Origin of the sequence: Pseudomonas sp. 6D_7.1_Bac1, assembly GCF_025465945.1 — a bacterium.
In the GTDB taxonomy this organism is placed as follows: domain Bacteria; phylum Pseudomonadota; class Gammaproteobacteria; order Pseudomonadales; family Pseudomonadaceae; genus Aquipseudomonas.
In genome coordinates this window covers 1-57,671 of record NZ_JANLNW010000053.1, presented here as the reverse complement: position 1 = coordinate 57,671, position 57,671 = coordinate 1, and the positions used below count along the sequence as shown (strand labels likewise).

The following is a 57,671-nucleotide window of genomic DNA, read 5'->3' as shown; positions in this document are numbered from 1 at the left end:
CATCGTTGGCGGTTGCGTCGATGAGCACGATTTGGTGAGCAAGGGCGCGCAGTTGATGCACGATCTTGATCTCGGCGCCTTGCTGGTGACGCGTGGCGAGCACGGCATGACCTTGCTGCGCCCTGATCATCCAGCGTTGCACTTGCCCGCACGGGCCCGTGAAGTGTTTGACGTGACCGGTGCCGGTGACACGGTGATTTCTACCCTGGCGGCGGCGATCGCTGCCGGCGAAGAACTGCCGCATGCGGTGGCCCTGGCCAACCTGGCCGCCGGCATCGTGGTCGGCAAGCTGGGTACGGCGGCTATCAGCGCGCCGGAACTGCGGCGCGCGATTCAGCGTGAAGAGGGTTCCGAGCGTGGTGTCCTGGGACTTGAACAATTGTTGCTGGCAGTCGACGACGCTCGAGCGCACAAAGAGAAAATCGTTTTCACCAACGGCTGCTTCGACATCCTCCACGCGGGCCACGTGACCTACCTGGAGCAGGCGCGAGCCCAGGGCGATCGTTTGATCGTCGCAGTCAACGACGATGCGTCGGTGAGCCGCTTGAAAGGTCCTGGGCGGCCGATCAACAGCGTTGACCGACGCATGGCGGTGCTGGCGGGTCTGGGTGCGGTGGACTGGGTGATCAGCTTCCCTGAAGGCACTCCGGAAAACCTTCTGAGTCAGGTCAAGCCGGACGTGTTGGTCAAGGGCGGCGATTACGGGATCGACCAGGTGGTCGGCGCCGACATCGTGAGCGCTTACGGCGGAACAGTGAAAGTGCTGGGGCTGGTGGAAAACAGCTCGACCACCGCCATCGTCGAGAAAATCCGCAAGACCTGAAACTGTGGTGCCGGAGCTTGTTGTGGCGAGGGAGCAAGCTCCCTCGCCACAGGTATTATGTGGTGGCCGACTTATCTTGCCACCTTGCGCGGCACGATTTTCTTCAGCAGCAGTTTGGCCTTGCCGGTCAATCGGCTGAAACCTGATGCCTTGCCCGGTTGGCTCAAGCCCTGCTGCTTGAGCCAGTCCTTCCAGCGAATCCGCTCGTCACGCACCAGCCAGCCTTCCTGCCGGGCAAAACTTTCTGCCAGATACAGTCCGCGTGTGCTCGCGGGGTAAAGCTGATCTTTTTTCAGGGTGTAGAGCTCAGGCAACGGCTGGCCATCCTCAAGCGGCATCAGGTACAGGTCGGGGCGCTTGCGATCCAGGCGTGCGACCAGTTGATCACCTTCAAGACGTTCATCGACATGGAACAGGCTCAGGGACTTGGCTTCCTTGGGCACGTCCAGGCGCAAATCGTAAATCAACTGCAACGACGCCGTGGGCAAATGCACATAGGCCTGTGGGCGCTCGATCAGCTGCATATTGGCGCAACGCACCGGACGTGCAGCGCCAGACAACGGTGTCAGGCGAAACGGCAGCGCTTCACGGTAATGCAGCGCGGTGGCGTAGGGCGCGGGCAACCAGGTGTCATTGAAGCGCCCGCCGAGCCAGCCTTCCGGGGTTTCCAGCAGGCATTCTTCGGCGATCTCCTGAATGGCCGTATGCAGCGGCAGGTTCAGTTCGTGGGCCGGGACATAACCGGAGATCAGTTTGAGCACCACGTCGCCACGGTCCTGACGACGTTGGCGGACCAGCACCCAGTAATCGCGATTTTGCCAGTGCAGGGTCAGGCGTACCGAGACGCCGAGGTTGGCCAGTTCCAGCGAAAAATGCTCGGGATTGGCCACGGTGACCGGGCGCCGACGTTGCAGGGTCTGGGAGAAGTTCAGCGGCCTCCCGACACTCTGATAACTCAGGCCTTCGGGAGTCGCTTCGACGTATAACGGCAGGGTCTTGAAGTTGCTGGGGTTCTTTCTTATGAGCGTTCGCGGCATGTCGGCTCCTTCTTGCGTCGCGGTCGTCACCAAACGTCAACAGACCCTAGAACTTGAGCAACAGTCGCCACATTGTGGGCGAGGTGCAGCGGATTAATGGTCCCGACAATAGCACTGGCGACACCGGGTTGCGCGAACAACAGTTCGAAGCTGGCGCGTACCGGGTCCACACCTGGGCTGAGGCAGACGTGACCACTGGCCAGGGCCTTCTTCACCAGGATGGCTTTGCCGTGGGCAGCAGCGTAGTCGATGACTGGCCGCTCGGCCTGCTCGTTGAGATTGTAGGTGACCATGGCGCAATCGCCTTGTTCCAGAGCCTTCAGGCCGCCATCGACGGTCTTGCCGGAAAACCCGAAGCCGCGAATCTTGCCTTCGCGCTTGAGTTCGGCGAGCGTCTGGTAGACCTCGCACTCGTTGAGGATCGCCAGATCGTTGCCGTCCGAATGCACCAGCACCAGATCAATAAAGTCGGTTTCCAGGCGTTGCAGGCTGCGTTCGACGGAAAACCGTGTGTGCGCAGCGCTGAAGTCGTGGTGCGATAGGCCATCGACGAACTCTTCACCGACCTTGCTGACAATCACCCAATCCTGACGCTGACCGCGCAGCAAAGGGCCGAGGCGTTCTTCGCTGCGGCCATAGGCGGGTGCGGTATCGATCAGGTTGATGCCCAGGTCGCGAGTCAGCTTGAGCAGCCTGCGCGCTTCATCATCGTCCGGGATCTGGAAGCCATTGGGGTATTTCACCCCTTGATCGCGGCCAAGTTTCACCGTGCCCAGGCCCAGCGGCGAAACCAGCAGGCCAGTGCTGCCCAACGGGCGATGCAGGTCGTGTAGGGTGGCCTGGTTCATGGCAGCAGTTGCTCCCAGGCAGGCTGCCCCATCGGTGGTTTTGGCAGGGCTGGCAGCGGAGCCGGGTGGCTGGGCTGAATGCCGTCGCGTTGCAGCGACGCCAGCACCCGCTCAGAGAAGTCGGGTGCCAGCGCCAGTTTGGTTGGCCAGCCCACCAGCAGGCGATCCTGCTCGGCGAGAAAGGCATTGTCCGGGCGGGTCAGGCCCGATTGCAGTGGTTCGGCGCGCTCGACCCGCAAGGTTGCCCATTGCGCCTGGCTGAGGTCGACCCACGGCAACAGGTTAGCGAGTTCTTTCTGTGCGGCGGCGATTTGCGCAGCGGGTTCGCGAGCCACGCCTTCGGCTTCGGCGATATCACCGCCCAGGTACCAGATCCATTGGCCATCGGCGGCCGGGTGGGTGGTGACGGTGATGCGCGGCTTTGGTCCGCCGCCCAGGCAATGAGCGTACAGCGGTTTGAGGCTCGGGCCTTTGACAATGATCATGTGCAGTGGCCGACGTTGCATGGCCGGCTGGCTCAGGCCGAGTGCGGTGAGCAAGTCGGCATTGCCAGCGCCGGCGCTGAGGACGATGCGTTGTGCGCGGATTTCACGCTCATCGACCCGCAGGCCGACCAGTTCGCCGTTTTCCAGCAGTGGCTCGATCTTCTGCCCGGCCAGCAGGCCATCACCGGCCAGCTCGGCCAGGCGTGCGATCAGGCTTGGCACGTCGACCACCAATTCCGCCAGGCGATAGACCTTGCCCTTGAAGCGTTTGTCTTGCAGCGCTGGCGGCAGCTGCTCGCCCTTGACCTGATCGACCCGGCCGCGCACGGCTTTGCTGGCGAAGAAACTCGTGAGGTTGCCAGCGAGGGTGCCAGGCGACCACAGATAGTGGGCTTCGGAGAGCAGGCGCACACCGGACAGGTCCAGCTCGCCGTTGCCGGCCAGTGCTTCACGCCAGCGTCGCGGCATGTCGGCAATTGCTTCCGAGGCGCCGGTCAGGGCGCCGTGCAGCGCATACTTGGCGCCGCCGTGGATGATCCCTTGGGATTTCATGCTCTGCGCACCGCCGAGGCTGGCACTTTCCACCAGCACGGTCGAAAAACCCTGGCGCCGCAGGCGTGCGTTCAGCCAGAGGCCGGCGACACCAGCGCCGACAATCAGCACGTCGGTGGAAATAACGGATGGCATGCAGCGACCTCGGAGTTCAAGACTAGAGGCGCAGTATACAGACTCGAAGATTAGAGGTTTTGCTGGTGATCAACAGGTGGTGGGTCAGGCCATGCACCAACCTGTGGCGAGGGAGCTTGCTCCCGCTGGGTCGCGAAGCGGCCCCAAAACCTGAAACTGAGGATTTTGGATAGACCGCATCGGTTCATTTGCGGCTGCTGCGCACCCGAACGGGAGCAAGATCCCTCGCCACAATGGATAGGTTTGGGCTTCAGTGCCCCGCGGTTTTCGAGAACAGCTGGATGACCACCACGCCCAGCACGATCAGCGCCATGCCAAGCATGGCCGGGATGTCGAGTTTCTGGTCGTAGAGGAACAGCGCCGCGATGCTGACCATCACGATGCCCATGCCGGCCCACACGGCGTAGGTGACGCCAACCGGGATGGTGCGCACCACCAGGGTGAGCATCCAGAACGCGATGCCGTAGCCGACAGTGATCAACAACAGTGGGATTGGCGTGCTCAGGCCCTTGACCGCTTTCATCGATACGGTGGCGATCACTTCGGCGCAGATGGCGATAGCCAGGTAGTAGTAAGCGTTCATGGGGCGTTCCTCGTGTTTGGACCTACTTGATAAGGTCGGCATTCTAGAGACTCTGGAGATGGGGTAAAGTCATTACCTATCTGAATTCAAGATGGGTTGAGTCATGAGTGTGCAATGGAGTCTGGAGCAGATGCGTTTGTTCGTCAGCGTCGCCGAGCAGCGTTCGTTTTCGGCTGTCGCGCGGGACCAACGTAAGGCACAGTCGGCGGTCAGTAGTTCAATTGCGCTGCTTGAAGCAGACCTTGGCGTGAACCTGTTCGATCGTAGCAGCGGCCGCCAGCCGCGCCTGACCGAAGCCGGCAGCGCGTTGCTCGAAGAAGCGCGGGAAGTCTTGCGTCAGTGCGAGCGCCTCAATGGCCGGGCGTTGGCGTTGATGCGTGGTCAGGAAGCGCGGCTGCGTCTGGCGCAGGATGAGGCCATGCCTTATCAGCCGGTGCTCGACAGCCTCGAAGCATTGGCCAAGCAATTTCCCAGTCTGGAAGTGCAACTGGCCAGCGCCGCTCAGGGCGATGTGGCGCGCAAACTGGTAGAGCGCCGGGCCGATCTGGGCTTGCTGTTTTATCATGAGCAGATCCCCGAGGCATTGGAGCGTCGGGTGTTGGGCAGTGTCGAGATGGTCACGGTGTGCGGGGTCGGGCACCCGCTGGCTGCTGGCGGACAGGTCGATTGCCAGCAACTGGCACAGCATCGACAACTGCTGATGGCCACGCACTCCAGTGTTTACCCCGGCAGTGAGCAAGCCAGCCCGCAAGTCTGGCGCGCCGACAGTTTTTACGTGATGGCCGAGTGGCTGATGCGTGGTCTGGGTTGGGCCTGGCTGCCGCGGCATGTGGTGCAATACCCGGCGTATCAAGGGCAGATGGTCGAACTGGTCAGCGAATGGACCCCGCCGGCCTTGGTGGTGGAACTGGTCTGGCGGCGTGATGAACCACTGGGGCCGGCCGCGCGTTGGTTGGCGGAACGTTTTGCCGTCCACTTGCAGGCGATCGGCTAAAAAAGCCGATAAACTCCGCCGCCATGAATAGAACTCTCTATACCGCGCTGTTTTACCTGGGGCTGCCACTGGTAGCAATTCGGCTGTGGTTGCGCTCGCGCAAGGCGCCCGCGTACGCCAAGCGCATTGGCGAGCGCTTCTCCATCGGTTTGCCGGTGATGAAGCCCGGCGGCATCTGGGTGCACGCGGTGTCGGTCGGCGAAAGCATCGCCGCCGCGCCGATGATTCGCGCCTTGCTCGAACGTTATCCACAGCTGCCGATTACCGTGACCTGCATGACCCCGACCGGCTCCGAGCGGATTCACGCGATGTTCGCCAATGAGCCGCGCATCCAGCACTGCTACCTGCCTTACGATCTGCCCTGTGCGGCGGCGCGGTTCCTCGACAGGGTCCAGCCGAAACTGGCGGTGATCATGGAAACCGAGTTGTGGCCCAACCACATTCATCAGTGCGCCAAACGCGGGATTCCGGTGGCGCTGGCCAATGCCCGGCTCTCGGAACGCTCGGCCAAGGGCTACGGCCGTTTCGCAAAGTTGACCCAGCCGATGCTCGCCGAGATGAGCCTGTTCGCGGTGCAGACCGAGGCCGAAGCCGAGCGTTTTCGGCAACTGGGTGCGCGTTCGGAAACGGTTGAAGTGACCGGCTCGATCAAGTTCGACCTGAGTATCGACCCAAAGCTGCTGCAGCGCGCCGCCGAGTTGCGGCAGCTATGGCAAGCGGTCGAGCGTCCGGTGTGGATCGCCGCGAGCACCCATGAAGGTGAAGACGAAGTGGTGCTGGCGGCCCATCGACAGTTGCTCGCCAGCCATCCCGATGCGCTGCTGATTCTGGTGCCGCGTCATCCCGAGCGCTTCAACCCGGTGTTCGAGCTCTGCCAGCAGCAAGGCTTCGCCACGATCCGTCGCTCGACCGGTGAAACGGTCCGCGCCGACACTTCGGTGCTGCTCGGCGACACCATGGGCGAGTTGCTGTTTCTCTACGCGTTGGCCGACAGCGCGTTTGTCGGCGGCAGTCTGGTGCCTAATGGCGGGCATAACCTGCTGGAGCCGGCAGCACTGGCTAAACCGGTGCTGAGCGGGCCGCACCTGTTCAACTTCCTTGAGATCGCCGCGCTGATGCGCAGTGCCAAGGCGTTGCAGGAAGTGGACGACGCCCATGGACTGGCGCTGGCGGTGCAGCGGCTGTTTGAGTTGCCACGCGATGCGCAGCGGATGGCGGAGGCGGGGCTGAGCGTGATGCGCGCCAATCAAGGCGCCTTGCAGCGGTTGCTGGATGGGTTGGACAGGTTGATTTGATCGTCGGTTAAGGCACAGAACCTGTGGGAGCGAGCCTGCTCGCGATGGCGGCAGCACATTCAAGATCAATGTTGACTGATCCACCGCTATCGCGAGCAGGCTCGCTCCCACATGGAGTGCGCTTGCTATTTCAAGGATTAGCCTTCAGCTGTTCCGCCGCAGCCTTGGCCAGGTCCGGTGGCAGGAAGTCCTTGTCCGGGTTGTAGTCGGCCTTGAGGTAGCGCTTCAGGTCCTGCAAGTCGCCCGGGCTCAGGGTGCCGGCCGCCTGCTTCAGGCGCAGGTTGTCGAGGATGTAGTCGTAGCGGCTGTTGTTGTAGTTGCGCACCGAGGTATACAGCTGACGCTGGGCGTCGAGCACGTCGACGATATTGCGCGTGCCCACCTGATAACCGATCTCCGTGGCTTCCACCGCGCTCTGGTTCGAGATGATCGACTGGCGGCGTGCCTGCACCTGCTCGACATCGCTATTGACCGCGCGATGCAGGTTGCGGGTGTTTTCCACCACTTGCCGGCGCAGTGCTTCGCGTTGCTGTTCGCTTTGATCAAGGCGCGAGTACGACTCGCGAACCTGCGAGCTGGTCAGCCCGCCGCTGTAGATCGGAATGTTCAATTGCAGGGCGAGCGTACTTTGCGAGACGGTGCCACCGTACGGTTGACCAAAGGGGCTCGGGTTGCTGAAGCCCAGCGCGTCGTTGTCACCGGTCTTGTACTGCGCCACGGCGTCGAGGGTCGGTGCGTGACCGGCCTTGCGCTGCTTGAGGGTCTCTTCAGCGGCGCTGACCGCGTAGTTGCTGGCCAGCAGGTTGAGGTTCTGCTTGGCGGCGGTCTCGACCCAGGCCTTGGCGTCGTTCGGCGTCGGCGGCAGGATCGGTAAGGTGTGGACGATGCCCTGAATCGAGTTGTACTGACGGTTGGTCAGGGTGATCAGCGTTTCGAAGGCGTCATCCACCTGGCGCTGGGCGAGGATCCGGTTGGCGCGTGCGGTGTCGTAACTGGCTTGCGATTGCAGCACGTCGGTCTTGTCCGAGAGGCCCACATCGAAGCGCTCATTGGACTGATCGAGCTGGCGCTTGAACGCCGCTTCCTCGGCCTTGGTCGAGGCCAGGTTGTCCTGGCTGCGCAGCACGTTGAAGTAGCTTTCGGCGCTTTGCAGGATCAGGTTCTGCTCGGTCGCCGAGAGTTGCAGCGCCGCTTGCTCGTTGACGTCCTTGGCCGCCTGAAACTGGAACCAGCGATCGGCGCGAAACAATGGCTGGGCCAGCGTCGCTTGGTAGAAGTGGGCGCTGCGGTTGGCAATGGCCGCGGGCTGGTCGATTTTCGTCCGCACATCGGCGACTTCGGCACCACCCGAGAGGTTCGGCAGCAGGCCGGCGCGGGCCTGGGGCACGACTTCTTTTTGCGCGCCATATTGGGCGCGGGCTGCGGCGAGGTCGGCGTTGTTGTCGACGGCTTCCTGGTAGACGCTGACCAGGTCAGTCTTGGTCGATAAGGGCGCTTCTGCTGCCCAGGCCATTCCATTGGACGCACAAGACACGGCGAGGGCCAGTGAGAGTTTGCGCAGCATGAGGCGATCCCTAAAATTTTTATTACAGCGATAATTTGAGCGCCAAGGCTACGGCGCACGCTTTGGAGCGTCAAGGCACAGCATGGCGTAGCGAGTGTAGTGGCGCCAACTTGCGGCAACAATCCTGTAATTACGCCATTCATCACGCTGTTTGCACCGGTGTTGGCGTTCTTTGCCGGTTGTGTCTAGACTGACCGGGTTCTTGTCGGGGTGCCTTGCTTTGAGGCTGAGATCGAATAATTTCGGATCCCGTTGAACCTGATCAGGTTTATGCCTGCGTAGGGAACAAGATTTCTCGTCACCCGGCGAGTCCTCTTGTGCTTCGTCCGGGATGTTGTTCGACAATCGAACAGCTCTCGTGCACTCAGCACAGCACTCATCCAGCTGGAGTTTTCACTGGTGGGTTGCGTCCATTCGTTACAGGTTCGCTCCGACAAAAAATCCACTGCCTGGATGAAGTCTGGAGAGCCCGTGATGACTACAAAATCAAAAAATGCAATCAATCTGAGTGACTCGGCCAAGGTCGATCAACAATCGGTTCAGCCCTTTACCCGCTCGCAGAAAATTTATGTCCAGGGCACTCGCCCGGACATCCTCGTGCCGATGCGCGAAATCAGCCTCGACGTGACTCCCACCGACTTTGGCGGCGAAATCAACGCACCGGTCGTGGTCTACGACACCTCGGGTCCGTACACCGATCCCAATGTCATTATCGATGTGCGCAAAGGCCTGGGCGACGTGCGTTCGCCGTGGATCGAAGCCCGTGGTGACACCGAACGTCTTGCCGGCCTGAGCTCGAACTTCGGCCAGGAGCGCCTCGCCGATCCGGAGCTGACCAAGCTGCGTTTCGCTCACGTGAACAACCCGCGCCGTGCCAAGCCGGGTGCCAACGTCAGCCAGATGCACTACGCCCGCAAAGGCATCATCACCGCCGAGATGGAATACGTCGCCATCCGCGAAAACATGAAGCTCGAAGTGGCCCGTGCCGCAGGTCTTCTGGATCAGCAACACGCCGGCCACAGCTTTGGCGCCAGCGTGCCGAAAATCATCACCCCGGAGTTCGTCCGTGACGAGATCGCTCGTGGTCGCGCGATCATTCCAGCGAACATCAACCACACCGAACTGGAACCGATGATCATCGGCCGTAACTTCCTGGTGAAGATCAACGGCAACATCGGCAACAGCGCGCTGGGTTCGTCCATCGAAGAAGAAGTGGCGAAACTGACCTGGGGCATTCGCTGGGGTTCGGACACGGTCATGGACCTGTCCACCGGCAAGCACATTCACGAAACCCGTGAGTGGATTATCCGCAACTCGCCGGTGCCGATCGGTACCGTGCCGATCTATCAGGCCCTGGAAAAAGTTGGCGGCGCTGCCGAAGACCTGACCTGGGAGCTGTTCCGCGACACGCTGATCGAGCAGGCCGAGCAGGGCGTCGACTACTTCACCATCCATGCCGGTGTATTGCTGCGCTACGTGCCGCTGACCGCAAAACGCGTGACCGGTATCGTTTCCCGTGGCGGTTCGATCATGGCCAAGTGGTGCCTGGCGCACCACAAAGAGAACTTCCTCTACACTCATTTCGAAGACATCTGCGAAATCATGAAGGCCTACGACGTCAGCTTCTCGCTGGGCGATGGCCTGCGTCCGGGCTCGATTGCCGACGCCAACGACGAAGCGCAGTTCGGCGAACTGGAAACCCTCGGCGAGCTGACCAAGATCGCCTGGAAGCACGACGTGCAGTGCATGATTGAAGGCCCGGGCCACGTGCCGATGCAGTTGATCAAAGAGAACATGGACAAGCAGCTCGAGTGCTGCGACGAGGCACCGTTCTACACCCTTGGCCCGCTGACCACCGACATCGCACCGGGTTACGACCACATCACCTCGGGCATCGGTGCGGCGATGATCGGCTGGTTCGGTTGCGCCATGCTGTGCTACGTCACGCCGAAGGAGCACTTGGGCCTGCCGAACAAGGATGACGTGAAGACCGGGATCATCACCTACAAGATTGCCGCCCACGCAGCTGACTTGGCCAAGGGGCATCCGGGCGCGCAGATTCGCGACAACGCCTTGAGCAAGGCGCGTTTCGAGTTCCGCTGGGAAGACCAGTTCAACCTGGGCCTGGATCCGGACACCGCGCGTTCGTACCACGATGAAACCCTGCCGAAGGACTCGGCCAAGGTCGCGCATTTCTGCTCGATGTGCGGGCCGAAATTCTGCTCGATGAAAATCACCCAGGAAGTCCGTGAATATGCGGCCAACCAGCGGATCGAAACCGTCGATGCAGAAGTCGCCAAGGGTCTGGCCGAACAGGCCGAGCGCTTCAAGCAGGAAGGCAGCCAGCTGTACAAAAAGGTTTGATCTGACCCGAAAGGGTGGGGCCTGAAAAGGCCTCATCGCGAGCAGGCTCGCTCCCACATTGGATCTGTGTCGTTCACAAATCCCCTGTGGGAGCGAGCCTGCTCGCGATAGCAATCAACACAACAACAAATGTTCCTCTGAGATAACACCCTTGAGCATTCAACCCAGTACCTATTCCCCCGACCACGCCGTGCCTCTGGCTCAGCGTGTATTCGGTGCCCGCGATCTGTTCTCCTTGTGGTTCTCCCTCGGCATCGGCCTGATGGTCTTGCAGACCGGTGCCTTGCTAGCACCGGGGCTGGGTCTGTCGGGCTCGTTGCTGGCGATTTTCCTTGGCACCCTGGTCGGCGTTCTGCTGTTGGCGTGTGTCGGGGTGATCGGCAGCGATACCGGCCTCTCGGCCATGGCCGCGCTCAAACTCAGCCTCGGTAGTCGCGGCGCGAGCCTGCCGGCGTTGTTGAACCTGCTGCAACTGATCGGTTGGGGTTCGTTCGAAATCATCGTCATGCGCGACGCCGCCAGCCTGCTTGGCACCCGTGCGTTCAGTGACGGTAGTCTGATGGCCAGTCCATTGCTCTGGACGCTGGTGTTCGGCGCCCTGGCCACCTTGCTCGCTGTCAGCGGTCCATTGACGTTCGTCCGCAAGATCCTGCGCAAGTGGGGCATCTGGCTGCTGTTGGCAGCGTGCATCTGGCTGACCTGGAACCTCTTCGCCAAAGCTGATCTGGCCGCGTTGTGGGCACAGGCCGGTGACGGTTCGATGCCGTTCGCCGTGGGTTTTGACATTGCCATTGCCATGCCGCTCTCGTGGCTGCCACTGATTGCCGACTACTCGCGTTTCGGCAAGCGTGCGAAAAGCGTATTCGGCGGCACGGCGCTGGGCTTCTTCATTGGTAACTTCTGGCTGATGAGCCTGGGCGTTGCCTACACCCTGGCGTTCGCCCCGAGCGGTGAAGTCAATGCCTTGCTGTTGGCGCTGGCCGGTGCCGGTTTGGGCATTCCGCTGTTGCTGATTCTGCTCGATGAGTCGGAAAACGCTTTCGCTGACATTCACTCGGCAGCGGTGTCCAGCGGGATTCTGTTGCGCATGAAAGTCGAACACCTGGCCTTGGCCATCGGTGTGATCTGCACGCTGATCGCATGCCTGGCGCCATTGGCCCAGTACCAGAACTTCCTGCTGTTGATCGGCTCGGTGTTCGCGCCGCTGTTCGGCGTGGTGCTGGTGGATCACTTTATCCTGCGCAAACGCAGTGCCCAGGTTGCGTCAGCCGCCTTGCGCTGGCCGGCATTGCTCGCCTGGTTGGGCGGGGTGAGTACCTATCACTTACTGGCGAATCTGTATCCGCAAGTCGGCGCAACCCTGCCATCGCTGGTACTGGCCGGGTTGCTGCAACTGCTGCTGGGTCGGGTTTTCAGCTACGCTCAGGCACCAGCTCAGGCTTGATCTGACCCTTGAGACGGGCGTAGGGGATGGTCATTTCGATGAGGCCAAGCGAGTAGGGCGCGATGGTCGCCACGTTGTACTTGAGCACCACCCCGGCGCTGGTCAGGGCCACGTTCGGGGTTTTCTGGAAGGGCCAGGCCTTCACAAAGTCCGGGTCCCGATCCATCTGCGAATTGATCAGCCAGCTATTGTGGGCGACCTGCGCGGTCTTCCAGAAAGCCGTTTCCTGGCCCGGCAGAAGCATGTCGGGCAGGCTCAGCTCTTTTTGCTGCTGGCGTGAGTAATTGATGAACCCTCGCCCCGGCGTGCCATTGGCTGCCCCGGTGTCCAGATAGCTGGACACTTCAACGATCACCAGTCCGTCATGCTGCTCACGTACCTTGGCTTGCAAGTAGCTGCTGTTGCGATTGCCTGACTCGCTTAAAAACTGTTCCCGGTAGGCGTTGATCGACGCTGGCAGCGCTGCACCTGCTGATGTGCGGGTCATTTGCAGCAGGCGCTGCTCGACGATCCGGTCCAGTTGCGGCTCGCTGGGGAAGTGCACCGTGTCGATATTCACCAACGGACAGTCGGGGCTGTCGCACCCGGGCTTGATCTGCTCGGACGCATCGCTGGTGGATGCCAGCGGCGCGCGATAGCTGGGCTGGAACAGGCTTTGGCAAGCGCCGAGCGTAAGGGCGATACAGGCCACGGAGGCGATTTTCAACAGCGACATGGGCGTCCTTCATGAATCAGTGAAAGGCAAAAGTTACCGGCTTCGACTGCCAGCGTGGCGGTCGGTTCGCCACTAAGCTCAATAGTATCAATTAGAGTAGGTTTGCTCCCCTGCCGTCTATCCCGGCGATTGCAAAGAGGCTGCATCAAACGCTGTGAGCACGTTAGGATGGCGCGAAGCCTGAGGGGGAGCCTCGGGCGGATTGACTGTAAACGAGGATTGTTATGACTGATTTTGCCAATGCCACCCCGACCATCGTAGACGTCGTGCGCAGCGAAAACTGCTTCAAGGGGTTCTACAAGCTCGATCGCGTGCACCTGCGTCATGAGCTGTTTGCCGGTGGTATGAGTCGCGAGATCAGTCGCGAGTTGTTCGTTCGTCATGACGCGGTGTGTGTGCTGCCCTACGATCCGCAGCGGGATGAAGTGGTGTTGATCGAGCAGTTTCGCGCCGGTGCACTGGGCAAGGTCGATAACCCATGGCTGATCGAACTGGTCGCTGGTCTGATCGATCGAGACGAAATACCGGAAGAAGTTGCTCACCGCGAAGCGCAGGAGGAAGCTGGACTTGTATTCACTGCGCTGTGGCCGATGCTCAATTATTTTCCGTCGCCTGGTGGCAGTACCGAATATGTGCATTTGTATCTGGGGCGGTGTGACAGTACCGGGGCCGGCGGCCTGCATGGGCTGGCGGAGGAAGCAGAAGATATTCGCGTCACGGTCTGGGATTTCGAAGATGCCCTGCAGGCCGTACGTGATGGGCGGATTTCCAACGCGGCAAGCATTATTGCCTTGCAATGGCTGGCTTTGAACCGCGTTGAAGTGAGGGGGCTATGGTCGTAAACAAACAGCGCGATCGTTATCGGGTCGACCTTGTGGGGCTGCAAAGCGCCTGCGAGGCCAACTACGCCCGACTGATGCGCCTGTTGCCGGAGATGCGCAACCAGCCGACTGCCCGGCGCATTGCCATGACCCAGGGCGAGCAGATGCTGGGTGTGTTGATGTTGGAAGTGCTGCAAGCCTGTCCATACACCACGACCCTGCGAGTGCGCCAGGAGCACAGCCTGCCGTGGCTGCCGGTGCCGCAGCTCGAAGTTCAGGTCTACCACGACGCGCGCATGGCCGAAGTCATCAGCGCCGAACATGCGCGGCGCTTTCGCGGCATCTATCCTTACCCGAATGCGTTGATGCACCAGCCGGACGAAAAAGCCCAGCTCAATGTGTTCCTCGGCGAATGGCTGAGTCATTGCCTGGCCTGCGGGCATGAGTTCGAAGCCGTGCGCTAGTTGTGAACTGCGTCAGGTTCACAGGTTTCCTCTTTTGAATTTCCCCCAGCATAATTGCGTCACCTATTCACCTGCGTGATCACGCCTTGGGAGAACGCCTTGCCGAGCGTATCCACTCTGACCGCCAACGATGCCGTATTGCTGGTGCAGCTCTCTGACAGCCATCTGTTCGCCGACGCGCAGGGGACATTGCTGGGCATGAACACCCGCGACAGTCTGCAAAAGGTGATCGAGCTGGTGCTGGCGCAACAGCCGCACATCGACCTGATGATTGCCAGCGGCGATTTGTCCCAGGACGGCACGCTTGAGTCGTATGAGCAGTTTCGCGAGATGACCCGGCAGATCGATGCGCCCGCTCGCTGGATTCCGGGTAATCACGACGAGCCGCAGATCATGGCCCGGGCGGCGGTCCAGAGTCAGTTGCTGGAGCCTGTGGTGGACATCGGCAACTGGCGGATCACGTTGCTGGACTCGGCAGTACCCGGCTCGGTGCCAGGGTATTTGCAGGATGACCAATTGCAATTACTGGTCCGCGCACTGAGCGAAGCGCCGGAGCGCCATCATCTGGTGTGCTTCCATCATCATCCGGTGTCCATTGGTTGTGCCTGGATGGACCCGATTGGCCTGCGCAATCCGGAAGCCTTGTTTGCCGTGCTCGATCGTTTTCCACAGGTCCGCGCGGTGCTCTGGGGTCATGTGCATCAGGAAATCGATCAGTTGCGCAACGATGTGCGGCTGATCGCCTCACCGTCGACCTGCATCCAGTTCGAACCGGGCAGTGTGGATTTCAAAGTCGATACCCTGGCACCAGGCTATCGCTGGCTGCGGCTGCTGCCGGACGGACGGCTGGAGACCGGGGTCGAGCGTGTGACCGGATTCGAGTTTCAGGTCGATTACGGCTCCAACGGCTACTGAAATTTTTGTGGCACAGGAAAACCGAGTCGCGCCCATCGCGAGCAGGCTCGCGATGGCGTCCTCAAAGAGGACCTGATTTCTGTGGATGTCCCCGATCCGCTCTACTCCCTGTAAACTGCGGCTCTTTGCCCGTCGCACAGGGAGCTCGCATGTCTGGTTCGATCCTCTATATCCACGGTTTCAATAGCGCACCGTCGTCGAAAAAGGCCTGTCAGCTGGTCGGCGTGATGGATCGTCTGGGGCTGGGCGACCAGTTGCAGGTGCCGGCCTTGCACCACCACCCGCGCGAGGCCATCGGTCAGTTGGAGCAGGCGATTGCCAGGCTGGGGCGGCCATTGCTGGTCGGCAGCTCCCTCGGCGGCTACTATGCCACTCACCTTGCCGAGCGCCATGGCCTCAAGGCCCTGTTGATCAACCCTGCCGTCAGCCCGCATCGGATGTTCGACGGATACCTGGGCACGCAGAAGAACCTGTATACCGAAGAGACCTGGGAATTGACCCACGACCACGTGACGGCCCTGGCCGAGCTGGAAGTGTCGGCGCCCCAGGACCCGGAGCGGTTTCAGGTGTGGTTGCAAACCGCAGACGAAACGCTGGACTATCGCCTCGCCCAGCAGTATTACCGAGCCTGTGCCTTGCGCATCCAGGCCGGTGGCGACCATAGTTTCCAGGGGTTTGCCGGGCAATTGCCGGCCCTGTTGAGTTTTGCAGGCATAGGCCCAGATGTGTACCAGGCGATCGATTTCACAGCACTGTGAACCCTCGCCCCTATTTTCATTGAACGACTGACGACGAGACCCCATGGCCACTCCCAGCGCTAGCTCTTATAACGCAGACGCCATCGAAGTCCTCTCGGGCCTCGACCCGGTGCGCAAGCGCCCCGGCATGTACACCGACACCAGTCGGCCGAACCACCTCGCCCAGGAAGTCATCGACAACAGTGTCGATGAAGCCTTGGCCGGGCATGCGACATCGGTGCAAGTCATTCTCCACGCCGACCACTCCCTGGAAGTCAGCGATGACGGCCGTGGCATGCCGGTGGACATTCACCCCGAAGAGGGCGTCTCGGGCGTCGAGCTGATCCTCACCAAGCTGCACGCCGGTGGCAAGTTCTCCAACAAGAACTACCAGTTCTCCGGCGGTTTGCACGGGGTGGGTATTTCGGTGGTCAACGCCCTGTCGACCCAGGTCCGGGTGCGCGTCAAACGCGATGGCAACGAGTACCAGATGACCTTTGCCGATGGCTACAAGGCCACCGACCTGGAAGTGGTCGGCACCGTCGGCAAGCGCAACACCGGGACCAGCGTGTACTTCGCGCCGGACCCGAAATACTTCGATTCACCGAAATTCTCCATCAGCCGCCTCAAGCACGTACTCAAGGCCAAGGCCGTGTTGTGCCCGGGGCTGCTGGTCAGCTTTGAAGACAAGGCCACCGGCGAAAAAGTCGAATGGCATTACGAAGACGGTCTGCGTTCTTACCTGGTAGACGCGGTCAGTGAATTCGAACGTCTGCCGGACGAGCCTTTCTGCGGCAGCCTGGCCGGTAATAAAGAAGCGGTCGACTGGGCGTTGCTGTGGCTGCCTGAAGGTGGCGACAGCGTGCAGGAAAGCTACGTCAACCTGATCCCGACGGCCCAGGGCGGTACTCATGTCAACGGTCTGCGTCAGGGCTTGCTCGACGCGATGCGCGAATTCTGCGAATTCCGCAGCCTGCTGCCGCGTGGTGTGAAGCTGGCGCCGGAAGACGTCTGGGAACGCATCGCTTTTGTGCTGTCGATGAAGATGCAGGAACCGCAATTCTCCGGCCAGACCAAAGAGCGCCTGTCGTCCCGCGAAGCGGCGGCGTTTGTCTCGGGTGTGGTCAAGGACGCCTTCAGCCTGTGGCTCAACGCCAACCCCGAAACGGGCATGCTGCTGGCAGAGTTGGCGATCAACAACGCCGGCCGTCGTCTGAAAGCGAGCAAGAAGGTCGAGCGCAAGCGCATCACTGCGGGGCCGGCGCTGCCGGGCAAACTCGCCGACTGCGCCGGACAGGACCCGATGCGTTCCGAACTGTTTCTGGTGGAAGGTGATTCCGCCGGCGGTTCGGCCAAGCAAGCGCGGGACAAAGAGTTCCAGGCGATCCTGCCGTTGCGCGGGAAAATCCTGAACACCTGGGAAGTTGACGGCAGCGAAGTGCTGGCCAGCCAGGAAGTGCATAACATTGCCGTGGCCATTGGTGTCGATCCGGGCGCAGCGGACATGAGCCAGTTGCGTTACGGCAAGATCTGCATCCTCGCCGACGCCGACTCCGACGGTTTGCACATCGCCACCTTGTTGTGCGCGTTGTTCGTCCAGCATTTCCGCCCGTTGGTGGATGCCGGTCACGTCTATGTGGCGATGCCGCCTTTGTACCGCATCGACCTCGGCAAAGAGATTTACTACGCCCTCGACGAAGCCGAGCGCGATGGCATTCTCGATCGTCTGGTGGCTGAAAAGAAACGCGGCAAGCCGCAGGTCACCCGATTCAAAGGTCTGGGTGAAATGAATCCGCCGCAACTGCGTGAAACCACCATGGACCCGAACACTCGACGTCTGGTGCAACTGACGCTGGATGATTTCGAAGCCACGTCGGAAATGATGGACATGCTGCTGGCGAAAAAACGCGCTGGCGACCGCAAATCCTGGCTGGAATCCAAGGGCAACCTGGCCGAGGTTCTGGCCTGATGCGGAGCGGTATCGCCCTCGCGTTGCTGCTGTTGGCGTCCACCGTTGCGGCGGAGCCTGCGCCTGAATTGACGCTGGTTTCCGAGCACGCGGTGGACGGCATGCGCGGTGGCAATCTGTCGGGGTTGGCGCTGTGCGGCAAAGACCTGTGGACGGTTTCCGATCGGGACGATGACCAGATCTACCGGCTCGACACCAGCGAAAGCGTCTGGCAGGCCGAAACCGTGCGCATCGATGTGCCGCCGGTGCCTGACAGCGGATTGCCTTGGGGGCTGAAGTCGAGCACCTGGGCCGCATCGTTCGTGCGTGGCGGAAGCCTGGATTTCGAGGGGATCACCTGCGACAAGGCCGGTAACCGCTACATCGTCAGTGAAGCCCATGCTGCGGTGCTACAAGTGCCGTTACACGGGCCTGCCGCGTGGCTGAGAATTTCACCGATCATGGTCCGTGAGGCGCGAGCCAGTGGCATGTTGCTGCACTTCAATGCGCTGTTCGAAGGGCTGGCAATCAATCCGGAAGGTGATCGGTTATGGTTGGCGGCCGAGCGCGAGCGACGCGGGTTGCTGTTGCTCAAGCGTCAGCAGAGCGTCTGGGACTGTGACGGCAGCTGTGTGCTATTGAGCGAAGCCGGCCTGGAAATGCAGCCCGCGCAGTTTCCCAAGGCCAAGCCTGTGTCCAGAGACTTTGCCGACCTGGCGCTGTTCAACGGCAAGCTCTTCACCCTGGAACGCAGCGTCTATCAAATCTGTCGTCGCGATGCGCTGAGCGCCAAGGTCGAGCGTTGCTGGTCGTTCGCGGCCGAGGCCTTGCAGGAACATCGACGTTATTCACAGCCCTACGGTTTGGCCGAAGCCTTGGTGATCGACGCCGAGGGCGCCTGGATCGGCATCGACAACAACAACGGTGTCCGCGCGGACGGTGAAGCCCGGCCGATTGTCTGGCGCTTTGCAGCACCGCAAGGTGGCTGGAGCGCGAAGTCATGAACACCCTGAAACAACTTGAATTTACCCAGCGCGGCGGCACCTTGCTGCTGCGCCAGACCACGAAATGATGAGGCCCGCATGAGCGACTCCCTGGATCTCAGCCTGGACGGCGTTGAACGCCGCTCACTGGCCGACTTCACCGAAAATGCCTACCTCAATTACTCCATGTACGTGATCATGGACCGTGCCTTGCCGCACATCGGCGACGGCCTGAAACCTGTACAGCGGCGTATCATCTACGCCATGAGCGAGTTGGGGCTGGACGCTGACTCCAAGCACAAGAAGTCCGCACGTACGGTCGGTGACGTGCTCGGCAAGTTCCACCCTCACGGCGACTCGGCGTGCTACGAAGCCATGGTGCTGATGGCCCAGCCGTTCAGCTACCGCTACACGTTGGTGGACGGCCAGGGTAACTGGGGTGCGCCGGATGATCCGAAATCCTTCGCCGCCATGCGTTACACCGAAGCGCGGTTGTCACGTTATTCCGAAGTGCTGCTCAGCGAGCTGGGCCAGGGCACGGCGGACTGGGGCCCGAACTTCGACGGGACACTCGACGAGCCGCTGGTCTTGCCGGCACGTTTGCCGAACATCCTGCTCAACGGCACCACCGGCATCGCCGTGGGCATGGCCACCGACGTTCCGCCGCACAACCTGCGGGAAGTCGCCACGGCCTGCGTGCGTTTGCTCGACGAGCCCAAAGCCACGGTCGAGCAGCTCTGTGAACACATCCAGGGCCCGGACTATCCGACCGAAGCGGAAATCATCACGCCGCGCGCCGACCTGCTGAAAATCTACGAAACCGGTCGCGGTTCGGTGCGCATGCGCGCCGTGTACCACATCGAAGACGGTGACATCATCGTCACCTCGCTGCCGCATCAGGTCTCCGGTGCCAAAGTGCTGGAACAGATTGCCGCGATGATGCAGGCCAAGCCGTCCAAGGCGCCGCAAGTCGCGGACCTGCGCGACGAGTCGGACCACGAGAACCCTTGCCGTATCGTGATCATTCCGGTCAACAGCCGGGTCGATCATGAGGCGCTGATGCAGCACCTGTTCGCCAGCACTGAGCTTGAGTCGAGCTACCGGGTCAACATCAACATCATTGGTCTGGACGGCAAGCCGCAGCTGAAAAATCTGCGAGCGTTGCTGGTGGAATGGCTGGAGTTCCGGGTTAATACCGTACGCCGCCGTCTGCAGTTCCGCCTGGACAAGGTCGAGCGTCGCCTGCACCTGTTGGACGGTTTGCTGATTGCTTACCTCAACCTGGATGAAGTGATCCACATCATCCGCACCGAGGAACACCCCAAGGCCAAGCTGATTGAGCGCTTTGCCCTGAGCGAAATCCAGGCCGACTACATTCTCGACACCCGCCTGCGTCAATTGGCGCGACTGGAAGAGATGAAGCTGCGCGACGAACAGGACGAACTGCTCAAGGAGCAAGCCAAGCTGCAAGCCTTGTTGGGCAGCGAAGCCAAGCTCAAGAAGCTGGTGCGCACTGAACTGATCAAGGACGCCGAAACCTATGGCGATGACCGTCGTTCGCCGATTGTCGAGCGTGCCGAAGCCCGCGCGCTGACCGAACACGATCTGCTGCCGAACGAAAAAGTCACCGTGGTGCTGTCCGAGAAAGGCTGGGTGCGTTCGGCCAAGGGCCACGACATCGACGCCACCGGGCTTTCGTACAAGGCCGGGGACGGCTTCAAGACCGCGGCTGCCGGTCGTTCCAACCAGTTTGCGGTGTTTATCGATTCCACCGGCCGCAGTTATTCGGTGCCGGCGCACACGTTGCCATCGGCCCGTGGCCAGGGCGAACCGCTGACCGGCCGCTTGACGCCGCCGCCAGGGGCGACCTTCGAATGCGTGCTGATGCCTGAAGACGATGGGCTGTATGTCATCGCCTCGGACGCTGGTTACGGTTTTGTGGTCAAGGGTGAAGACCTGCAAGCCAAGAACAAGGCCGGCAAGGCACTGTTGAGCCTGCCGAACAACGCCAAGGTGATTCTGCCGCGTCCGGTGAGCGACCGTGAGCAGAACTGGTTGGCTTCGGTGACGACCGAAGGTCGTCTGCTGATCTTCAAAATCAGCGACCTGCCGCAGCTGGGCAAGGGCAAAGGCAACAAGATCATCGGCATCTCCGGCGAACGTGTGGCCAACCGCGAGGAATATGTCACCGATATCGCGGTATTGCCGGAAGATGCGACCCTGGTCTTGCAGGCCGGTAAACGCACGCTGTCGCTCAAAGCCGACGACCTCGAACACTACAAAGGTGAGCGCGGACGTCGCGGCAACAAGCTGCCGCGGGGCTTTCAGCGTGTCGATGCACTATTGGTAGAAACTCTCAATTAAGCGGTCTAGAGCGCTCGATCTACGATTTAACCCGTAGATCGATGCTTTCGCGCTGGAGTCGGAAGGCATATTCACGGATGATATGGCCTTTCAAGCGTGGGTGTGTGCCTGCGTTCTTCATATTTATTGAGTATTTTTCATTGTGATCGGCTTGGTAGCTGTCACTTGGATGGGATGATGACTGTTCTGCGCCTTCCTCTAATTTTGTTGCTCGCTGGTGTTTTCAGCCTGGCGGGTTGCAGCGTTCACCAACCGGTGTCGCTGTATCAGCTGGACAGCGGAAGTCCGGCTCAGCCTGCGCAAAGCGCTGGCATGGCAGTTTTGTTGGGTCCGGTATCGATCGCCGATTACCTGCAACGTGAAACCCTGTTGCAGCGCCAGCCGGATGGCAGCCTGCAAGCGTCGACCGATGGTCGTTGGGCCGGCAGCCTGTCTTCGGACATCAATCAGCTTCTGTTGCGTCAAGTGGCCGGCCATCTGGACAGCCAGCGCGTTGTATTGGCGCCGGCAACTCTAGGTTTCACGCCGGATGTTCAGGTTTTGCTGTCGATCACTCGTCTGGACTCCGGAGAAGCACAGCCGGCGATCCTCGATGCCCAGTGGCGTCTGATCGACCGTCGTGGCCAGGTGCGTGACAACCGCATCGTTCATCTGCAAGAGCAGCATGCGGGTGGTACGGCGGCTCAGGTGCAGGCTCAGGGTGTATTGCTGCAACGCTTGGCCGAGCAACTGTCGGCTGCGCTCAAGCCGCTGGCCAATCAGCCACCGATTGTCGACGTACCGCGTAAGCCTGCACCCAAGCCTGCGGTGCCGGCAGGGCCGGAAAAACCGAAGATGCCGATGGCTTCACCGATTCGCACGGACATGGAAGTGTTCAGGTTCTAAGGTGATTGCTGTAAAGACAAAGCCCGCGTCGATGCGGGCTTTGTTGTTTCTGGTGGTTTGGTTGGGCGCTGCTGACACTTGTAGCAGCTGCCGAGCCTGCGAGGCTGCATTCGAGGACGAAGTCCTCGCAAATCCTGCGCGCACGGTTTGCCTGAAAGAACGCGTTACCTGATTTTACTCTAGCGCTTCTGCTGGCCCCATCGCGAGCAGGCTCGCTCCCACAGGTGATCTTCAGTGGACGCCGTTTTTGTGTACAACCGGATCCACTGTGGGAGCGAGCCTGCTCGCGATGAGGCCGGAACAGGCAACAAAAAGCCCGCAGACAATTACTTGTCTGCGGGCTTTTTCATTCACGGGCCTGGGCTCAGCTCTTGGCGCGTGTCTCATGCATGCGCGCCAGTTGCCGTTCCAGCATCGATGGATAAGGCTCCATCAAGCGCTCGACGCAGCACGCGCCTTCCGGGCTGGCGATTGGGCGAATCCGCGCACGTTGGCGGATCAACACGTCGTCGCTGATCTTGCGTTCCACCAGCAGCAGGTTGCGGCTGTGCTGGGACAGGGCGAGGGCGTCCTGAGCGGTTTCGGTCAGCAGCAGATCAATCTGGCTCAGGCCGAAGAGTTCGTCACCCAGGGTCAGGCCCAGCTGCAATTGCAGGGTGATGCCGCTGTCGGCGACTTCGATCTGCAGCTGGTGGCCGAGTGCGCGCAGCAACTCACCGCAGCAGATGGCATTGGTCAGGTAGTCGTCGCCGCTGTCTTCGCTGTGGAACAGCATCAGCGTGCTGCCGTCATTCAGGGTGTGCAGTTCGCTTTGATACAGTGACGCAGCCTGGTCCAGACAGTCGCGATAACGCTCCAACAGTTCGGTCAGGCGCGCACGCGGCAGGCGGCGCAGTTGATCCTGAGCCCCCAGCTGCACTGCCAATACCGCGCTGTGCTGTGGTTGTGCCGCAGCTGCAGGCTTGGGTTGCGGCTTGGCAACCGGGGCGGCAGCGGTGTCGCGAAGGTCGGCAAACGGATCTTCTTCGTCCAGTTCGTCTTCTTCAGCGCTGAGCACGTGCCGTGGTGCCGGTTTCAGGCCCGCCACCGGAGCGGACTCGTCGAAGCTCGGGTCGCGCAGGTTCCGTACTTCGAAGCCTGGCTCGGCTTCTTCGGTGTCGTCGTAATCGTCGAACTCAGGTTCCGGCACCGGTTCAGGTTCGACCCGTTCGGGTGCAAAACTGCTGTGCAGCTGGCGGGCGAGATCGCCGATCTCATCCTGGCGATCAGTCGCCGGGGTGTGTTCGTCAATGTCGCGCAGCCACACCCGCAATTGCAGCAGCGGCGTGGAGATGTGCCGGCCCAGGCGCAGGCTCAAGGCCAGGGACAAGGCCAGCAGGATAGCGCTGAGAATGCCCATGCTTTGCAGGCTGATGGTCATCGGCTGTTCGAACTGCGCCATGTCCAGGCTGATTCGCAGCTGACCGGCGGTCACGTCCTGAAAGGTGATCTTGCTCTCGTACATGCCTTCGGCTTCGCCCAGCAAGCCATGCTTGGGACGCTGCCCGGCCTCGGCGAGAATCCGGTTGTCCACGCTATAAATAGCCGCGTGCGCCACCAGGGGGTTCTTGGTCAGGTTATTCAGCAACACATTGAGGCTGAGGATGTCGTTGGACACCAACAGTTCAGTCGCTGACATCGCCGTCTGGGTGGTCAGGCTCTGGCCGAGGGCATCCGCTTGCTCGTGCATGGCCTGTTTGAACTGCAGACCCATCACGCAGGCGTAGATCACCAGGGCCAATGCGACCAGGATCACGTTATGGCTGGCAATGCGCAATGCAATCGGGACGCGGCGGTGGCGCAGAGCCCGGAAGATCAGCAGAAAGAAGTTATCGGTTTTGACTGGCGTAGGCCGGTTCACTGAGCTCGGCTCTTTTGTCCGTGAAGTTGAGGCGCAGTATAGCGACAGGCCCCAGACCGGCAAAGCGTTGGCTGTGCCCGATGGTCACTGAAAGTGGGTAGAATGCGGTTTTTTCCACTTGCGGGGGTGCGCCTTGCGCGAAATCGTCCTGATAAACATCACGGGAGTCGACCGTCCGGGTCTGACTGCGGCCATTACCGGCGTTCTGGCCCAGGGTGGTGTGAACATTCTCGACATCGGTCAGGCGGTGATCCACGACACTTTGTCGTTCGGCATCCTGGTTGAAATTCCCGACACCGAACAGGGTTCGTCGGTGCTCAAGGACATTCTGTTCAAGGCCTATGAGCTGGGGCAGCAGGTGCGTTTCACGCCGGTGTCCGAAGAGGATTACCAGCAGTGGGTGGGTGCACAGGGCAAGAAACGCCACATCGTGACCTTGCTCACCCGCAAAGTGACGGCCGAGCAGTTGCAGCGCGTGAGTTCGATCACCGCCAAGTATGGGTTGAACATCGATCACATCGACCGCTTGTCGGGGCGTATGCCGCTGGACACTCCAGCGGACAAGGGCAAGGGTTGCATCGAGTTCTCGGTGCGCGGTGAGGCGGCCGATCCGCAGGCCCTGCGTGCCGAATTTCTCAGCGTTGCCCAGGAACTGAACGTCGACATCGCCTTTCAGGAAGACTCGCTGTTCCGTCGCAACCGTCGTCTGGCGGTATTCGACATGGACTCGACATTGATCGAGGCCGAAGTCATCGACGAACTGGCCAAGGCGGCCGGGGTGGGCGAGAAGGTGTCGGAAATTACCGAACGGGCGATGGCCGGTGAGCTGGATTTCCGCGCCAGCTTCAAGGAGCGCCTGGCGTTGCTCAAAGGGCTGGATGTCAGCGTGCTGGACTCGATCGGGGCTTCCCTGCGCCTGACCGAAGGCGCTGAAACCTTGTTCGCCGAACTCAAGCGTCTGGGCTACAAGACAGCGATTCTGTCGGGCGGCTTCACCTACTTCGCCAAGCAGCTGCAAGCCAGGCTGGGCATCGACTACGTGTTCGCCAACGAGCTGGAAGTGGTCGACGGTAAAGTGACCGGTGTGGCGGTCGAGCCAATCGTCGATGCACAGCGCAAAGCCGATTTGCTGCGCGAACTGGCGCACAAGGAAGGGTTGCGTCTGGAGCAGACCATTGCTGTCGGTGACGGAGCCAATGATTTGCCGATGCTGGCGATTGCGGGTTTAGGTGTGGCATTCCGTGCCAAGCCGTTGGTCAAGCAGTCGGCCAAGCAGGCGATTTCGACCCTGGGGCTCGATGGTGTGCTTTATCTGCTGGGCTTCAGAGACCGCGACAGTCAGCTGTAACACCGCATGGCCTGAGAGAATGCAGGCCTTTGTGGGAGCGAGCCTGCTCGCGATAGCATCACCGCGGTTTATCAGATAGACCGAGGTGCCTGCATCGCGAGCAGACGGAACGCCGCCCGGCTGCTCCCACATTGGATCTTGTACAGATCAGGCGTTCGGCAAGCCCATGCCCTGACCCATTTGTACCGGCGAGCCAGCCGCCAGTTCTTCGGCCCACTTCACTTGATCCGGGCCAAACAGTACGACAGCCGTCGAGCCCAGTTTGAAGCGACCCAGCTCGGCACCTTTTTCCAAATGGATCGGCGCACGGGCAGCTTCGTCGTAGCGGACGGTTTTCAGTTCGCGTTTGGGTGGCGTTACCAGCCCAGCCCAAACGGTTTCGATTGAGGCGACGATCATCGCACCGACCAATACCACCGCCATCGGGCCGCGCTCGGTGTCGAAGATGCACGCAACGCGTTCGTTGCGGGCGAACAGTTCCGGAACGTTTTCAGCGGTGGTCTGGTTGACCGAGAAGATCCGGCCCGGGATGTAGACCATTTCGCGCAGGGTGCCGGCCAGCGGCATGTGTACGCGGTGGTAGTCTTTCGGCGACAGGTAAATGGTAGCGAAATCACCGCCCATGAACGGCGCCGCGTTCGCCGCGTCACCACCGAGCAATTCCAGCACACTGAAACTGTGGCCCTTGGCCTGGAATACGCGGCCGTGCTCGATCGGGCCGAGTTGGCTGACAGCGCCATCGGCCGGGCTGAGGATCGCACCAGGGGTTTGGTCCAATGGGCGTGCGCCGTCTTTCAGGGCGCGGGTGAAGAACGCGTTGAAGTGTTCATAAGCGGTCAGGTCTTCGACCAGCGCTTGCGACATGTCCACTTGATAACGCTTGGCGAACCACGCGGTGAAGGCGTTCTTGAACCAGCGCACGCGGCATTCGGCAATGCAGCCGGCCAGACGCGACAGCAGGTGATGAGGCAGCAGGTACTGACTGAGGATAAACAAACGCTTTTTCATTAACTGTCCTTAAGAACCTTGAATCTCAACAGGCGTGTCGGGGTGGTTGCCCCATTCGCCCCAGGAGCCGGCGTAGCCTTTGACCCGCGGATAACCGAGCGCCTTGGCCACCAGATAGGTGAAGCCAGAGCGGTGGTGGGTCTGGCAGTGGGTAATCACTTCTTTGTCTTTGCTGATCCCGAGCTGTTCGAGGATCTGTGGCATGTCACTGCGGATGCGCAGGTGACGCGCCTTGTCCATGCCGGCGGTCCATTCAAAATTGACCGCACCCGGGATGTGCCCGCCTTTGGCCGCAAGCACCTTCTCGCCGGAGTATTCCAGCGGCCCGCGCGCGTCCCAGATCGCCAGGTCGGCGGCGCCGAGACGGCTTTGCAGGTATTCGCGGGTGGCCGTGGGCTCGTCGTGCAGGGTCAGCGCCACTGGGCCGCCAACCGCTGCGGGCACTTCGGTCGACACCGGCAAACCTTCCGCCAGCCACGCCAGCAGACCGCCGTCCACATAGTGGTAGTTACTGTGGCCAATGACATCCAGCAGCCAGATGAACCGTCCGGCCCAGCCGCCGCCTTCGTCGTCGTAGACCACGTAGACCGCGTCTGGGTTATGCCCCAGCTCGCCGAACAAGGCTTCAAGCGCAGCCTGCGGCGGCATCAGGCCCGGCGCCGGCGCATGACCCAATTGAGTACGTTTAGGGTCGACGAAGCGCGCGCCAGGAATATGGCCTTCGGCGTAGCGGGCGCTGCTGGTCAGGTCGACCAGAATCAGTTCGCGAGCATCGAGACGAGCGAGCAGGTCGCTCGGTTCGATCACCAGCGACAAGCCAGAGAAGTCAGACATGTGAGGTCTCCAGAGCACAAAGGGGAGGATTGTAGCGCAACAGCTATTGGCCGCGGTTGCTAAAGCAGTGCAGGGCTTTTTCGATGCACTGTGCGGTTTTGCCAAAGGCTTGCACGGTGATTTCCGAAAAAGGTCCACCGCCCTGGTCCGCCACGACCAGCATGATCACCCGGCCATTGTTGACCAGTGAGCGCAGCAGCAGGTGCTCGCCGCCGAACAGCGCGCGCAGGTTGCCCGGCAGCAGGGCCGAGAACTGGGCGTTGTTGGCGGGCGTCAAACGCACTTGCGCCTGTTGCGACAGCAACCGTTGCAGCACGCTGCTCTGGCTGACCAGCAGGTTCAGCGTGGCCGCCTCTTTAGGCAGGCCGTGAGTCTGGTGTACTCGCAGTTGGCTGTGCGTGCGATCTGCCATCAGCAGCATCACCCGGCGCATACCGCAGGCCACCAGCGCGTCGCGGGCGGAAGTGGTCAGGTGCATGGCGTTGGTGAACGGGCTCGGCTCGACCAGCAGTTGCGCGCATTGTTTGCGCCATTTCAGCAAGTCTTCGGCGGTCGGTGCTGGCGCGGGGAGCAAGCCACGGTGCAGGCGTCGCTCGTCCCACGGCCAGAGCAGGGCTTCGGCCGGATGCCAGAGCCCCGGTATGGCATGGTTGCGGGCACTTTGGGCGGCTTGCTGGTGCAGTTGCTGCTGGACCTCGTCCATCGGCGTTTGCAGGTAAAGGCTGGTCAGAAACTGCCAGCGCAGGCAGTGCGGGCTGTCCCAGGTTTGCTGTGCCGATAACGCCAGACCATTGGCCAGCAACACCGTGTTGGCCGGTTGATTGAGCCAGCGGCGCAAGGTCGGGTCGTCGTCCAGCCGGTTCTGTTGACGCAATGGATGGTCGGCGTCGCGGGCAATGCGCAGGACCTTCATCAGCTCGCGCTGTTCATTGAGCAGCAGCCGATAGCCTTGCCCGACCCAGTTCGGCAAGCGCCAGATTTCCACCAGCGCCTGGCCAAGTACCAGCAGGCGCACACCGAACAACTCTTTCTCGACCTTGCTCGCCGACTCGCCCTTGTGGAGAACCCGCAGCTCCCAGTCTTCCAGCAGATGCGGGAAGGTCAATGCCAGTGGCCAGAACGGCGAGAGGAACAGCAGGCTACCCCAGTGGATGTCCTGCCAGAGCCGTGCCAGGCGGCTGGCAAAAAAGCCGTTGGCCTGTTGAGTCGCGTGCTGGCTGATCAGTTGCAACTGGCGCAGGGCTGGCGGGATTTCGTTCTGGGGCAGGGCGGGCAGGCGTGCGAGCAGTTCTTCGGTACGTTTGAGACCGAGGCGATTGATAGCCACCTCAAGGTTCTCGCTGGGCTCGCTCATGCTGCCATGGGTGTAGCGATTGGCTGCGCGGATGACGCTGAGGGCCAGGGCCGGGCTGTCCTGCATCAACTCGGCAATATCGCGCAATGAGCTGCGATTGTCGGCGATAGCCTTGCACACGCGGTCATGGCTGGCTTGCGGCACGGGCAAGGTCACGCCATCGAGCAGCTTGACCCAGCCTTCGAGAGTGGTCGGTTTTGCAGTTGGAACGGTCGTTTCATTAGCCATGATTGGGCGCGATCATCGTCTGCATTAAACACGCCCGGAGCGGGCCAAATTGGCTTTTCGCCTTAACTGGCTATAGTCTGGCGCAGTTTTGCCGATAAGTAGAAGAAGAGATTTTTTAACTTCCGAATATGACCTTGAACCCGACTTAAGTAAGTACCTTCTACCTATGGCTAAAATTATCGGCATCATCGTCGTATTCGCGAGCGTGCTTGGCGGATACGTGCTTTCCCACGGCAAGATTGCCGCCCTGATCCAGCCGTTCGAGGTGATGATCATCGGCGGTGCGGCGCTGGGTGCATTCCTTCAGGCCAACCCCGGTCGCATGACAATGCACGTGCTCAAGAAGTCCTTGGGCATGTTCGGTTCGCGTTTCAGTCACACCTTCTATCTGGAGGTGCTGGGCCTGATCTACGAGATCCTTAACAAGAGCCGTCGCGAAGGCATGATGGCGATTGAAGGGGATATCGAAGACGCCGCTGCCAGCCCTATTTTTGCCAAGTACCCGGCTGTCCTCAAAGACGAACGCATGACCGCGTTCATCTGCGATTACTTGCGCATCATGTCGTCCGGCAACATGGCGCCCCATGAGCTTGAAGGCCTGTTCGACATGGAACTGTTCAGCCTCAAGGAAGACCTGGAGCACCCCTCCCACGCGGTCAACGGTATCGCCGATGCCATGCCCGGTTTTGGTATCGTCGCGGCGGTACTGGGTATCGTGGTGACCATGGCCTCTCTGGGTGAGGGCGATCAGAAGTCCATCGGTCTGCACGTCGGTGCGGCTCTGGTAGGTACCTTCTTCGGTATTCTCGCGGCCTACGGTTTCTTCGGTCCGCTGGCGCACTCCCTGGCTCACGATGCCAAGGAAGAGCTAAACGTCTACGAGGCCATCAAGGCTTCGTTGGTGGCTTCGGCGTCCGGTATGCCGCCATCGCTGGCCGTGGAGTTCGGGCGCAAGGTTCTGTACCCGGCGCACCGTCCTAGCTTCGCTGAGCTGGAACAAGCGGTTCGCGGTCGCTAAGTCATGGAAAACAATCAGCCGATAATCATCAAGCGCGTCAAGCGCTACGCCGGCGGGCATCACGGGGGCGCGTGGAAAATCGCCTTCGCTGACTTTGCGACGGCGATGATGGCGTTCTTCCTGGTGTTGTGGCTGTTATCCACCGCCACACCGGAACAGAAGATCGCCATTGCCGGTTACTTCAAGGACCCGATCGGTTTCTCTGAAAGCGGTACGCCGTTCATTATCGATCTGGGGGGCTCGCCGGAGCTTGCACCGGACAAAACCCTCAACCCCGAGGTCAAGTCCCAGCCGCAACCGGACAAGGTGACTATCGATACCGATCAGGTCGAAGGCATGGCCGAGCAGGTCGAGCACGAACGTCTGGAACTGTTGCTGCAAGAGCTGCAGAAAAAGGTCGACGAGAACCCGCAACTGCAGAAGTTCAAGGACCAGATTCTTTTCGACATCACCCAGGATGGCTTGCGCATCCAGATTATCGATTCCGAAAAGCGGCCGATGTTCGACTCCGGCAGTGCGCGCTTGAAGCCGTACTTTGAAGACATTCTGCTGGCGATGGCTGACACCATCAAAGCGGTGCCGAACAAGATCAGTATCAGCGGCCACACCGACGCCAAGCCTTATGCAGGCACCGGTGATTTCGGCAACTGGGAGCTTTCGGCCAACCGTGCCAACGCCGCCCGCCGTGCGCTGGTTGCAGGCAGCTATCCGGATCAGCAAGTGGCGCGGGTGGTGGGTTACGCTTCGTCGGCGTTGTTCGACCGCAAGAATCCGTTGAACCCGGTCAACCGCCGTATCGACATCGTCGTGCTGACCAAAAAGGCCCAGCGGGCCATCGAGGGTGAACAAGGGGCCGAGCCGGCACCGACACCGGGGCAGGGCGCTCCGGGAGAGGTGCCTGCCGTGCCCGCCGATCCGAACGCGTTGCCGGCGGACAAGGAGCCGCTGCCGGCCCATGAGCTGCGCGAGCGCCTGAACCTGTTCGACAATCCGGCGCCGAAAGCGGGCGAGCCGGCCAAACCGGCTGAGCCACCCAAGCAGTGACCCACAAAAAAGCCGCGATGATGATCGCGGCTTTTTTGTCTCTGCCGCCGGCTACTTAATAGCTGGTTTCGGGCAGGCTGGCGATGATCGAGCGGTAACTGTTCATGCGCTGCTGTTGCACGCGACCCTCTTCCAGGGCCTTGAGCAGGGCGCAACCGGGTTCGCGGTCGTGCTTGCAGTCGCGGAAGCGGCAGGTGCCGATCAAGTCGTTGAACTCGATGAAGCCGGCTTCGACGTCGGCACGGCTGACGTGGCCCAGGCCGAATTCCCGAATGCCCGGGGAGTCGATCAACTCACCGCCGCCGGGGAAGTGGAACAACCGCGCGGTGGTGGTGGTGTGAGTGCCCTGGCCGGACAGCTCGGACAACGGGCCGACACGGGTTTCGACTTCCGGCAGCAGGCTGTTGACCAGCGAGGACTTGCCGACGCCGGACTGACCGACGAACACGCTGATGCGCCCGTCCAGTTGCTCCTGCAGTTGCTCCATACCGTTGCCGTGATGAGCCGAAACCTCCAGTACCGGATAACCCAGCGTGCGGTAAACCGCCAGCAGGGCATTCAGCGCTGGCGCATTCTGCTCGTCGATCAGGTCGAACTTGTTGAGCAGCAACAACGGGCGAATACCGGCGTGTTCCGCGGCGACCAGGTAACGGTCGATCAGGTTGGCGTGTGGCTCGGGCAGCGGAGCGAAGACGATCACGATCATGTCGACGTTGGCCGCTACCGGCTTGAGCTGGCCACGGCTGTCAGGGCGACACAGTTCGGTGTTGCGCGGCAGTTGCGCAACGATCACGCCGATGCCCTGATTGCCGGCACGCCAGACCACCTGGTCGCCGGTCACCAGCGCAGGCAGGTTGGCCCGCAAGTGACAGCGGAACACCTGGCCGGCGAGTTCGCCGTCGCGGGCTTCGACCTCGACCTGCACGCCGAAGTGAGCGATCACCAGGCCCGTTTGCTCGGGGCCAAGATCACCGCCCTCCAGCGCTTCCACAGCAGAGGATTCGCGTTTGGCGGCGCGGGCAGCGCGCTCGCCTTGAATCTTTTCGATGCGCCAGTTTTGACGACGATTGAGTTGGCGTTTGGCCATGGGTGTTCCGTGTCGATAATGCAGCGATTAGGTAAAACGGCCGCGAGTTTAGCACGCCCCGCGAGTCCTCTAGGCTAAACTGCGTTTCTACGCCGAGGAGCCGACACATGCAAAACCCGCAAAATCTGATTTGGATCGACCTGGAAATGACCGGTCTGAACCCTGACACCGATGTCATCATCGAGATGGCCACCATCGTCACTGACAGCAATCTCAACACCCTGGCCGAAGGCCCGGTGATCGCCATTCACCACAGCGACGAGATCCTGGCAGGCATGGACGAGTGGAATACCCGTCAACACGGCGGCTCTGGCCTGACCCAGCGGGTACGCGACAGCCGCATCAGCATGGCTGAAGCCGAAGCCCAGACCATCGCTTTCCTGGAGCAGTGGGTGCCAAAGGGCAAGTCACCGATCTGCGGCAACAGCATCTGCCAGGACCGTCGCTTCCTTTATACGCACATGAAGTCGCTGGAAAGCTATTTCCACTACCGCAACCTCGACGTCTCGACCTTGAAGGAACTGGCTGCGCGCTGGGCTCCGGACGTGCGCGACAGCTTCAAGAAGGGCAGCACCCACCTGGCGCTGGACGACATCCGCGAGTCGATCGCCGAACTGCAGCACTACCGCAAGCACTTCATCAAGTTCTAATACCCAAGGTATTGAGGGCTAATGTGGCGAGGGAGCTTGCCCTAATGCCGGTCAGTTAAGGCACGAACCTGTGGGAGCGAGCCGGCTCCGGGCGGCGTTCCGACGATGACGGCATCGCATTCAACATCAACGTTGACTGACCCACCGCTATCGCGAGCAGGCTCGCTCCCACATGGATTGCGCTTAACTGACCGGCATTAGGGCAAGCCCCCTTGCCACAGGTTGTAGATGAATGCTCGTGCGCCCCCTTTTGGTGCCCTGACGATCTGAGTAGACTGCGCGCCTTTTCGTAAGGACCGCCACCATGTTGCTGATGCTCTACCTGATTGCCATTACCGCTGAAGCCATGACCGGCGCATTGTCTGCCGGTCGGCGTGGCATGGACTGGTTTGGCGTGGTGCTGATCGCCTGCGTGACGGCCTTGGGTGGCGGTTCGGTGCGTGACGTGCTGCTCGGGCATTACCCGCTGACCTGGGTCAAACACCCGGAATACCTGGTGCTGACCACAGTCGCGGCCATGGTCACAATCTTCACTGCACGCTGGATGCGCCATCTGCGTTCGCTGTTTCTGGTGCTCGATGCCGTGGGACTGGTGGCGTTTACCCTGATTGGCTGCATGACCGCGCTGGAAATGGGCCACGGCATGCTGGTGGCGTCGGTCAGCGGGGTGATCACCGGAGTCTTTGGCGGCATCTTGCGCGACATCTTCTGCAACGACATCCCGCTGGTCTTCCGTCGCGAGCTCTACGCCAGCGTCTCGTTCGCCGCCGCGTGGTGCTACATGCTCTGCCTTTACCTGCAATTGCCCGGCGAACAGGCGATCCTGATCACCTTGTTTGGCGGCTTCCTGTTGCGCTTGCTGGCGATTCGTTTCCACTGGGAAATGCCCAAGTTCGTCTATAACGACGAAGCCTGAACCCGCGATCTCTTACGGGAGTCCGTGTTGTTTGAGCGCCCACGCCACGTGTTCACGCACCAGCTCTGACGGATAATCCGCACGCGCTTTCAAGGCTTCCAGCACCGGAATGCTCGACGGTGCGTTGCCCAGGCCCACGGCCAGGTTACGCAGCCAACGTTCATAACCGGCGCGGCGCAGCGGCGAGCCTTCGGTGCTGCTCAAAAACTTCGCTTCATCCCACATGAACAGTTCGGCCAACTCGGCGTTGTCCAGGTTGTGTCGCGGTTTGAAGTCGCTTTCGCCGGACGGGCGGGCGAAGCGGTTCCACGGGCAAACGATCTGGCAATCATCGCAACCGAACACCCGATTGCCTATCAGCGGTCGCAAGTCTTCGGGGATCGCAGTTTTCAGCTCGATGGTCAGGTACGAAATGCAGCGTCGCGCGTCCAGCACGTAGGGGCCGACGAAGGCGTTGGTCGGGCAAATATCCAGACACGCCGTGCAGCGTCCGCAATGTTCGGTGCTATGGGGTGGGTCCACGGGCAACGGCAGGTCGACGAACAGTTCGCTCAAAAAGAAGTAACTGCCCGCCTTGCGGTTCAGTACCAGGGTGTTTTTGCCGATCCAGCCGAGGCCGGCCTGTTCGGCGATGGCTTTTTCCAGCACCGGGGCGCTGTCGACGAAGGCCCTGTAGCCGAAGGGGCCGATGACCTGCTGAATCTTCTCCGCCAGTTGCTGCACGCGCTTGCGGATCAGTTTGTGATAGTCGCGGCCCAGGGCATAGCGCGAGACGTAGGCTTTTTCCGGTTGGCCCAGGCGTTTGGCCATTTCAGTGTCGCCCGGCAGATAGTCCATGCGCAGCGAAACCACCCGCAGCGTGCCCGGCACCAGTTCTTCCGGGTGTGAGCGTTTGCTGCCGTGGGCGCCCATATAGTCCATTTCGCCGTGGTAGCCGGCTTCGAGCCAGCGTTCCAGGTGCTGTTCATGCTCAGCAAGGTCCAGACCACTGATGCCGACTTGTTGAAAGCCCAACTCGCGGCCCCAGTCTTTGATCGATTGGGCGAGCGCGGGGAGGTCTGTGGTAATTGCAGGCATGAGACAGGAGAAACCGGGGCTGAGGTGCGTATAATTCTGCCAGACATCGGAGCCCGAAGACGCATGCCGCAGACAAAACACCATTTACCCGACGCGCTGTACAGCGCCGAACAGGTCCGAGCGCTCGACGCGCGGCTGATTGCAGCCGGGACAAAGGGCTTCGAATTGATGCATCGGGCCGCCCGCGCCACGTGGCGTGCGTTGGTCCGGCACTGGCCGACGGCCACTGAACTCAGTGTGGTGGCGGGCCACGGCAATAATGCCGGGGACGGTTATCTGGTGGCCGTGTTGGCCCTGCGAGCCGGCTGGCAGGTGCGGGTGCTGGCGGTGGCTGAACCGTCGCGCTTGCAAGGCGATGCAGCGCTGGCATATGCCGAGTCGCTGGCCGCCGGGGTTGTCGTCCAAACCTGGTCACCCTCGACCGAGCTGCGTGGCGTGGTGCTGGATGCGCTGCTGGGCACCGGTCTGAACGGTGACGTGCGCGAACCCTATGTCGCCGCGATTGAGGCGATCAATGCCTGTGGCCTGCCCGTCGCGGCGGTGGATATCCCCTCTGGCCTGTGCGCCAATACCGGGCGAGTCCTCGGCGCTGCGGTTCGGGCCGACCTCACCGTGACTTACATCGGGCTCAAGCTTGGGCTGTTCACCGGTGATGCGGCGGATCAGGTGGGGGAGTTGCAGTTCAACGATCTGCAAGCCGACCCGACGATCGTTGCCCAAAGCGCTGTCAGTGCTCAGCGCCTTAACCCCGGCAACCTGCCGCGCCTGGCCGCTCGAGCGCCGAGCGCGCACAAAGGTCGATTCGGTCACCTCCTGCTGATCGGTGGTGACCGTGGTTTCGGCGGCGCCATTCTCTTGAGCGCTCAAAGCGCCTTGCGCAGTGGTGCGGGCATGGTGTCTCTGGCCACCCGCAGCGAACATGTTCCGGCCGTATTGGCGCGGGTGCCCGAAGTCATGGTTCTGGGTATTCACTCGGCCAACCAGCTGATGGGCCTGCTTGAGCAAGCCCGTGTGGTGGTGGTCGGGCCAGGTCTCGGTCAGGGCGCGTGGGGTCGCAGCTTGTTGTCGGCGGCAGCCAATGCCCCGTTGCCACAGGTTTGGGATGCCGATGCGCTGAATCTGCTGAGCCAGGGTGATGTGCGTCTGCCGAAGGATTGCGTGATCACTCCGCATCCAGGGGAAGCGGCGCGGTTGCTGGGGATATCCACGGCCGAGGTTCAAGCCGACCGCCCCGCCGCGGCCCATGCATTGAGCAAAAAATACACAGCTACTGTCATTCTCAAAGGGGCCGGCAGCCTGGTTGCCAGTCCCGATGGTCGTTTGGCGCTGTGCCATCAAGGCCACCCGGCCATGGCTACCGCGGGTCTGGGGGATGTACTGGCCGGACTGGTCGGAGCCTTGCTGGCTCAGGGCCTGAACGCATTCGATGCGGCTTGCCTGGCGGTCTGGCTGCACGCCAATGCCGGCGAGCGTGAAGGTAAATCTGGCCGGGGGCTGGCGGCCAGTGATCTGATTCCCACCATTCGTCAGTTGCTGGAGGAGCAAGCACCGTGTCTGAAGTAACCCTGTACCTGGCCAATGAAGACGCCATGGTCGTGTTGGGCAACCGTATCGCTCAAGTGACCCAAGGCCACGGCATCATCTTTCTCGACGGTGACCTGGGGGCGGGCAAAACCACCCTGTCGCGAGGCATTATTCGGGGTTTGGGGCATGTTGGAGCAGTAAAAAGTCCGACCTTTACCTTGGTCGAACCCTATGAGGTCGGCGACATCCGCGCCTTCCACTTCGACCTTTATCGCTTGGTCGATCCGGAGGAACTGGAGTTTCTCGGCATCCGCGACTACCTCGAAGACGATGCACTGTGCCTGATCGAGTGGCCCCAGAAGGGTGCAGGCTTTTTGCCAAAGCCCGACCTGACCATTACCATTAGCCCGCATGACAGCGGGCGTTCGCTGAATCTGTCGCCCCAGGGTTTGCGTGGCGAGTCTTGGTGTGCCGCTTTGGCATTGGAATTCAAATAAATGATGGGGTTAGGTATGCGCTTTCGCGCGTTGGTTGCTGTCGTAGGAATGCTGCTTACGGCACTGGCCGTCGACGCTGTGGCCGCGACAAAGGTCAACAGTGTTCGCCTGTGGCGGGCGCCGGATAACACGCGACTGGTGTTCGACCTGTCTGGCCCGGTCCAGCACAGCGTCTTTACCCTGACGTCCCCGGATCGTCTGGTGATCGACATCAATGGCGCCGTTCTTGGCGCACCGCTGAACGTCTCCACCGCCAATACCCCGATTACTGCCATGCGTTCGGCCCAGCGCACGCCGACCGATCTGCGGGTGGTCATCGACCTGAAAAAAGCCGTCACCCCGAAAAGCTTCGTGCTGGCGCCGAATGCGCAATACGGCAACCGACTGGTGGTCGACCTGTTCGACAACGCCGCCGATGCCGCACCGCCGCCTGCGCCGACCCCGGCCCCAACCGTGGCCACCGTGCCTGCGGTGCCGGTGACCCCAGTTGAGCCGGCGATCAAGCTGCCGCCTGCGCCGGCCGGCAAGCGCGACATCATCGTGGTCATCGATGCCGGTCACGGCGGTGAGGATCCGGGCGCTTCAGGCTCCCGTGGTCAGCACGAGAAAGACGTGGTGCTGGCCATCGCCCGCGAATTGCAGCGCCAGGTCAACGGCATGAAGGGCTTCCGTGCCGAGCTGACCCGTACCGGCGACTACTTCATTCCATTGCGTGGCCGTACCGAGATCGCCCGCAAGAAGGGCGCCGACCTGTTCGTCTCGATCCACGCCGACGCAGCGCCCTCCGCTGCAGCGTTCGGCGCCTCGGTGTTCGCCTTGTCTGAGCGCGGCGCGACATCCGAAACCGCCCGTTGGCTGGCCGACAGTGAAAACCGTTCCGACCTGATCGGCGGTGCTGGCAACGTTAGCCTCGACGACAAGGACAAAATGCTCGCTGGCGTGCTGCTCGATCTGTCGATGACCGCGTCGCTGACCTCCAGCCTGAACGTCGGCCAGAAGGTGCTGAGCAACATCGGCCGCGTCACGCCGTTGCACAAGCAGCGCGTCGAACAGGCCGGGTTCATGGTGCTGAAGTCGCCGGATATCCCGTCGATCCTGGTGGAAACCGGGTTCATTTCCAACTCCAATGAAGCCTCGAAGCTGGCGGCGTCTGGCCACCAGCAAGCGTTGGCCCGTTCGATCAGCGCGGGTGTGCGCCAGTTCTTCCAGCAGAACCCGCCGCCGGGCACCTACATCGCCTGGCTGCGTGATTCCGGCAAGATTGCCCAGGGGCCGCGTGACCACACGGTGCGCCCGGGTGAAACCCTGGCGATGATCGCGGTGCGTTATCAGGTCTCGCCTGCGACACTGCGCAGCGCCAACAACCTGCAATCCGATGAACTGAAAATCGGCCAGCACCTGAACATCCCGGGCACCGAACTGGCGGCCAAGGAATGAACGAGGCCGTGAACAACGCAGCGCGCATCGAGCTGCTCAGCCCGCGACTGGCGAACCAGATTGCCGCCGGTGAGGTGGTGGAGCGCCCGGCCTCGGTGATCAAGGAGCTGCTGGAAAACAGCCTCGACTCCGGCGCCAGACGTATCGACGTCGATGTCGAGCAGGGCGGCGTCAAGTTGCTGCGGGTACGCGACGACGGCAGCGGGATCTCCTCCGACGACTTGCCGCTGGCACTGGCGCGACATGCCACCAGCAAGATTCGCAATCTCGAAGATCTCGAACAGGTCATGAGCCTCGGGTTTCGCGGTGAAGCACTTGCTTCGATAAGCTCCGTGGCGCGTCTGACCCTGACGTCTCGCACCCGGGATGCCGATCAGGCCTGGCAGGTCGAGACCGAAGGCCGGGACATGGCGCCTCGCGTTCAGCCAGCGGCCCATCCGGTGGGTACCTCGGTTGAAGTTCGCGACCTGTTCTTCAACACCCCGGCGCGGCGCAAATTCCTCAAGACCGAAAAAACCGAATTCGATCACCTGCAAGAAGTGATCAAGCGTCTGGCGCTGGCGCGTTTCGACGTGGCGTTCCATCTGCGCCATAACGGCAAGACCATCCTCAGCCTGCACGAGGCCCATGACGACGCGGCGCGCGCCCGGCGTGTGGCGGCGATCTGCGGCGCAGGCTTCCTGGAGCAGGCGCTGCCGATCGAGATCGAGCGCAATGGCCTTCATTTGTGGGGTTGGGTCGGGTTGCCGACCTTTAACCGCAGCCAGGCGGACTTGCAGTATTTCTTTGTGAATGGCCGTGTCGTGCGCGACAAGCTGGTGGCCCACGCGGTGCGCCAGGCCTATCGCGACGTGCTGTTCAACGGTCGGCACCCGACGTTCGTGCTGTTTTTCGAAGTCGATCCGGCGGGTGTCGACGTCAACGTGCATCCGACCAAGCACGAAGTGCGCTTTCGTGACGGGCGCATGGTCCATGACTTCCTCTATGGCACCTTGCACCGTGCTCTGGGCGATGTGCGACCGGAAGATCATCTGGCCGCGCCTGTCGCGACGGCCATGGTCAGGCCGACCGGCATCGAAGCCGGCGAGTTCGGCCCGCAAGGTGAAATGCGTCTGGCGGCCAATGCGTTACTGGAGCAGCCGCAGGCACAACCGACGTTCAATGCGCCGGGTTCGGGCGCTGGCGCCGGTTATCAATACCAGTACACGCCGCGTCCACAGTCGGCAGTGCCGGTCGCCGAAGCCCAGGCGGCCTACCGTGAGTTTTTTGCGCCATTGCCTGAAGCGAACGCTACGGCGCTGCCGGACGGCCAGGGTGATATCCCGCCGCTGGGGTATGCACTGGCACAACTCAAGGGCATCTACATTCTTTCGGAAAACGCCCAGGGGCTGGTACTGGTGGACATGCACGCCGCCCATGAGCGGATCATGTACGAGCGCCTGAAAGTCGCGATGGCCAGTGAAGGCCTGAGCGGCCAGCCGTTGCTGGTGCCGGAGTCAATCGCCGTCAGTCAGCGTGAAGCCGATTGTGCCGAAGAGCACGTCAGCTGGTTCCAGCGCCTGGGCTTCGAACTTCAGCGTCTGGGCCCGGAAACCTTGGCGATCCGGCAGATCCCGGCGTTGCTCAAACAGGCCGAGGCCAATCGTCTGGTTCATGATGTCTTGGCGGACCTGATGGAATATGGCACCAGTGACCGGATTCAGGCACACCTGAACGAACTACTCGGTACCATGGCTTGCCACGGCGCGATCCGCGCCAACCGGCGCCTGGCCCTGCCGGAAATGAACGGCCTGTTGCGGGACATGGAAAACACCGAACGCAGCGGTCAATGCAACCATGGCCGGCCGACCTGGACCCAATTGGGCCTGGACGATCTGGACAAACTGTTCTTGCGCGGTCGTTGATGAGCCAGTTCCCTCCAGCGATATTCCTGATGGGCCCGACCGCTGCGGGCAAGACCGATCTGGCCATCGAGCTGACCAAGGTCCTGCCCTGCGAGCTGATCAGCGTCGACTCGGCGCTGGTGTATCGCGGCATGGACATTGGCACCGCCAAGCCTTCGAAAGAGCTGTTGGCCGAGTTTCCTCATCGCTTGATCGACATTCTCGATCCGGCCGAGGCCTATTCGGCGGCGGACTTTCGCCGGGATGCCCTGGAGGCCATGGCCGACATCACCTCACGCGGCAAAATTCCGCTGCTGGTCGGCGGCACCATGCTCTATTACAAGGCTTTGCTCGAAGGTCTGGCAGATATGCCGGCGGCTGATCCGCAGATTCGCGCTGAAATCGAGGAGGAGGCTGCACGCCTTGGCTGGCAAGCCCTGCACGATCAGTTGGCGGTGATTGATCCGGTGTCGGCGGCGCGAATTCACCCCAACGACCCGCAGCGACTCAGTCGGGCGCTGGAAGTTTATCGGGTCAGTGGTCAGAGCATGACGACCCTGCGCGAGATACAATCTGCGCAAAGTACTGAAGCAGGCGCTTCGGGTCGTCGACAATTGCCCTATACTGTCGCGAACTTGGCTATCGCTCCGGCGAACCGTCAGGTATTGCATGAGCGTATTAAACAAAGATTCACACAAATGTTGGAACAGGGATTCATTGACGAGGTCGTAGCCCTGCGTAATAGAAGTGACCTGCATGCCGGGTTACCGTCTATACGCGCTGTAGGCTACCGACAAGTCTGGGATTACCTGGATGGCAAGCTGACGTCAGCCGAGATGCAGGAGCGTGGGATCATTGCCACGCGCCAATTGGCGAAGCGCCAGTTCACCTGGCTGCGCAGTTGGGCTGATTTACACTGGCTGGACAGCCTCGATTGCGACAATCTGCCACGCGCCTTGAAATACCTGGGAACGGTCTCCATATTGAGCTGAGTCCTTGCAATTGCCGTCTATCCTTGGGGGTGTGACGGCCTAAGCCATTTGTTTACCTATTTTTATTATTGAATCCTTAAAGGAGTGCGGCACATGTCAAAAGGGCATTCGCTACAAGACCCTTACTTGAATACATTACGTAAAGAGAAAGTTGGGGTTTCCATCTATCTGGTCAATGGTATCAAACTGCAAGGCACGATCGAGTCGTTCGACCAGTTCGTTATCCTGCTGAAAAACACCGTCAGCCAGATGGTTTACAAACACGCTATCTCTACAGTGGTGCCGGTTCGTCCAATTCGTCTGCCTAGCGCAACCGAATCCGAACAAGGTGACGCTGAGCCAGGTAACGCCTGATAGGAGTCTCCTTTGTTCTTTGAGCGCCACGGTGGTGGTGAGCGAACCATTCTCGTTCACTTGGATGGTCAGGACCCTGAGGCGCGCGAAGATCCGCAGGAGTTTCAGGAGTTGGCAATTTCGGCTGGCGCCGAGACCGTTGCGTTTATTAACGTGCCGCGTCATCGGCCATCCGCCAAATACCTGATTGGCAGCGGCAAGGTCGAGGAATTGCGCGACCAGGTCAAAGCCGAGAAGGTCGATCTGGTGATTTTCAATCACACCCTCACGCCCAGTCAGGAGCGTAACCTCGAACGTGTCTTCGAGTGTCGCGTGATTGACCGCACGGGCCTGATTCTCGACATCTTCGCCCAACGCGCCCGCACCCATGAAGGCAAGCTCCAGGTCGAACTGGCCCAGCTTGAATACATGAGTACGCGGCTGGTTCGCGGCTGGACTCACCTTGAGCGGCAGAAAGGCGGTATCGGTCTGCGCGGCCCGGGTGAAACCCAGCTGGAAACCGACCGGCGTCTTCTGCGGGTTCGCCTGCGGCAGATCAAGGGGCGCCTGGAGAAGGTCCGCAGTCAGCGTGATCAAGCTCGTCGCGGCCGTAAACGTGCGGATATCCCTTCGGTTTCACTGGTGGGCTATACCAACGCCGGCAAATCGACGCTGTTCAACTCAGTCACCGATTCCGACGTGTTTGTGGCAGACCAGTTGTTCGCCACCCTTGATCCGACCTTGCGCCGGCTCGAGCTCGACGACCTCGGTCCGATCGTGCTGGCCGACACCGTGGGTTTCATTCGTCACTTGCCGCACAAACTGGTCGAGGCATTTCGGTCTACGCTCGAAGAGTCGAGCAACTCTGACCTGCTGCTGCATGTGATCGACGCCCATGAGCCTGAGCGTATGGCCCAGATCGAACAGGTTATGGTGGTGTTGGGCGAGATCGGTGCACAAGACTTGCCGATCCTGGAGGTCTATAACAAACTCGATTTGCTCGAGGGCGTAGAGCCGCAGATCCAGCGTGATGCCGATGGCAAACCGCAGCGGGTCTGGTTGTCGGCGCGTGACGGTCTGGGTCTGGACTTGCTCAAACAGGCAATCGCAGAGTTGCTCGGCGATGATTTGTTCGTCGGCACCTTGCGTCTGCCACAGCGTTTTGCTCGACTGCGCGCACAGTTTTTCGCGCTCGGTGCCGTACAGAAAGAAGAACACGACGAAGAAGGCATCTGTTTGCTGGCCGTTCGTTTGCCGCGAGTCGAACTTAATCGACTGGTGAGCCGCGAAGGATTGCAGCCGCTGGAATTCATCGAGCAACACACTTTGCAATAAAAGCCTGAAAAAGCGGTTGTGCCGCTGTGGCAGGCATTCTGTAGCATTGGTCGGCGCGCCGTGGGTGCGTCTTTGCTTTATCAGATGGAGAGCGCTATGGCTTGGAATGAGCCGGGTGGCAACTCGAATAATCAGGATCCTTGGGGTGGTAAACGCCGCAATAATGGCGACCGCAAGGGACCACCGGATCTCGACGAGGCCTTCCGAAAGCTGCAGGAAAGCCTGAATGGGTTGTTCGGTGGTGGTAAGAAACGGGGTGACGATGGCGGTGGTTCGGGCAAGGGCGGCGGTTACGGCCTGCTCGGCATCGGCCTTGTCGTGCTGGCGGCTGTCTGGCTGTACAGCGCGGTTTACGTGGTCGACGAGCAGGAGCAAGCCGTGGTGCTGCGCTTCGGCAAGTACTATGAAACCGTCGGCCCGGGCCTGAACATCTACTTCCCGCCGATCGATCGCAAGTACCTGGAAAACGTCACGCGTGAGCGTGCCTATACCAAGCAGGGTCAAATGCTCACTGAAGACGAAAATATCGTCGAAGTGCCGCTGACCGTGCAGTACAAGATCAGCAACCTGCAAGACTTCGTGCTGAACGTCGATCAGCCGGAAATCAGCCTGCAGCACGCAACCGACAGTGCCGTGCGCCATGTGGTGGGTTCCACCGCCATGGACCAGGTGCTGACTGAAGGTCGTGAATTGATGGCCAGCGAAATCAAGGAGCGTCTGCAACGCTTCCTCGATACCTATCGCACCGGTATCACCGTCACTCAGGTCAACGTTCAGAGCGCAGCGGCACCGCGTGAAGTCCAGGAAGCCTTCGATGATGTGATCCGCGCTCGTGAAGATGAGCAGCGTTCGCGCAACCAGGCTGAAACCTACGCCAACGGCGTCGTGCCGGAAGCCCGTGGTCAGGCCCAGCGCATCATTGAAGATGCCAACGGTTACCGCGACGAAACGGTCTCGCGCGCCAAGGGTGAGGCAGATCGCTTTACCAAACTGGTCGCCGAGTATCGCAAGGCGCCGGAAGTCACTCGTCAGCGTCTGTACCTGGACACGATGCAGGAAGTCTTCAGCAATACCAGCAAGGTTCTCGTGACCGGCAACAAGAATGGCCAGAACAATCTGCTGTACTTGCCGCTGGACAAGATGATCGACAGTGGTCGTAGTGGTGCAGCGCCTGTAACCAGCGCGCCTGCTGCCAGCAATGACGGGCATGCGCGTGCGGCAGTTGATCTGCAGCAGCCGGCACGTACCAGGGAGAGTCGCTGATGAGCAATAAATCGCTGATCGCCCTTATTGTCGGCGTCGTCGTGGCGATCGCTGCCTGGAACTGCTTCTACATCGTGGCTCAGACCGAGCGCGCGGTGTTGCTGCAGTTCGGTCGCGTGGTTCAGGCTGATGTTCAGCCGGGCCTGCATGTGAAAGTGCCTTACGTTAACCAGGTGCGTAAATTCGACGCACGCCTGATGACGCTTGATGCACCGACACAGCGTTTCCTGACGCTGGAAAAGAAAGCCGTCATGGTCGATGCCTTCGCCAAGTGGCGCGTCAAGGATGCCGAGCGCTTCTACACCGCGACCTCCGGCCTCAAGCAGATTGCTGATGAACGCCTCTCGCGTCGTCTGGAATCGGGTCTGCGTGACCAGTTTGGTAAGCGCACCCTGCATGAGGTGGTTTCCGGTGAGCGTGACGCGCTGATGGCGGATATCACTGCTTCGCTGAACAAGATGGCGGAAAAAGAGCTGGGCATCGAAGTGGTCGATGTTCGGGTCAAGGCCATCGATCTGCCGAAGGAAGTGAACCGCAGCGTGTTCGAACGCATGAGCACCGAGCGTGAGCGTGAAGCGCGCGAGCACCGTGCCAAGGGTAACGAGCTGGCAGAAGGCATCCGTGCCGACGCCGATCGTCAGCGCCGCGTCCTATTGGCCGAAGCCTATCGTGAATCTGAAGAGGTTCGCGGTGATGGTGATGCCACGGCCGCATCGATCTACTCCAAGGCCTACGGTCAGGATCAGGAGTTCTACGGGTTCTACCGTAGCCTGCGCGCCTACCGTGAAAGCTTCGCGAACAAATCCGACGTCATGGTTCTGGACCCAAGCAGCGACTTCTTCCGTTACCTGGAAAAAGCCAAGCCTTGAGTCAACACTGATCCTGAAGGAACCCCGCCGGGCGGCTAAAGCCTCTCGCGGGGTGATCCTTTGGGAAAACGTGTGTATGATGCGGCAGCCGGGAAATTCCCGGCTTTTTTGCGTCTGCACGTTTGATTGCGGTTTTTTATAGCAACATCGAGTTGAACGACTCGACAGGTTTTTCGAGGAAAGTGGTTGGCGAGGCCGATTTCAGGCCGATCGCCGCGTCGTTCATGGGCGCGACTTATGCGTATGGGTCAGACACTTTCTGCTTCACTCAAGGACAGCCTGAGGGCTGGCCGCCCGGATCATAGGGGAATGGCGTAATGGCAACGGTAGACCGCTGGCTGCTGCCAGATGGCATCGAAGAAGTACTGCCACCAGAGGCGGCGCGCATTGAAGTCGCGCGTCGTCAGGTGTTGGATCTGTTCCAGAGCTGGGGTTACGAGTTCGTCGTGACCCCGCATATCGAGTACCTGGAATCCCTGCTGACTGGCGCGGGCCAGGATCTCGATCTGCGGACCTTCAAGGTCATCGACCCGCAGACGGGCCGGCAGATGGGTTTCCGTGCCGACATTACGCCGCAAGTGGCGCGCATCGATGCGCACACCCTGCGTCGTGAAGGCCCGAGCCGTCTGTGCTACGCCGGTAGCGTGCTGCATGCGCAGCCACGCGCCTTGTCGTCCTCGCGCAGCCCGATTCAACTGGGTGCCGAGTTGTACGGCGATGCCAGCCCGAGCAGCGACGTGGAAGTCATCAGCCTGATGCTGGCCATGCTGCAACTGGCCGACGTGCCGGATGTACACATGGACCTCGGTCATGTCGGCATCTACCGTGGCCTGGCGCGTGCCGCCGGTTTGTCCGGTGAAGTCGAACAACAGTTGTTCGATGCCCTGCAGCGCAAGGCCATCGATGAGGTCATTACCTTGACCGAAGGCCTGCCTGCCGATTTGTCGGGCATGCTGCGGGCGCTGGTTGATCTGTGTGGCGGCCGTGAAGTGTTGGCTGCCGCTCGCGAACGTCTGGCCAATGCGCCGGCGCCTGTTTTGGCGGCGCTGGACGACTTGCTGGCGATTGCCGAGCGTTTGTCCGTGCGTTTCCCGGATCTTGCGCTGTACTTCGATCTGGGCGAGTTGCGCGGTTACCACTACCACACCGGTGTGGTGTTCGCGGTGTTCGTACCGGGTGTTGGCCAGTCCATCGCTCAGGGCGGTCGTTATGACGACATCGGCGCCGATTTCGGTCGCGCCCGTCCGGCAACCGGCTTCTCTACCGATTTGAAAACCCTGGTGACCCTGGGGCGTGCTGACATCGAGCTACCGTCTGGCGGTATCTGGATGCCTGACAGTACGGATGCAGCACTCTGGCAGCAGGTTTGCCAGTTGCGCAGTGAGGGTCAGCGTGTCGTTCAGGCATTGCCTGGGCAGCCATTGGCCGCCGCCCGTGATGCGGACTGCGACCGGCAATTGATTCAGCAGAACGGGCTTTGGCAAGTATTGCCGCTGGCTTCTTGAGTTTTCCTGCCGGCGGCTGCCGGCACCAAGTTTGCGCGAATGAGGACAAGTGTTATGGGTAAGAATGTCGTAGTCCTGGGCACCCAATGGGGTGATGAGGGCAAAGGCAAGATCGTTGATCTGCTGACCGAACATGCTGCCGCCGTAGTGCGCTACCAAGGTGGCCACAACGCTGGTCACACCTTGGTGATCGATGGCGAAAAAACCGTCTTGCACCTGATTCCGTCGGGCGTGCTGCGCGATGGCGTGCAGTGCCTGATCGGCAACGGCGTGGTGGTTGCACCTGACGCCCTGCTGCGCGAGATCATCAAGCTGGAAGAGAAAGGCGTACCGGTGCGCGAGCGCCTGCGTATCAGCCCGTCCTGCCCGCTGATCCTGTCGTACCACGTAGCGCTGGACCAGGCTCGTGAAAAGGCCCGTGGCGAGCTGAAGATCGGCACCACCGGTCGCGGCATCGGCCCGGCCTACGAAGACAAGGTTGCACGTCGTGGCCTGCGCATCGGTGATCTGTTCCACCGCGAGCGTTTCGCCGCCAAGCTGGGCGAGTTGCTGGACTACCACAACTTCGTACTGGTCAATTACTACAAAGAGCCGGCCATCGACTTCCAGAAGACTCTCGACGAGTGCATGGAATACGCCGAGCTGCTGCGTCCGATGATGCTCGACGTCACCGCCGAACTGCATAACCTGCGTCGCGACGGCAAAGACATCATGTTCGAAGGCGCCCAAGGCTCCCTGCTGGACATCGACCACGGCACCTACCCGTACGTCACCAGCTCCAACACCACCGCTGGCGGCATCGCCACCGGTTCGGGTTTTGGCCCGATGTACCTGGACTACATCCTGGGCATCACCAAGGCTTACACCACTCGCGTAGGTTCGGGTCCGTTCCCGACCGAGCTGTTCGACGATGTGGGCGCGTTCCTGGCCAAGCGTGGCCACGAGTTCGGTGCTACCACCGGTCGTGCCCGTCGTTGCGGCTGGTTCGACGCCGTCATCCTGCGTCGCGCCATCGACGTCAACAGCATCTCGGGCCTGTGCCTGACCAAGCTGGACGTACTGGACGGTCTTGAGACCATCAACATCTGCGTGGGTTACAAGAACCGGGAGGGTGCAGTGATCGACGCACCGACCGACGCCGACAGCTACATCGGTCTTGAGCCGGTGTACGAGCAAATGCCGGGCTGGACCGAGTCGACCTTGGGCGCCAAGACCCTGGAAGAGCTGCCTCAGGCTGCTCGCAACTACATCAAGCGCGTCGAAGAGTTGGTCGGCGCGCCGATCGACATTATTTCGACGGGCCCGGACCGCAACGAGACCATCGTTCTGCGTCACCCGTTCGCTTAATAAGTCGTTGATGTAAAACACAAAGGGCCCTTAATCGGGCCCTTTGTCGTTTATGCCTGTCGGGCGGCATGACCTTTGCTGTGAATACGGCTTCCAGGTTGCCATCAATTTAATGGCGTCCAAGTAGAGGGATTTCCTGTGTCGGCCGTTCTCTCACTGTTACAAAGCCGTTTGTTGCGGCCCGTGTTCGTTACCCTTGGTATCGCCCTGTTGGTGCAAGTGTTGGTGGCTGTCGCACTGACCCGGAGCACCGTGACTGCATTGGAAGCAGATTTAGGTAATCGTCTAGGTGTCGATAGCCAGAAACTTTCTGGCGAACTTGAGCAGGCCGGGCGTGAAGTCACCTCCAGTCTTGACAGTCTTTCCACCAACACCCGTCAGCGCCTCACCACGGGCTTGTCCTCGCGACTGAAGGACGAGCAGGCACAATTGCGTGCGACCCTGGAAAAGGACCTGAAGGACTCCGCCAATGACATGGCTCAACTCCTGGCTTCGGTCGCACCCCGTGCCATGTGGGACAGCGACGTTCCAACCCTGTCCGAATTCGCCCGTCGTGCCCAACGCAATCCGAACGTGCTGTTCGTGGTGTATGACGACGCCACCGGCCAGCACCTGACCCGCTACTTGAACCGGGAAAATCCGATCAACGCTGCCCTTGTGGAAAAAGGCCAGGGTGAGCGGGCGCTGGATAAAGTGCTGAGTGCGGCGAAGAACGATCCTTCGGTCTACTACCTCGAAGCCTCGATCAATCCCAATGGCGTGGAAATCGGCAAGGTGCTGATGGGCGTCTCCACGGCGTCGGTGGAAACTGACCTGGCGGCCCTCGACAAGCGCTTCTCGGCGCTGATCGCCAGCAGTGATCAACTGGTCGGCGACAGCCTCAAGGGTGCTGCGGCGGATAGCGCCACGGCCATGCGCTCGCGCTTGCAGTCGGCGCAATCCACGGCCACCGAGATGAAAGCCAATACCACCAGTACTGTTCAGGAAGCCGCGGCGACGTTGCGCTGGCGGATCGGTATGGCGCTGGCGTTGGTGGGCTGCGGTGTCTTGCTGCTGTTGGCGGTGGTGCTCGGGCGACGGGTGGTCAATCGCCTGAAGCTGCTGATCGCGGCGATGGATGATCTGGCGGCGGGTGAGGGCGATCTGACCAAGCGCGTGCAGATCAACAGCAAGGATGAAATCGGCGACATGGCTTCAGCGGTCAATCGCTTTGTGGATAAGTTGCAGCCCATCGTGCGCGAAGCGGGTGATGTGGCTCAGCGCACCGGTGTGGAAATCGGTGCGATGTCCAAGCGCAATGCCGGCGCCGATGCGGCGGCGAAGTCCCAGCGCGATGAGGTGGCGGAGAGCTTGCGCGCCTTGTCGCAAATGGCTGACGAGGCGCAGGCCGAAAGCCATGCGATGCAGGCGGCGTTGCAGCAGGTGGTGGATATTCGTCAGGCGACGGATGAAAACACTCGTACCTCGGCGCAGGTCGGCAGTCTGATCGAAGCATTGGCCGGGCAAGTCGATACCGGGTCTAAAGTTATCGAGCGTCTGGCGCAACAGAGCGAACAGATTGAAGTGGTGCTGGAGGTGATTCACGGGATCGCCGAGCAGACCAATTTGCTGGCACTGAACGCGGCGATCGAAGCGGCGCGGGCCGGGGAGACTGGGCGTGGTTTTGCGGTAGTGGCCGATGAAGTACGGGCGTTGGCCAGCAAGACGCAAAGCTCGACCGGCGACATTCAGGCGCACATCGGTGCTTTGCAGCAAGGTGCTCGCGAGGCCGTAGCGGCCATTGGGCAGGCGGGGCGTCAAGCCAGCGAAGGTTTGCTGGTATTGCGCGACAGTGCGCGTTTGCAGCAGTCCGTGCAGGTTTCTGTCGAGCAGGTGCATGCGGCCATCGGCCTGGCGACTCAGGCGGCGGCCCATCAGGCCAAAGGCGCGCAAGCGGTGCGTGGACGCGTCGAGACGATTCATGCTCAGGCGGAGCGTGCGGCCCAGGCCGTGGTGGAAACAACGGCTAGCGGCAAGGTGCTGGACAGTCTGGCGGCGCAGCTGAAGGCGAGCCTGGGGCAGTTCCGGGCCTGATTTGTTGTCTGGGCCACCGCCATCGCGAGCAGGCTCGCTCCCACAGGTTCTGCTGTGCCCCCACTATCTGCGGGCGACAGAAATCAAATGTGGGAGCGAGCCTGCTCGCGATGGCGTTTTCAGCGGCTCAAACACATCTGCGTCGTAAGCAGGTCAGCCCCCTTGCACAGGGATGGCGGTGGCTGGAGATTATCGAACACCAGAAACGCAAAAACCCGCTTTCGCGGGTTTTTGTGAGATTCAAGATCGTTGACCTTGAACTTTGAATTGGTGCCCAGAAGAAGACTCGAACTTCCACGACCTTGCGGTCACCAGCACCTGAAGCTGGCGTGTCTACCAATTTCACCATCTGGGCAATATCTTCAGCGTTGCCGCTGTTGATGTGGCGCACTATACGGAGAGCGTTTTGATCTGTAAACCCCTGTTTTGGTTTTAATAAATCAAACACTTAGAATGCAAAAACCCGCTTTCGCGGGTTTTTGTGTGAGCCTTGAAATTGAACTAATCTCAAGCTCGAAATTGGTGCCCAGAAGAAGACTCGAACTTCCACGACCTTGCGGTCACCAGCACCTGAAGCTGGCGTGTCTACCAATTTCACCATCTGGGCAGTATCGGCAACGTTGTCCGTCGTCGATGGCGCGCACTATACGGAGCGTCCTTTTAACTGTAAACCCCTGATATCAAAAAAACCTGGAAAATTTTACGAGCGGTGCTCAAGACTGTCTTTCCAGGCGAGAGAAGGGGCTTTTGAGGCCTCCAGGAGTCTGAAATTTCCCGTTTCATTACGCCTATGCCAAACTAACCCGCATATAGACAAGGTGAAAACTCTCTAATGGCCGATTGGCAGTCCCTCGATCCCGAGGCCGCTCGTGAAGCGGAAAAATATGAAAACCCTATTCCTAGCCGCGAACTGATCCTTCAGCACCTTGCTGATCGTGGTTCGCCTGCTAACCGCGAGCAACTGGTCGAAGAGTTTGGTCTGACCACAGAAGACCAGATCGAAGCCCTGCGCCGCCGCCTGCGCGCCATGGAGCGCGACGCTCAACTGATCTATACCCGCCGTGGCACCTACGCGCCGGTAGACAAGCTCGACCTGATCCTGGGCCGCATCAGTGGTCACCGTGACGGCTTCGGCTTCCTGATCCCGGACGACGGCAGTGACGACCTGTTCATGAGCCCGGCGCAAATGCGTCTGGTGTTCGACGGTGACCGTGCGCTGGCACGGGTTTCCGGTCTGGACCGTCGTGGTCGCCGTGAAGGCGTGATCGTCGAAGTGGTGTCCCGTGCTCACGAGAGCATCGTCGGTCGTTACTTCGAAGAAGGCGGCATCGGCTTTGTGGTGGCCGACAACCCGAAGATCCAGCAGGAAGTGCTGGTGACTCCAGGTCGTAACGCCAACGCCAATATCGGCCAATTCGTTGAAGTGAAGATTACGCATTGGCCGACGCCACGCTTCCAGCCGCAAGGCGATGTGGTGGAAGTGGTCGGTAATTACATGGCGCCGGGCATGGAAATCGATATTGCCCTGCGTACCTACGACATTCCTCATGTATGGCCTGAAGCGGTGCTCAAAGAAGCCGCCAAGCTCAAGCCGGAAGTCGAAGAGAAAGACAAAGAAAAACGCATCGACCTGCGTCATCTGCCGTTCGTTACCATTGACGGCGAAGATGCTCGCGACTTCGACGATGCGGTGTATTGCGAAGCGCGTCCAGGCAAGCTGCGCCTGTTCTCCGGCGGCTGGAAGTTGTACGTGGCGATTGCCGACGTTTCCAGCTACGTGAAGATCGGTTCGGCGCTGGACAACGAATCTCAGGTTCGTGGTAACTCGGTGTACTTCCCCGAGCGCGTCGTGCCGATGCTGCCTGAGCAGTTATCCAACGGCCTGTGCTCGCTGAACCCGCTCGTCGATCGCCTAGCCATGGTTTGCGAGATGACCATCTCCAAATCCGGCGAGATGACCGACTACTGCTTCTACGAAGCAGTGATTCACTCCCACGCCCGCCTGACCTACAACAAGGTCAGCGCGATGCTGGAACAGCCGAAAACCACCGAGGCCCGGCAGTTGCGCGGTGAGTACACCGATGTCGTGCCGCACCTCAAGCAGCTCTACTCGCTGTACAAGGTGTTGCTGGCGGCTCGTCACGTGCGTGGCGCGATCGATTTCGAAACGCAGGAAACCCGAATCATCTTCGGCACCGAGCGCAAGATCGCCGAAATCCGTCCGACTGTGCGCAATGACGCGCACAAGCTGATCGAGGAATGCATGCTGGCGGCCAACGTGGCCACCGCTGAATTCCTGAAGAAACACGAGATCCCTGCGCTGTACCGGGTCCACGATGGTCCGCCGCCGGAGCGTCTGGAAAAACTCCGCGCCTTCCTTGGCGAGCTCGGCCTGTCCCTGCACAAAGGCAAGGACGGCCCGTCGCCGAAGGACTACCAGGCGTTGCTGGCCGGTATCAAGGATCGTCCGGATTTCCACCTGATCCAGACCGTCATGCTGCGTTCGTTGAGCCAAGCGGTGTACAGCGCTGATAACCAGGGCCACTTCGGCCTGAATTACGAAGCCTATACCCACTTCACCTCGCCGATTCGCCGTTACCCGGACTTGCTCACGCACCGGGCGATTCGCAGCGTCATCCACTCCAAGCAAGACACGCCACATGTGCGTCGTGCCGGGGCAATGACCATTCCGAAAGCGCGTATCTATCCGTACGACGAAGCGACGCTGGAACAGCTCGGCGAGCAGTGCTCGATGAGCGAGCGCCGTGCCGACGAAGCGACCCGCGACGTAGTGAACTGGCTCAAGTGCGAGTACATGAAAGACCGCGTGGGCGAGTCGTTCCCGGGCGTGATCACTGCGGTGACCGGTTTTGGTCTGTTCGTCGAGCTGACGGACATCTACGTCGAAGGGCTGGTCCATGTGACCGCTTTGCCGGGTGACTACTACCACTTCGACCCTGTGCATCACCGCCTGGCCGGTGAGCGTACCGGTCGCAGCTTCCGCCTTGGCGATACCGTCGAAGTGCGCGTAATGCGGGTTGACCTGGACGAGCGCAAGATCGACTTCGAGATGGCCGAAAAAACCATCAGCGCGCCGATTGGCCGCAAGAAGCGTGGCGCAGAAACCTCCGCGCCTGCTGCCAAGACGGCTGCTGAGCCTGCGCCGGCGAAAACCGGTCGTCGTAGTTCCGTGAAGGAAAAAGCGGTCGAAGCCTATCGCCCAAGCGATGCTGCGGCGAAAAACGCCGAGGTACGCAAAAGTCGTGAAATGAAGCAGGCGTTGCTGGCCGAAGCGAAGAGCGGCGGTAAAGCGGCGTCTGGGGGAAAGGCCGGACGGTCGGCGCCTGAAAAGGCCTCCGGCGGCAAGCCAGCCAAACCGAGTAAACACCGTAAAGGCCCGCCAAAAGCGGGCTCGGCTCCAGCCAAAAGCGGCGGGGCGCGTAAACCTAAGGCCAAGTCATGAGTCAGTTGGAAAAAATCTACGGCGTGCATGCCGTAGAAGCGTTGCTGCGTCATCACCCTAAACGCGTCAAGCAGATCTGGCTGGCCGAAGGCCGCAGTGATCCGCGCGTTCAGACGCTGATCGAACTGGCCAATGAAAACCGCGTTGCGGTCGGTCAGGCCGAGCGTCGTGAGCTGGATGCCTGGGTTGAAGGCGTGCACCAGGGCGTGGTGGCGGACGTGAGTCCTAGCCAGGTCTGGGGCGAGGCCATGCTCGACGAGCTGCTCGACCGTACCGAAGGTGCACCGCTGCTGTTGGTGCTCGACGGCGTGACCGATCCGCACAACCTTGGTGCTTGCCTGCGTTCTGCCGACGCGGCGGGTGCATTGGCAGTGATCGTTCCGAAGGACAAGTCAGCCACCCTGACCCCGACTGTACGTAAAGTCGCCTGTGGCGCCGCTGAAGTGATTCCGTTGGTGGCTGTGACCAACCTGGCGCGCACCCTGGAAAAACTCAAGCAGCGTGGTTTGTGGGTCGTCGGTACGGCGGGCGAGGCTGAGCAGGATCTGTATCAGCAGGACCTGACCGGACCGACCATCCTGATCATGGGTGCGGAAGGTAGCGGGATGCGCCGTCTGACTCGCGATCTTTGCGACTACCTGGTGCGCCTGCCGATGGCCGGTAGCGTCAGCAGCCTCAACGTTTCCGTGGCAACCGGCGTGTGCCTGTTCGAAGCCCTGCGCCAGCGCGGCGTCAAGGCCGCCGCCAAGAAAGCATGAGTCGGTTGTAATCCCTGTGGGAGCGAGCCTGCTCGCGATAGCGGAGTGTCATTCAGCATAAATGTTGAATGTGATGCCCCCATCGCGAGCAAGCTCGCTCCCACAGTTGTTTGTGGTGGTGGGTATTGTTCAAATAATCACCAATTGCCTTGCACCTCTTCTATCCCTTCTCTACAATTGCGCCCCTTGCTGTGACGGCAGGCACGCATGTGTCTATCGCCGGCAAGTCCATAAGTGTCATTCACTCCTTGTCTGACCGCTTTTGAGCGGCAGGCTACAACCCGTAAGGAGCATTCATGCGTCATTACGAAATCATCTTTTTGGTCCACCCGGATCAAAGCGAGCAAGTCGGCGGCATGGTTGAGCGTTACACCAAGCTGATCGAAGAAGACGGCGGCAAAATCCACCGTCTGGAAGATTGGGGCCGTCGTCAACTGGCCTACGCAATCAACAATGTTCACAAGGCTCACTACGTGATGCTGAACGTTGAGTGCACTGGCAAGGCCCTGGCCGAGCTGGAAGACAACTTCCGCTACAACGATGCAGTGATCCGTAACCTGGTCATCCGTCGCGAAGAAGCCGTTACCGGCCAATCCGAGATGCTCAAGGCTGAAGAAAACCGCAGTGAGCGCCGTGAGCGTCGCGACCGTCCTGAGCACTCCGACGCTGAAGGCGTTGACAGTGATGACAGCGACGCCAGCGATAACGCTGACGAGTAATCCACGGACCTTTTGAGGAGCCTATTACATGGCACGTTTCTTCCGTCGTCGTAAATTCTGCCGCTTCACCGCTGAAGACGTGAAAGAGATCGATTACAAAGATCTCAACACTCTGAAAGCTTATGTATCCGAGACCGGCAAAATCGTTCCAAGCCGCATCACCGGTACCAAAGCTCGTTATCAGCGTCAGCTGGCCACCGCTATCAAGCGCGCCCGCTTCCTGGCCCTGCTGGCCTACACCGACAGCCACGGCCGCTGAGACCGGGCAGTCGACACGTAGCAAAGGATTGAATGCATGCGCGCCATAGCTGAGTTCATCATGCGCGGTCGTATGCAGGCCACTCTCGTAGTGGCTGGATGCGCGGCATTGCCGTTGTTGTATTGGTTGGGTGCTGCCGCGGGGAGCCTTGTGCTACTGCGGCGCGGATTGAAGGACGCCCTAGGCGTTCTTGCTCTGGGAATACTGCCGGCATTGCTCTGGTGGATGTATTCCGCTGATCCACGCGCACTTATGGTGCTGCTGGGGTCTTCGGGCCTTGCGTTGGTTTTGCGCGCAAGTGAATCCTGGAACCGCGTGCTGCTGGTCAGCATAGCGATGGGATTGGTGTTTTCAGTGGTGCTGGGTGCGGCTTACCGCCCTCAGATCGAGATGCTGGCGCAGGAGCTGGTAAAGATCCTGCCGCTGGCCCTCGGTGACCTCTACCAGCAATTGTCGGTAGAGGAGCGAGCGCGTCTCGCCGCCCTGATTGCTCCGGTTCTGACTGGCCTGATTGCGGCCTTGTTGCAAATCGTCAGTGTGCTGAGCCTGATTATCGGGCGCTACTGGCAGGCGTTGTTGTACAACCCCGGTGGTTTTGGTCGCGAGTTTCGCGCCATCCGAATCCCGCTGGGGCCGGCGATGTTGCTGCTGGCGTGCATGCTCCTGGGGCCGAACTTCGGTTCCCAGATGGCCATGTTGACGCCGTTGTGCAGCGTACCGCTGGTGTTCGCCGGGCTGGCCCTGATTCATGGGCTGGTGGCTGAAAAGCGACTGGCCAAGTTTTGGCTGGTGGGGTTGTACGTAACGCTGTTGCTGTTTATGCAGCTGATCTATCCGTTGCTGGTGGTCCTGGCCATTGTCGACAGCCTGATTGATTTTCGCGGTCGTTTGGCGCCGAAAGACGCCGATAACGCGAACGGTGAAGGTTAAAAGTTAAGAGGATTTTCACATGCAACTGATCCTTCTGGAAAAAGTCACCAACCTGGGCAACCTGGGTGACAAAGTGAACGTTAAGGCTGGTTACGGTCGTAACTACCTGCTGCCTTACGGCAAAGCTACCGCTGCGACCGCTGCCAACCTGGCTGCGTTCGAAGAGCGTCGCGCTGAGCTGGAAAAAGCCGCAGCAGACCGTAAAACTTCGGCTGAAAACCGCGCTGCCCAACTGGCTGAGCTGGAAGTGACTATCACTGCCACCGCCGGTGACGAAGGCAAGCTGTTCGGTTCGATCGGTACTCACGACATCGCTGATGCACTGACCGCCTCTGGCGTTGAAGTTGCAAAAAGCGAAGTTCGTCTGCCGAACGGCACCATCCGCAACGTAGGCGAATTCGACGTAGCCGTGCACCTGCACGCTGAAGTTGAAGCCACCGTACGCGTTGTCGTGGTAGCAGCTTAAGCAGCACTTGTCGGCTGGCACCCTCGGGTGCTTACCGGTAACATCGGGCACGATCCTGTTTACAGGTCGTGCCCTTTGTCTTTCTGCGGTTCCTGATTTTCTACAAACCCTGCTTTTCCTAAAGAAACCAAGTGGCCATGAACGATATCTCCGCTCCTGAGCAATACGATCTGCAAACCGCCGCGCTGAAAGTGCCGCCGCATTCCATCGAGGCCGAACAGGCTGTGCTCGGTGGTCTGATGCTGGACAACAACGCCTGGGAACGCGTGCTCGATCAGGTGTCGGATGGCGATTTCTATCGACATGACCACCGCCTGATCTTCCGTGCGATCGCCAAGCTGGCCGATCAGAACTCGCCGATCGACGTCGTGACCCTTGCCGAGCAATTGGACAAGGAAGGTCAGACCTCGCAAGTTGGCGGTCTCGGATACCTCGGCGAACTGGCGAAAAACACCCCGTCCGTCGCCAACATCAAGGCCTATGCGCAGATCGTTCGCGCGCGGGCGACCTTGCGGCAACTGATTGGCATTGCCACCGAGATTGCCGACAGCGCATTCAATCCAGAAGGTCGCACGGCTGAAGAGATCCTCGACGAAGCTGAACGGCAGATCTTCCAGATCGCCGAGGCCCGGCCAAAAACCGGCGGCCCGGTGAGCGTGAATGACCTGCTGACCAAGGCCATCGACCGCATCGACACCTTGTTCAACACCGACAACGCCATTACCGGCCTGTCCACCGGCTACACCGACCTCGACGAGAAGACCAGCGGCCTGCAACCGTCCGACTTGATCATCGTTGCCGGTCGTCCATCGATGGGTAAAACCACCTTTGCGATGAACCTGGTGGAAAACGCCGTGCTGCGCAGCGACAAATGCGTTCTGGTCTACTCGCTGGAGATGCCAGGTGAATCGCTGATCATGCGTATGCTGTCTTCCCTCGGCCGTATCGATCAGACCAAAGTCCGTGCCGGTCGCCTGGACGACGACGATTGGCCGCGCCTGACTTCGGCGGTCAACCTGCTCAACGATCGTAAGCTGTTCATCGACGATACGGCTGGTATCAGCCCGTCGGAAATGCGTGCGCGGACCCGGCGTCTGGTGCGTGAGCACGGCGATGTCGCCCTGATCATGATCGATTACCTGCAACTCATGCAGATCCCGGGCTCGGGTGGCGATAACCGGACCAACGAGATTTCCGAAATCTCCCGCTCGTTGAAAGCCCTGGCCAAGGAATTCAACTGCCCGGTGGTGGCGCTGTCGCAGCTCAACCGCTCCCTGGAGCAACGTCCCAACAAGCGCCCGATCAACTCCGACTTGCGGGAATCCGGAGCGATCGAGCAGGATGCCGACGTCATCATGTTCGTGTACCGGGACGAGGTGTATCACCCGGAAACCGAACACAAAGGCATCGCCGAGATCATCATCGGCAAGCAGCGGAACGGCCCGATCGGAACGTCACGCCTGGCGTTCATCGGCAAGTACACCCGCTTCGAAAACCTCGCGCCGGGCAGCTATAACTTCGACGACGAATAAGTTATTTAGCGCCTGAAAGGGCCCCATCGCGAGCAGGCTCGCTCCCACCTTGGAATGCGTTCCTCT

49 protein-coding genes, 2 tRNA genes and 1 riboswitch (1 of these 52 running past the window's edge) are annotated in these 57,671 nt (G+C 60.6%); of the genes, 37 read left to right on the top strand and 14 right to left on the bottom strand.

What is annotated here, in order from left to right:
• Positions 1–823: the 3' portion of a bifunctional D-glycero-beta-D-manno-heptose-7-phosphate kinase/D-glycero-beta-D-manno-heptose 1-phosphate adenylyltransferase HldE gene (gene hldE / locus NTD87_RS14955; RefSeq protein WP_262114752.1), read on the top strand. The gene continues 599 nt to the left of window position 1, outside the view; 823 of the gene's 1,422 nt are visible here — the last part of the coding sequence; its start codon lies off the left edge, out of view; the stop codon is at positions 821–823.
• A 71-nt stretch (positions 824–894) separates the two neighbouring features.
• Here the strand turns inward: hldE and NTD87_RS14950 are convergent, their stop codons facing one another.
• The 4 genes from NTD87_RS14950 to NTD87_RS14935 form a co-directional block, all read right to left on the bottom strand.
• Positions 895–1,860, bottom strand: a complete 966-nt coding sequence (locus NTD87_RS14950; protein WP_262114751.1) for a metal ABC transporter ATPase — start codon at positions 1,858–1,860, stop codon at positions 895–897.
• Positions 1,861–1,886: 26 nt separating this feature from the next.
• Positions 1,887–2,708, bottom strand: coding sequence for an aldo/keto reductase (locus NTD87_RS14945; protein WP_262114749.1), 822 nt, complete (start codon positions 2,706–2,708; stop codon positions 1,887–1,889).
• Positions 2,705–3,880 carry an NAD(P)/FAD-dependent oxidoreductase gene (locus tag NTD87_RS14940; RefSeq protein ID WP_262114748.1) on the bottom strand — a complete coding sequence of 392 codons (1,176 nt, stop codon included), beginning with the start codon at positions 3,878–3,880 and terminating at the stop codon, positions 2,705–2,707. Before NTD87_RS14940 ends, NTD87_RS14945 begins: the two co-directional genes overlap by 4 nt.
• A 250-nt stretch (positions 3,881–4,130) precedes the next feature.
• Entirely contained in the window at positions 4,131–4,463 is a 333-nt protein-coding gene (locus NTD87_RS14935) for a DMT family transporter (protein WP_123423818.1), read from the bottom strand.
• Between the two features lie 103 nt (positions 4,464–4,566).
• Here NTD87_RS14935 and NTD87_RS14930 point away from each other — a divergent pair, with 103 nt between their 5' ends.
• Entirely contained in the window at positions 4,567–5,457 is an 891-nt protein-coding gene (locus NTD87_RS14930; protein WP_262114747.1) for a LysR family transcriptional regulator, read from the top strand.
• 23 nt (positions 5,458–5,480) lie between these two features.
• Positions 5,481–6,752, top strand: coding sequence for a lipid IV(A) 3-deoxy-D-manno-octulosonic acid transferase (gene waaA / locus NTD87_RS14925; RefSeq protein WP_262114745.1), 1,272 nt, complete (start codon positions 5,481–5,483; stop codon positions 6,750–6,752).
• A gap of 130 nt (positions 6,753–6,882) precedes the next feature.
• On the opposite strand, the gene NTD87_RS14920 is transcribed toward waaA, so the two are convergent.
• Positions 6,883–8,316, bottom strand: coding sequence for a TolC family outer membrane protein (locus NTD87_RS14920; RefSeq protein ID WP_262114743.1), 1,434 nt, complete (start codon positions 8,314–8,316; stop codon positions 6,883–6,885).
• A gap of 196 nt (positions 8,317–8,512) precedes the next feature.
• A riboswitch (TPP riboswitch) is annotated at positions 8,513–8,618 on the top strand.
• A 172-nt stretch (positions 8,619–8,790) separates the two neighbouring features.
• Here NTD87_RS14920 and thiC point away from each other — a divergent pair.
• Positions 8,791–10,680: a phosphomethylpyrimidine synthase ThiC gene (gene thiC, locus NTD87_RS14915; protein WP_262114742.1), complete on the top strand. Its 1,890-nt coding sequence runs from the start codon at positions 8,791–8,793 to the stop codon at positions 10,678–10,680.
• A 151-nt stretch (positions 10,681–10,831) separates the two neighbouring features.
• Complete coding sequence (gene cytX / locus NTD87_RS14910; RefSeq protein ID WP_262114741.1) at positions 10,832–12,124, top strand: putative hydroxymethylpyrimidine transporter CytX; 1,293 nt, start codon at positions 10,832–10,834, stop codon at positions 12,122–12,124.
• On the opposite strand, the gene NTD87_RS14905 is transcribed toward cytX, so the two are convergent.
• Positions 12,093–12,839: an RsiV family protein gene (locus NTD87_RS14905; protein WP_262114740.1), complete on the bottom strand. Its 747-nt coding sequence runs from the start codon at positions 12,837–12,839 to the stop codon at positions 12,093–12,095. The two genes, cytX and NTD87_RS14905, sit on opposite strands and share 32 nt — an antisense overlap.
• Before the next feature lie 224 nt (positions 12,840–13,063).
• On the opposite strand from NTD87_RS14905, the gene NTD87_RS14900 reads away from it, so the two are divergent.
• From NTD87_RS14900 to NTD87_RS14865, 8 genes are all read left to right on the top strand, one after another.
• On the top strand, positions 13,064–13,681 hold the full coding sequence (locus tag NTD87_RS14900; RefSeq protein WP_262114738.1) for an NUDIX domain-containing protein: 618 nt from the start codon (positions 13,064–13,066) through the stop codon (positions 13,679–13,681).
• Positions 13,672–14,124: a DUF1249 domain-containing protein gene (locus tag NTD87_RS14895; protein WP_262114737.1), complete on the top strand. Its 453-nt coding sequence runs from the start codon at positions 13,672–13,674 to the stop codon at positions 14,122–14,124. The genes NTD87_RS14900 and NTD87_RS14895 overlap by 10 nt, the downstream gene beginning before the upstream one ends.
• A gap of 99 nt (positions 14,125–14,223) precedes the next feature.
• The gene (gene cpdA / locus NTD87_RS14890; RefSeq protein ID WP_262114736.1) at positions 14,224–15,039 is read left to right on the top strand and encodes a 3',5'-cyclic-AMP phosphodiesterase; all 816 of its coding nucleotides are present in this window, start codon (positions 14,224–14,226) and stop codon (positions 15,037–15,039) included.
• A gap of 149 nt (positions 15,040–15,188) precedes the next feature.
• Positions 15,189–15,797 (top strand): YqiA/YcfP family alpha/beta fold hydrolase, encoded by a 609-nt coding sequence (locus NTD87_RS14885; protein ID WP_262114735.1) that lies wholly within the window; start codon positions 15,189–15,191, stop codon positions 15,795–15,797.
• Between the two features lie 43 nt (positions 15,798–15,840).
• The gene (gene parE / locus NTD87_RS14880) at positions 15,841–17,745 is read left to right on the top strand and encodes a DNA topoisomerase IV subunit B (RefSeq protein ID WP_262114734.1); all 1,905 of its coding nucleotides are present in this window, start codon (positions 15,841–15,843) and stop codon (positions 17,743–17,745) included.
• Entirely contained in the window at positions 17,745–18,728 is a 984-nt protein-coding gene (locus NTD87_RS14875) for an esterase-like activity of phytase family protein (protein ID WP_262114733.1), read from the top strand. The genes parE and NTD87_RS14875 overlap by 1 nt, the downstream gene beginning before the upstream one ends.
• A gap of 78 nt (positions 18,729–18,806) precedes the next feature.
• On the top strand, positions 18,807–21,071 hold the full coding sequence (parC, locus tag NTD87_RS14870) for a DNA topoisomerase IV subunit A (protein ID WP_262114732.1): 2,265 nt from the start codon (positions 18,807–18,809) through the stop codon (positions 21,069–21,071).
• Positions 21,072–21,248: 177 nt separating this feature from the next.
• Positions 21,249–21,956, top strand: a complete 708-nt coding sequence (locus tag NTD87_RS14865; RefSeq protein ID WP_262114731.1) for a membrane integrity-associated transporter subunit PqiC — start codon at positions 21,249–21,251, stop codon at positions 21,954–21,956.
• A 364-nt stretch (positions 21,957–22,320) separates the two neighbouring features.
• Here the strand turns inward: NTD87_RS14865 and NTD87_RS14860 are convergent, their stop codons facing one another.
• Positions 22,321–23,856: an AhpA/YtjB family protein gene (locus NTD87_RS14860; protein WP_262114729.1), complete on the bottom strand. Its 1,536-nt coding sequence runs from the start codon at positions 23,854–23,856 to the stop codon at positions 22,321–22,323.
• 133 nt (positions 23,857–23,989) lie between these two features.
• Here NTD87_RS14860 and serB point away from each other — a divergent pair, with 133 nt between their 5' ends.
• Entirely contained in the window at positions 23,990–25,204 is a 1,215-nt protein-coding gene (gene serB, locus NTD87_RS14855) for a phosphoserine phosphatase SerB (RefSeq protein ID WP_262114727.1), read from the top strand.
• Between the two features lie 147 nt (positions 25,205–25,351).
• Here serB and asd read toward each other — a convergent pair whose 3' ends face one another.
• Genes asd through NTD87_RS14840 form a run of 3 tightly spaced genes read right to left on the bottom strand, consistent with a single transcriptional unit; the run spans position 25,352 to position 28,628 of the window.
• The gene (asd, locus tag NTD87_RS14850; RefSeq protein WP_262114726.1) at positions 25,352–26,212 is read right to left on the bottom strand and encodes an archaetidylserine decarboxylase; all 861 of its coding nucleotides are present in this window, start codon (positions 26,210–26,212) and stop codon (positions 25,352–25,354) included.
• Between the two features lie 9 nt (positions 26,213–26,221).
• On the bottom strand, positions 26,222–27,046 hold the full coding sequence (locus tag NTD87_RS14845) for a rhodanese-like domain-containing protein (RefSeq protein ID WP_262114725.1): 825 nt from the start codon (positions 27,044–27,046) through the stop codon (positions 26,222–26,224).
• A 43-nt stretch (positions 27,047–27,089) separates the two neighbouring features.
• Positions 27,090–28,628, bottom strand: coding sequence for an HDOD domain-containing protein (locus tag NTD87_RS14840; RefSeq protein ID WP_262114724.1), 1,539 nt, complete (start codon positions 28,626–28,628; stop codon positions 27,090–27,092).
• Between the two features lie 166 nt (positions 28,629–28,794).
• On the opposite strand from NTD87_RS14840, the gene motA reads away from it, so the two are divergent.
• Positions 28,795–29,646: a flagellar motor stator protein MotA gene (gene motA, locus NTD87_RS14835; protein WP_262114723.1), complete on the top strand. Its 852-nt coding sequence runs from the start codon at positions 28,795–28,797 to the stop codon at positions 29,644–29,646.
• A gap of 3 nt (positions 29,647–29,649) precedes the next feature.
• Entirely contained in the window at positions 29,650–30,690 is a 1,041-nt protein-coding gene (gene motB / locus NTD87_RS14830) for a flagellar motor protein MotB (protein ID WP_262114722.1), read from the top strand.
• A gap of 55 nt (positions 30,691–30,745) precedes the next feature.
• Here motB and rsgA read toward each other — a convergent pair whose 3' ends face one another.
• A complete protein-coding gene (gene rsgA / locus NTD87_RS14825; protein WP_262114721.1) occupies positions 30,746–31,777 on the bottom strand; it encodes a small ribosomal subunit biogenesis GTPase RsgA in 1,032 nt (343 codons plus the stop codon).
• A 107-nt stretch (positions 31,778–31,884) separates the two neighbouring features.
• On the opposite strand from rsgA, the gene orn reads away from it, so the two are divergent.
• Positions 31,885–32,427 (top strand): oligoribonuclease, encoded by a 543-nt coding sequence (orn, locus tag NTD87_RS14820; protein ID WP_262114719.1) that lies wholly within the window; start codon positions 31,885–31,887, stop codon positions 32,425–32,427.
• Between the two features lie 304 nt (positions 32,428–32,731).
• Positions 32,732–33,343, top strand: coding sequence for a trimeric intracellular cation channel family protein (locus NTD87_RS14815; RefSeq protein ID WP_262114717.1), 612 nt, complete (start codon positions 32,732–32,734; stop codon positions 33,341–33,343).
• Between the two features lie 12 nt (positions 33,344–33,355).
• On the opposite strand, the gene queG is transcribed toward NTD87_RS14815, so the two are convergent.
• Positions 33,356–34,420: a tRNA epoxyqueuosine(34) reductase QueG gene (gene queG / locus NTD87_RS14810; protein WP_262114716.1), complete on the bottom strand. Its 1,065-nt coding sequence runs from the start codon at positions 34,418–34,420 to the stop codon at positions 33,356–33,358.
• A gap of 63 nt (positions 34,421–34,483) precedes the next feature.
• On the opposite strand from queG, the gene NTD87_RS14805 reads away from it, so the two are divergent.
• From NTD87_RS14805 to NTD87_RS14750, 12 genes are all read left to right on the top strand, one after another.
• Complete coding sequence (locus NTD87_RS14805) at positions 34,484–35,983, top strand: NAD(P)H-hydrate dehydratase (protein WP_262114715.1); 1,500 nt, start codon at positions 34,484–34,486, stop codon at positions 35,981–35,983.
• Entirely contained in the window at positions 35,971–36,441 is a 471-nt protein-coding gene (tsaE, locus tag NTD87_RS14800; protein ID WP_262114713.1) for a tRNA (adenosine(37)-N6)-threonylcarbamoyltransferase complex ATPase subunit type 1 TsaE, read from the top strand. Before NTD87_RS14805 ends, tsaE begins: the two co-directional genes overlap by 13 nt.
• Positions 36,442–37,878 carry an N-acetylmuramoyl-L-alanine amidase gene (locus tag NTD87_RS14795; protein ID WP_315975325.1) on the top strand — a complete coding sequence of 479 codons (1,437 nt, stop codon included), beginning with the start codon at positions 36,442–36,444 and terminating at the stop codon, positions 37,876–37,878.
• 8 nt (positions 37,879–37,886) lie between these two features.
• Entirely contained in the window at positions 37,887–39,782 is a 1,896-nt protein-coding gene (mutL, locus tag NTD87_RS14790) for a DNA mismatch repair endonuclease MutL (protein ID WP_262114774.1), read from the top strand.
• Complete coding sequence (gene miaA, locus NTD87_RS14785) at positions 39,782–40,753, top strand: tRNA (adenosine(37)-N6)-dimethylallyltransferase MiaA (RefSeq protein WP_262114712.1); 972 nt, start codon at positions 39,782–39,784, stop codon at positions 40,751–40,753. The genes mutL and miaA overlap by 1 nt, the downstream gene beginning before the upstream one ends.
• Positions 40,754–40,846: 93 nt before the next feature.
• Complete coding sequence (gene hfq / locus NTD87_RS14780; protein ID WP_010221594.1) at positions 40,847–41,107, top strand: RNA chaperone Hfq; 261 nt, start codon at positions 40,847–40,849, stop codon at positions 41,105–41,107.
• A 12-nt stretch (positions 41,108–41,119) separates the two neighbouring features.
• Positions 41,120–42,421 carry a ribosome rescue GTPase HflX gene (gene hflX / locus NTD87_RS14775; protein ID WP_262114709.1) on the top strand — a complete coding sequence of 434 codons (1,302 nt, stop codon included), beginning with the start codon at positions 41,120–41,122 and terminating at the stop codon, positions 42,419–42,421.
• A 96-nt stretch (positions 42,422–42,517) separates the two neighbouring features.
• On the top strand, positions 42,518–43,684 hold the full coding sequence (hflK, locus tag NTD87_RS14770) for an FtsH protease activity modulator HflK (RefSeq protein WP_262114708.1): 1,167 nt from the start codon (positions 42,518–42,520) through the stop codon (positions 43,682–43,684).
• Positions 43,684–44,553 carry a protease modulator HflC gene (gene hflC, locus NTD87_RS14765; protein ID WP_262114706.1) on the top strand — a complete coding sequence of 290 codons (870 nt, stop codon included), beginning with the start codon at positions 43,684–43,686 and terminating at the stop codon, positions 44,551–44,553. Before hflK ends, hflC begins: the two co-directional genes overlap by 1 nt.
• A 317-nt stretch (positions 44,554–44,870) precedes the next feature.
• The gene (locus tag NTD87_RS14760) at positions 44,871–46,058 is read left to right on the top strand and encodes an ATP phosphoribosyltransferase regulatory subunit (RefSeq protein WP_262114704.1); all 1,188 of its coding nucleotides are present in this window, start codon (positions 44,871–44,873) and stop codon (positions 46,056–46,058) included.
• A 54-nt stretch (positions 46,059–46,112) separates the two neighbouring features.
• Positions 46,113–47,405: an adenylosuccinate synthase gene (locus tag NTD87_RS14755; protein ID WP_262114703.1), complete on the top strand. Its 1,293-nt coding sequence runs from the start codon at positions 46,113–46,115 to the stop codon at positions 47,403–47,405.
• A 138-nt stretch (positions 47,406–47,543) separates the two neighbouring features.
• Positions 47,544–49,478, top strand: a complete 1,935-nt coding sequence (locus tag NTD87_RS14750) for a methyl-accepting chemotaxis protein (RefSeq protein ID WP_262114702.1) — start codon at positions 47,544–47,546, stop codon at positions 49,476–49,478.
• A gap of 268 nt (positions 49,479–49,746) precedes the next feature.
• On the opposite strand, the gene NTD87_RS14745 is transcribed toward NTD87_RS14750, so the two are convergent.
• Positions 49,747–49,833, bottom strand: a tRNA-Leu gene (locus tag NTD87_RS14745).
• 165 nt (positions 49,834–49,998) lie between these two features.
• Positions 49,999–50,085: transfer RNA gene (locus tag NTD87_RS14740), tRNA-Leu, on the bottom strand.
• A 225-nt stretch (positions 50,086–50,310) separates the two neighbouring features.
• On the opposite strand from NTD87_RS14740, the gene rnr reads away from it, so the two are divergent.
• From rnr to dnaB, 7 genes are all read left to right on the top strand, one after another.
• Positions 50,311–52,941 (top strand): ribonuclease R, encoded by a 2,631-nt coding sequence (gene rnr / locus NTD87_RS14735; RefSeq protein ID WP_262114701.1) that lies wholly within the window; start codon positions 50,311–50,313, stop codon positions 52,939–52,941.
• Complete coding sequence (gene rlmB / locus NTD87_RS14730) at positions 52,938–53,699, top strand: 23S rRNA (guanosine(2251)-2'-O)-methyltransferase RlmB (RefSeq protein ID WP_262114699.1); 762 nt, start codon at positions 52,938–52,940, stop codon at positions 53,697–53,699. The genes rnr and rlmB overlap by 4 nt, the downstream gene beginning before the upstream one ends.
• A 296-nt stretch (positions 53,700–53,995) precedes the next feature.
• Positions 53,996–54,418, top strand: a complete 423-nt coding sequence (gene rpsF / locus NTD87_RS14725; RefSeq protein WP_262114697.1) for a 30S ribosomal protein S6 — start codon at positions 53,996–53,998, stop codon at positions 54,416–54,418.
• 28 nt (positions 54,419–54,446) lie between these two features.
• Entirely contained in the window at positions 54,447–54,677 is a 231-nt protein-coding gene (gene rpsR / locus NTD87_RS14720; RefSeq protein WP_002551829.1) for a 30S ribosomal protein S18, read from the top strand.
• A 36-nt stretch (positions 54,678–54,713) separates the two neighbouring features.
• Entirely contained in the window at positions 54,714–55,607 is an 894-nt protein-coding gene (locus NTD87_RS14715) for a hypothetical protein (protein WP_262114696.1), read from the top strand.
• A gap of 19 nt (positions 55,608–55,626) precedes the next feature.
• On the top strand, positions 55,627–56,073 hold the full coding sequence (gene rplI / locus NTD87_RS14710) for a 50S ribosomal protein L9 (RefSeq protein WP_008157007.1): 447 nt from the start codon (positions 55,627–55,629) through the stop codon (positions 56,071–56,073).
• Between the two features lie 137 nt (positions 56,074–56,210).
• Complete coding sequence (gene dnaB / locus NTD87_RS14705) at positions 56,211–57,605, top strand: replicative DNA helicase (RefSeq protein ID WP_109627711.1); 1,395 nt, start codon at positions 56,211–56,213, stop codon at positions 57,603–57,605.
• Positions 57,606–57,671: the final 66 nt, after the last annotated feature.

What these genes read in the sequence shown, in the direction of transcription:
- hflK (WP_262114708.1), top strand. Translation starts at nt 42,518, where the DNA reads ATGGCTTGGAATGAGCCGGGTGGCAACTCGAATAATCAGGATCCTTGG.
- orn (WP_262114719.1), top strand. Translation starts at nt 31,885, where the DNA reads ATGCAAAACCCGCAAAATCTGATTTGGATCGACCTGGAAATGACCGGT.
- waaA (WP_262114745.1), top strand. Translation starts at nt 5,481, where the DNA reads ATGAATAGAACTCTCTATACCGCGCTGTTTTACCTGGGGCTGCCACTG.
- motA (WP_262114723.1), top strand. Translation starts at nt 28,795, where the DNA reads ATGGCTAAAATTATCGGCATCATCGTCGTATTCGCGAGCGTGCTTGGC.
- NTD87_RS14895 (WP_262114737.1), top strand. Translation starts at nt 13,672, where the DNA reads ATGGTCGTAAACAAACAGCGCGATCGTTATCGGGTCGACCTTGTGGGG.
- parC (WP_262114732.1), top strand. Translation starts at nt 18,807, where the DNA reads ATGAGCGACTCCCTGGATCTCAGCCTGGACGGCGTTGAACGCCGCTCA.
- NTD87_RS14940 (WP_262114748.1), bottom strand. Translation starts at nt 3,880, where the DNA reads ATGCCATCCGTTATTTCCACCGACGTGCTGATTGTCGGCGCTGGTGTC.
- motB (WP_262114722.1), top strand. Translation starts at nt 29,650, where the DNA reads ATGGAAAACAATCAGCCGATAATCATCAAGCGCGTCAAGCGCTACGCC.
- hfq (WP_010221594.1), top strand. Translation starts at nt 40,847, where the DNA reads ATGTCAAAAGGGCATTCGCTACAAGACCCTTACTTGAATACATTACGT.
- NTD87_RS14865 (WP_262114731.1), top strand. Translation starts at nt 21,249, where the DNA reads ATGACTGTTCTGCGCCTTCCTCTAATTTTGTTGCTCGCTGGTGTTTTC.
- NTD87_RS14950 (WP_262114751.1), bottom strand. Translation starts at nt 1,860, where the DNA reads ATGCCGCGAACGCTCATAAGAAAGAACCCCAGCAACTTCAAGACCCTG.
- hflC (WP_262114706.1), top strand. Translation starts at nt 43,684, where the DNA reads ATGAGCAATAAATCGCTGATCGCCCTTATTGTCGGCGTCGTCGTGGCG.
- NTD87_RS14755 (WP_262114703.1), top strand. Translation starts at nt 46,113, where the DNA reads ATGGGTAAGAATGTCGTAGTCCTGGGCACCCAATGGGGTGATGAGGGC.
- rsgA (WP_262114721.1), bottom strand. Translation starts at nt 31,777, where the DNA reads ATGGCCAAACGCCAACTCAATCGTCGTCAAAACTGGCGCATCGAAAAG.
- rpsR (WP_002551829.1), top strand. Translation starts at nt 54,447, where the DNA reads ATGGCACGTTTCTTCCGTCGTCGTAAATTCTGCCGCTTCACCGCTGAA.
- NTD87_RS14900 (WP_262114738.1), top strand. Translation starts at nt 13,064, where the DNA reads ATGACTGATTTTGCCAATGCCACCCCGACCATCGTAGACGTCGTGCGC.
- NTD87_RS14840 (WP_262114724.1), bottom strand. Translation starts at nt 28,628, where the DNA reads ATGGCTAATGAAACGACCGTTCCAACTGCAAAACCGACCACTCTCGAA.
- dnaB (WP_109627711.1), top strand. Translation starts at nt 56,211, where the DNA reads ATGAACGATATCTCCGCTCCTGAGCAATACGATCTGCAAACCGCCGCG.
- rlmB (WP_262114699.1), top strand. Translation starts at nt 52,938, where the DNA reads ATGAGTCAGTTGGAAAAAATCTACGGCGTGCATGCCGTAGAAGCGTTG.
- NTD87_RS14945 (WP_262114749.1), bottom strand. Translation starts at nt 2,708, where the DNA reads ATGAACCAGGCCACCCTACACGACCTGCATCGCCCGTTGGGCAGCACT.
- NTD87_RS14875 (WP_262114733.1), top strand. Translation starts at nt 17,745, where the DNA reads ATGCGGAGCGGTATCGCCCTCGCGTTGCTGCTGTTGGCGTCCACCGTT.
- NTD87_RS14795 (WP_315975325.1), top strand. Translation starts at nt 36,442, where the DNA reads ATGATGGGGTTAGGTATGCGCTTTCGCGCGTTGGTTGCTGTCGTAGGA.
- NTD87_RS14930 (WP_262114747.1), top strand. Translation starts at nt 4,567, where the DNA reads ATGAGTGTGCAATGGAGTCTGGAGCAGATGCGTTTGTTCGTCAGCGTC.
- asd (WP_262114726.1), bottom strand. Translation starts at nt 26,212, where the DNA reads ATGAAAAAGCGTTTGTTTATCCTCAGTCAGTACCTGCTGCCTCATCAC.
- parE (WP_262114734.1), top strand. Translation starts at nt 15,841, where the DNA reads ATGGCCACTCCCAGCGCTAGCTCTTATAACGCAGACGCCATCGAAGTC.
- queG (WP_262114716.1), bottom strand. Translation starts at nt 34,420, where the DNA reads ATGCCTGCAATTACCACAGACCTCCCCGCGCTCGCCCAATCGATCAAA.
- NTD87_RS14905 (WP_262114740.1), bottom strand. Translation starts at nt 12,839, where the DNA reads ATGTCGCTGTTGAAAATCGCCTCCGTGGCCTGTATCGCCCTTACGCTC.
- NTD87_RS14760 (WP_262114704.1), top strand. Translation starts at nt 44,871, where the DNA reads ATGGCAACGGTAGACCGCTGGCTGCTGCCAGATGGCATCGAAGAAGTA.
- NTD87_RS14805 (WP_262114715.1), top strand. Translation starts at nt 34,484, where the DNA reads ATGCCGCAGACAAAACACCATTTACCCGACGCGCTGTACAGCGCCGAA.
- rpsF (WP_262114697.1), top strand. Translation starts at nt 53,996, where the DNA reads ATGCGTCATTACGAAATCATCTTTTTGGTCCACCCGGATCAAAGCGAG.
- thiC (WP_262114742.1), top strand. Translation starts at nt 8,791, where the DNA reads ATGACTACAAAATCAAAAAATGCAATCAATCTGAGTGACTCGGCCAAG.
- miaA (WP_262114712.1), top strand. Translation starts at nt 39,782, where the DNA reads ATGAGCCAGTTCCCTCCAGCGATATTCCTGATGGGCCCGACCGCTGCG.
- NTD87_RS14815 (WP_262114717.1), top strand. Translation starts at nt 32,732, where the DNA reads ATGTTGCTGATGCTCTACCTGATTGCCATTACCGCTGAAGCCATGACC.
- NTD87_RS14885 (WP_262114735.1), top strand. Translation starts at nt 15,189, where the DNA reads ATGTCTGGTTCGATCCTCTATATCCACGGTTTCAATAGCGCACCGTCG.
- NTD87_RS14920 (WP_262114743.1), bottom strand. Translation starts at nt 8,316, where the DNA reads ATGCTGCGCAAACTCTCACTGGCCCTCGCCGTGTCTTGTGCGTCCAAT.
- rnr (WP_262114701.1), top strand. Translation starts at nt 50,311, where the DNA reads ATGGCCGATTGGCAGTCCCTCGATCCCGAGGCCGCTCGTGAAGCGGAA.
- NTD87_RS14935 (WP_123423818.1), bottom strand. Translation starts at nt 4,463, where the DNA reads ATGAACGCTTACTACTACCTGGCTATCGCCATCTGCGCCGAAGTGATC.
- rplI (WP_008157007.1), top strand. Translation starts at nt 55,627, where the DNA reads ATGCAACTGATCCTTCTGGAAAAAGTCACCAACCTGGGCAACCTGGGT.
- NTD87_RS14715 (WP_262114696.1), top strand. Translation starts at nt 54,714, where the DNA reads ATGCGCGCCATAGCTGAGTTCATCATGCGCGGTCGTATGCAGGCCACT.
- NTD87_RS14845 (WP_262114725.1), bottom strand. Translation starts at nt 27,046, where the DNA reads ATGTCTGACTTCTCTGGCTTGTCGCTGGTGATCGAACCGAGCGACCTG.